Annotated in this window: 43 protein-coding genes; 15 read left to right on the top strand and 28 right to left on the bottom strand. The window is 58.5% G+C overall.

Annotation, left to right across the window (positions count from 1 at the left end; all coding sequences use genetic code 11):
- From T18_RS27660 to T18_RS12520, 9 genes are all read right to left on the bottom strand, one after another.
- Positions 1 to 239, bottom strand: a 239-nt coding sequence (locus T18_RS27660) for an ABC transporter permease subunit (RefSeq protein WP_323455218.1), incomplete at its 3' end; no start/stop codon positions are given.
- Between the two features lie 60 nt (positions 240 to 299).
- Complete coding sequence (ehuB, locus tag T18_RS12555) at positions 300 to 1,151, bottom strand: ectoine/hydroxyectoine ABC transporter substrate-binding protein EhuB (RefSeq protein WP_038495536.1); 852 nt, start codon at positions 1,149 to 1,151, stop codon at positions 300 to 302.
- A gap of 60 nt (positions 1,152 to 1,211) precedes the next feature.
- On the bottom strand, positions 1,212 to 2,225 hold the full coding sequence (doeB, locus tag T18_RS12550; RefSeq protein WP_038495539.1) for a N(2)-acetyl-L-2,4-diaminobutanoate deacetylase DoeB: 1,014 nt from the start codon (positions 2,223 to 2,225) through the stop codon (positions 1,212 to 1,214).
- Positions 2,226 to 2,228: 3 nt separating this feature from the next.
- Positions 2,229 to 3,407 (bottom strand): ectoine hydrolase DoeA, encoded by a 1,179-nt coding sequence (doeA, locus tag T18_RS12545; protein ID WP_038495542.1) that lies wholly within the window; start codon positions 3,405 to 3,407, stop codon positions 2,229 to 2,231.
- On the bottom strand, positions 3,404 to 4,417 hold the full coding sequence (gene eutC, locus T18_RS12540; RefSeq protein WP_038495546.1) for an ectoine utilization protein EutC: 1,014 nt from the start codon (positions 4,415 to 4,417) through the stop codon (positions 3,404 to 3,406). The genes doeA and eutC overlap by 4 nt, the downstream gene beginning before the upstream one ends.
- Positions 4,414 to 5,433, bottom strand: a complete 1,020-nt coding sequence (gene eutB, locus T18_RS12535; protein WP_038495549.1) for a hydroxyectoine utilization dehydratase EutB — start codon at positions 5,431 to 5,433, stop codon at positions 4,414 to 4,416. Before eutB ends, eutC begins: the two co-directional genes overlap by 4 nt.
- A gap of 68 nt (positions 5,434 to 5,501) precedes the next feature.
- On the bottom strand, positions 5,502 to 6,950 hold the full coding sequence (locus tag T18_RS12530) for a PLP-dependent aminotransferase family protein (protein WP_038495552.1): 1,449 nt from the start codon (positions 6,948 to 6,950) through the stop codon (positions 5,502 to 5,504).
- A 159-nt stretch (positions 6,951 to 7,109) separates the two neighbouring features.
- Positions 7,110 to 8,513: an aspartate aminotransferase family protein gene (locus T18_RS12525; protein ID WP_038495555.1), complete on the bottom strand. Its 1,404-nt coding sequence runs from the start codon at positions 8,511 to 8,513 to the stop codon at positions 7,110 to 7,112.
- A 14-nt stretch (positions 8,514 to 8,527) separates the two neighbouring features.
- Positions 8,528 to 10,006 carry an NAD-dependent succinate-semialdehyde dehydrogenase gene (locus T18_RS12520; RefSeq protein WP_038495558.1) on the bottom strand — a complete coding sequence of 493 codons (1,479 nt, stop codon included), beginning with the start codon at positions 10,004 to 10,006 and terminating at the stop codon, positions 8,528 to 8,530.
- 120 nt (positions 10,007 to 10,126) lie between these two features.
- Between T18_RS12520 and T18_RS12515 the strand changes: the two genes are divergently transcribed.
- Together T18_RS12515 and T18_RS12510 are read left to right on the top strand one after the other, a co-directional pair.
- On the top strand, positions 10,127 to 10,594 hold the full coding sequence (locus T18_RS12515) for an Lrp/AsnC family transcriptional regulator (RefSeq protein ID WP_004431461.1): 468 nt from the start codon (positions 10,127 to 10,129) through the stop codon (positions 10,592 to 10,594).
- 606 nt (positions 10,595 to 11,200) lie between these two features.
- The gene (locus T18_RS12510) at positions 11,201 to 12,337 is read left to right on the top strand and encodes a polysaccharide biosynthesis/export family protein (RefSeq protein ID WP_004431465.1); all 1,137 of its coding nucleotides are present in this window, start codon (positions 11,201 to 11,203) and stop codon (positions 12,335 to 12,337) included.
- An 11-nt stretch (positions 12,338 to 12,348) separates the two neighbouring features.
- On the opposite strand, the gene T18_RS12505 is transcribed toward T18_RS12510, so the two are convergent.
- From T18_RS12505 to tssA, 14 genes are all read right to left on the bottom strand, one after another.
- On the bottom strand, positions 12,349 to 13,236 hold the full coding sequence (locus T18_RS12505) for a protein kinase domain-containing protein (protein ID WP_038495960.1): 888 nt from the start codon (positions 13,234 to 13,236) through the stop codon (positions 12,349 to 12,351).
- Positions 13,226 to 14,638, bottom strand: coding sequence for a type VI secretion system-associated protein TagF (tagF, locus tag T18_RS12500; RefSeq protein ID WP_004431467.1), 1,413 nt, complete (start codon positions 14,636 to 14,638; stop codon positions 13,226 to 13,228). Before tagF ends, T18_RS12505 begins: the two co-directional genes overlap by 11 nt.
- A gap of 82 nt (positions 14,639 to 14,720) precedes the next feature.
- Entirely contained in the window at positions 14,721 to 18,200 is a 3,480-nt protein-coding gene (tssM, locus tag T18_RS12495) for a type VI secretion system membrane subunit TssM (RefSeq protein WP_038495562.1), read from the bottom strand.
- Positions 18,197 to 19,708, bottom strand: coding sequence for a type VI secretion system protein TssL, long form (gene tssL, locus T18_RS12490; protein ID WP_038495565.1), 1,512 nt, complete (start codon positions 19,706 to 19,708; stop codon positions 18,197 to 18,199). Before tssL ends, tssM begins: the two co-directional genes overlap by 4 nt.
- Positions 19,705 to 21,045, bottom strand: coding sequence for a type VI secretion system baseplate subunit TssK (gene tssK, locus T18_RS12485; RefSeq protein WP_038495568.1), 1,341 nt, complete (start codon positions 21,043 to 21,045; stop codon positions 19,705 to 19,707). Before tssK ends, tssL begins: the two co-directional genes overlap by 4 nt.
- Positions 21,035 to 22,240 (bottom strand): type VI secretion system-associated FHA domain protein, encoded by a 1,206-nt coding sequence (locus T18_RS12480; protein ID WP_038495570.1) that lies wholly within the window; start codon positions 22,238 to 22,240, stop codon positions 21,035 to 21,037. The genes tssK and T18_RS12480 overlap by 11 nt, the downstream gene beginning before the upstream one ends.
- 4 nt (positions 22,241 to 22,244) lie before the next feature.
- Positions 22,245 to 23,249: a type VI secretion system baseplate subunit TssG gene (gene tssG, locus T18_RS12475; protein ID WP_038495573.1), complete on the bottom strand. Its 1,005-nt coding sequence runs from the start codon at positions 23,247 to 23,249 to the stop codon at positions 22,245 to 22,247.
- 9 nt (positions 23,250 to 23,258) lie between these two features.
- The gene (tssF, locus tag T18_RS12470; protein ID WP_038495576.1) at positions 23,259 to 25,040 is read right to left on the bottom strand and encodes a type VI secretion system baseplate subunit TssF; all 1,782 of its coding nucleotides are present in this window, start codon (positions 25,038 to 25,040) and stop codon (positions 23,259 to 23,261) included.
- Entirely contained in the window at positions 25,033 to 25,542 is a 510-nt protein-coding gene (gene tssE / locus T18_RS12465) for a type VI secretion system baseplate subunit TssE (RefSeq protein ID WP_004431474.1), read from the bottom strand. Before tssE ends, tssF begins: the two co-directional genes overlap by 8 nt.
- On the bottom strand, positions 25,535 to 26,359 hold the full coding sequence (locus T18_RS12460) for a type VI secretion system accessory protein TagJ (RefSeq protein ID WP_038495579.1): 825 nt from the start codon (positions 26,357 to 26,359) through the stop codon (positions 25,535 to 25,537). The genes tssE and T18_RS12460 overlap by 8 nt, the downstream gene beginning before the upstream one ends.
- Positions 26,356 to 27,750 (bottom strand): type VI secretion system contractile sheath large subunit, encoded by a 1,395-nt coding sequence (tssC, locus tag T18_RS12455; protein WP_038495582.1) that lies wholly within the window; start codon positions 27,748 to 27,750, stop codon positions 26,356 to 26,358. The genes T18_RS12460 and tssC (T18_RS12455) overlap by 4 nt, the downstream gene beginning before the upstream one ends.
- A gap of 55 nt (positions 27,751 to 27,805) precedes the next feature.
- The gene (gene tssC, locus T18_RS12450) at positions 27,806 to 29,287 is read right to left on the bottom strand and encodes a type VI secretion system contractile sheath large subunit (protein ID WP_038495585.1); all 1,482 of its coding nucleotides are present in this window, start codon (positions 29,285 to 29,287) and stop codon (positions 27,806 to 27,808) included.
- Positions 29,288 to 29,380: 93 nt separating this feature from the next.
- Positions 29,381 to 29,890: a type VI secretion system contractile sheath small subunit gene (tssB, locus tag T18_RS12445; RefSeq protein WP_038495588.1), complete on the bottom strand. Its 510-nt coding sequence runs from the start codon at positions 29,888 to 29,890 to the stop codon at positions 29,381 to 29,383.
- 65 nt (positions 29,891 to 29,955) lie between these two features.
- Positions 29,956 to 31,011: a type VI secretion system protein TssA gene (tssA, locus tag T18_RS12440; protein WP_075807672.1), complete on the bottom strand. Its 1,056-nt coding sequence runs from the start codon at positions 31,009 to 31,011 to the stop codon at positions 29,956 to 29,958.
- 220 nt (positions 31,012 to 31,231) lie between these two features.
- Between tssA and tssH the strand changes: the two genes are divergently transcribed.
- The 12 genes from tssH (at position 31,232) to T18_RS12385 (ending at position 42,196) form a co-directional block, all read left to right on the top strand.
- Entirely contained in the window at positions 31,232 to 33,901 is a 2,670-nt protein-coding gene (tssH, locus tag T18_RS12435; protein ID WP_038495591.1) for a type VI secretion system ATPase TssH, read from the top strand.
- Positions 33,902 to 33,958: 57 nt separating this feature from the next.
- Complete coding sequence (locus T18_RS12430; RefSeq protein ID WP_004431488.1) at positions 33,959 to 34,435, top strand: Hcp family type VI secretion system effector; 477 nt, start codon at positions 33,959 to 33,961, stop codon at positions 34,433 to 34,435.
- A gap of 107 nt (positions 34,436 to 34,542) precedes the next feature.
- The gene (locus T18_RS12425; protein WP_038495965.1) at positions 34,543 to 34,932 is read left to right on the top strand and encodes a Rap1a/Tai family immunity protein; all 390 of its coding nucleotides are present in this window, start codon (positions 34,543 to 34,545) and stop codon (positions 34,930 to 34,932) included.
- Between the two features lie 11 nt (positions 34,933 to 34,943).
- Positions 34,944 to 35,444 carry a type VI secretion system amidase effector protein Tae4 gene (locus T18_RS12420; protein ID WP_038495594.1) on the top strand — a complete coding sequence of 167 codons (501 nt, stop codon included), beginning with the start codon at positions 34,944 to 34,946 and terminating at the stop codon, positions 35,442 to 35,444.
- Between the two features lie 13 nt (positions 35,445 to 35,457).
- Positions 35,458 to 37,611: a type VI secretion system tip protein TssI/VgrG gene (tssI, locus tag T18_RS12415; protein ID WP_013760984.1), complete on the top strand. Its 2,154-nt coding sequence runs from the start codon at positions 35,458 to 35,460 to the stop codon at positions 37,609 to 37,611.
- 8 nt (positions 37,612 to 37,619) lie between these two features.
- On the top strand, positions 37,620 to 38,084 hold the full coding sequence (locus T18_RS27655; protein ID WP_233284973.1) for a hypothetical protein: 465 nt from the start codon (positions 37,620 to 37,622) through the stop codon (positions 38,082 to 38,084).
- On the top strand, positions 38,081 to 39,046 hold the full coding sequence (locus T18_RS12410) for a hypothetical protein (protein WP_173615057.1): 966 nt from the start codon (positions 38,081 to 38,083) through the stop codon (positions 39,044 to 39,046). Before T18_RS27655 ends, T18_RS12410 begins: the two co-directional genes overlap by 4 nt.
- Before the next feature lie 6 nt (positions 39,047 to 39,052).
- Positions 39,053 to 39,586 carry a hypothetical protein gene (locus tag T18_RS12405; protein WP_038495600.1) on the top strand — a complete coding sequence of 178 codons (534 nt, stop codon included), beginning with the start codon at positions 39,053 to 39,055 and terminating at the stop codon, positions 39,584 to 39,586.
- 16 nt (positions 39,587 to 39,602) lie between these two features.
- Entirely contained in the window at positions 39,603 to 39,980 is a 378-nt protein-coding gene (locus T18_RS12400) for a PAAR domain-containing protein (RefSeq protein ID WP_013760980.1), read from the top strand.
- 1 nt (position 39,981) lies between these two features.
- Positions 39,982 to 41,199 (top strand): hypothetical protein, encoded by a 1,218-nt coding sequence (locus T18_RS12395; protein ID WP_038495603.1) that lies wholly within the window; start codon positions 39,982 to 39,984, stop codon positions 41,197 to 41,199.
- Positions 41,196 to 41,744, top strand: a complete 549-nt coding sequence (locus tag T18_RS12390) for a hypothetical protein (protein WP_013760978.1) — start codon at positions 41,196 to 41,198, stop codon at positions 41,742 to 41,744. The genes T18_RS12395 and T18_RS12390 overlap by 4 nt, the downstream gene beginning before the upstream one ends.
- Before the next feature lie 2 nt (positions 41,745 to 41,746).
- Positions 41,747 to 42,196 (top strand): hypothetical protein, encoded by a 450-nt coding sequence (locus tag T18_RS12385; RefSeq protein WP_013760977.1) that lies wholly within the window; start codon positions 41,747 to 41,749, stop codon positions 42,194 to 42,196.
- Between the two features lie 429 nt (positions 42,197 to 42,625).
- Here the strand turns inward: T18_RS12385 and T18_RS12380 are convergent, their stop codons facing one another.
- Positions 42,626 to 42,904, bottom strand: a complete 279-nt coding sequence (locus T18_RS12380) for a hypothetical protein (RefSeq protein ID WP_013760976.1) — start codon at positions 42,902 to 42,904, stop codon at positions 42,626 to 42,628.
- A gap of 397 nt (positions 42,905 to 43,301) precedes the next feature.
- Between T18_RS12380 and T18_RS12375 the strand changes: the two genes are divergently transcribed.
- A complete protein-coding gene (locus T18_RS12375) occupies positions 43,302 to 44,102 on the top strand; it encodes a hypothetical protein (RefSeq protein WP_233284974.1) in 801 nt (266 codons plus the stop codon).
- A 40-nt stretch (positions 44,103 to 44,142) separates the two neighbouring features.
- Here T18_RS12375 and T18_RS12370 read toward each other — a convergent pair whose 3' ends face one another.
- The 4 genes from T18_RS12370 to traA form a co-directional block, all read right to left on the bottom strand.
- Positions 44,143 to 46,128, bottom strand: coding sequence for a DKNYY domain-containing protein (locus T18_RS12370; protein ID WP_046205630.1), 1,986 nt, complete (start codon positions 46,126 to 46,128; stop codon positions 44,143 to 44,145).
- Positions 46,129 to 46,270: 142 nt separating this feature from the next.
- Positions 46,271 to 47,368, bottom strand: a complete 1,098-nt coding sequence (locus tag T18_RS12365) for a hypothetical protein (protein WP_233284975.1) — start codon at positions 47,366 to 47,368, stop codon at positions 46,271 to 46,273.
- Between the two features lie 313 nt (positions 47,369 to 47,681).
- Positions 47,682 to 48,212 (bottom strand): MgtC/SapB family protein, encoded by a 531-nt coding sequence (locus T18_RS12360; protein ID WP_111788556.1) that lies wholly within the window; start codon positions 48,210 to 48,212, stop codon positions 47,682 to 47,684.
- A 249-nt stretch (positions 48,213 to 48,461) separates the two neighbouring features.
- The gene (gene traA, locus T18_RS12355) at positions 48,462 to 52,211 is read right to left on the bottom strand and encodes a Ti-type conjugative transfer relaxase TraA (RefSeq protein ID WP_038495613.1); all 3,750 of its coding nucleotides are present in this window, start codon (positions 52,209 to 52,211) and stop codon (positions 48,462 to 48,464) included.
- Positions 52,212 to 52,572: the final 361 nt, after the last annotated feature.

The following is a 52,572-nucleotide window of genomic DNA, read 5'->3' as shown; positions in this document are numbered from 1 at the left end:
AAACTCAGACCGACGAGCGGCAGCGCGTAATAGAACCAGAAAAGCTGGACCAGCAGCGAGGTGCCGCGAAACACCTCCGTGTAGCACAATGCGACAGTCGAGAGGATTGGTCCGCCCTCGACGCGAAGAATGCCGAAGAAAAAGGCGAGTACCGTGCCAACAACAAGGGCTGCGAGCGTCATCGTCATGGTGACGACGGCGCCTTGCCACAACATCGGCAGGTAGGCGGTCATGTCCATCTGGAGTGTTCCCGAGTTCATGGTAATCGGCGCCCGGTAATGCCCGGGCGCCGGCTGGCGTCATTTTCCGGCGCAGAGATCGGCGACCTTCTTTTCGGCCGCTGCCGCGATACTCTGTTCGGAGAGGCCGTATTTTGCGAGGATTTTCTTGTAGTCGTCGGTCTTGCGGAATTCGACGAGCGCGGCGTTGAAGGCGTCACGCAATTCTTTGTCCTCCGGCCGGAAAGCGAAACCGCCGTAGTTGCGCACAGGCGCATCCTTCACGACAGGATCAACGAAGGGCTTCACCTGCTCGACATTGGCCTGGCCCTTGGCCAGTTCTGACACTGTCAGTTCCGTGGCGGCATAGGCATCGGCGCGGCTCTGGACAGTGGGGATGGCATCTGCATTGGCCGGGATGAAGACGATCTGATCTTCCTTGACGCCGACGGCGCGCAGGAAGTCTACATTGTTGGCGCCAGATACGACGGCGACCTTCAATGCAGGATCCTTGGCAATATCGGCATAGGTGGTCAGCTTTTTAGGATTTCCTTTCTTCACCAGCAGGCCTTCGCCATAGGACGAGTTCGGTTCGGTGAAGGCCACCTGCTTGCAGCGCTCGGGCGAAATGTTCTGTTCGGCGGCTGCGAAATCGAAGCGACGCGCCTTCAGCCCGGGGATCAGCGTGCCGAATGGGGTCACCGTCCAGTTGACCTCCTCGATGCCCATCGATTTCAGAACTGCATTTGCGACATCGGGGCCGATGCCGGCAGAGGTGCCGTCGGGCTGCATGTATGAATAGGGCACTTCATTGGCAGTCGCTGCGCGAATGTAGCCTTGCTTCTTCACCTCCTCGAGGGTGAGTGCGCTGACCGCTGTCACGCTGATGGAAAGAGCAAGGGCGGAAAGCCCGGCGAGTTTTGTGATATTCATGTTCTAACTCCTCTGGTTGGGTTGCGTGGTCCGTTTTCGGATCTCACTTCATTCTTCGGACTAGGTATTCTCCGTGACCGTGGCGATGACGGAAAGGCAGTCGCCGGCCTTGATGAGGCCGGGAACGTGGCGCGCTGCGAGCACGCCACTGATAGAGGCGCGGTATTCGACCGGCGCAAGACCGGTTTTTCCAACAGGGTAGACCCTGGCGATGGTTTCACCTGCCGTGACGGTGTCTCCGAGATCGCGGACGAAGACGACGAGCCCGTCATCTTCGGCAAAGGTGAAGCAATCGTTGGAGGGCATATCCAGCCAGCGGCTCGGCGCCGGCACCGCGGCGCCGGTCAGGATGCCTGCATGGCGCAGCAGGTTGATGGTACCTTTGCGGGCGATGTCGATCGATTTTGCGCTGGCCGTGCCCGCGCCGCCAAGCTCGGTGGTGACAAAGACCCTTCCCAGTTCCTCGGCCGTCGTGTCCAGCATGCCGACGGGGTCAATCTCCAGCATCTTCATCGAATAGGGGGCAGCAAAAGCTGCCACCGCCTCAAAGCACCGGGCTTCCTGTATCTTGTCGGGTAATTCGTGAGCGGCAGCGTAAGGCAGGAAATCAAGCGTCCTGCCGCCTGAATGAAAATCAAGAACGATATCCGCAAGCGGTAACAGATGGCGGGTCACGTAATCGGCGATCTTCTCCGTCACGGAACCGTCCGGACGACCGGGAAAGCTGCGATTGAGGTTCCCGCGGTCGATCGGCGAGGTGCGTGTTCCCGCGCGAAAGGCCGGATAGTTGAGTGCTGGCACGATGATGATACGCCCGCTGACGTCATCTGGATCGAGTGTGTGGGCAAGTTCGAAAAGTGCGGCCGGCCCCTCATATTCGTCGCCGTGATTGGCGCCGGTCAAAAGGGCTGTCGGCCCCTCGCCGTTGGCGATCACGCATATCGGGATCATTACCGACCCCCATGCACTGTCATCGCGGCTGTATGGTAGCCGCAGATGACCGTGCTGCACGCCTTTCTTGTCAAAATCGACCGACGACGTGATAGGTGAGGGGCGTAGCGCGGTGCTTAACATCTCTCAGCCTTTCACGAACAGTTGCCGCGGCACATTGGAGAGGCATTCGACACCCGTTTCGGTAATGGCGATACTCTCGGTGATTTCGAGCCCCATGTCGTCTAGCCACAAACCGGTCATGAAATGGAACGTCATACCGGGCTTCAGCTCCGTGCGGTCGCCGGGGCGCAGGCTCATGGTGCGCTCGCCCCAGTCCGGCGGATAGGAGAGGCCGATGGGATAACCGGTTCGGTTGTCCTTGATGATCCCGTATTTTTTTAGCACCGCGAAAAACCCATTGGCGATATCTTCGCAGGTATTGCCGGGTTTGGCAGCCGCAAGACCGGCCTCCATGCCCTCAAGCGTGGCCTTCTCCGCATCAAGGAACGCCTTCGTCGGCTTGCCGAGAAAGACAGTGCGAGAGAGCGGGCAATGATAACGGCGATAAGCGCCGGCGATTTCAAAGAAGGTGCCTTCGCCCAAGCGCATCGGCTTGTCGTCCCATGTCAGATGCGGCGCAGAAGCATCGGCACCCGACGGGAGCAACGGTACGATCGCGGGATAATCCCCGCCGAATTCCGCAGTGCCACGAATGCCGGCATCGTAGATCTCGGCGACGAGATCGCATTTGCGCATGCCCGGCTCGACTACGTCAACGATACGTTTGTGCATCAGCTCGACGATCTTGCCGGCCTTGCGCATATAGTCGAGTTCGGTCGGGCTTTTGACCGCGCGCTGCCAGTTTACAAGACCGGCGGCATCCTTGAAGCGGGCGTTCGGCAGATGTTTCCGCAAGGATGCAAAGGCAGCAGCCGAGAAATAATAATTGTCCATCTCGACGCCGATCGACAGGCCTGACCAGCCCCGGTCATCGAAGGTCTTCGACAACAGGTCCATCGGATGCCGTTCGGTCGATTGAACGTAGTGGTCAGGATAACCGATGATGTTGTCCTGGGCGAGGTAGGCGGTGCGCTTGGCGCCATTGGCATCCTGCTTGCGGCCATACCAGATCGGCTCGCCTTGCGGCGGAACGAGCACGCATTGGTGGACATAGAAGGACCAGCCGTCATAGCCCGTCAGCCAATGCATGTTGGATGGGTCGGTGACGACAAGCAGGTCGATGCCTGCCTTTTCCATGGCGTCGCGGGTTTTGGACAGGCGCGCGGCATATTCCTCGCGCGTAAAGTTCAGCGTTACGCTCACGCTGCGTCTCCCATTTTCACACTGTTTTCGATGATTTGGCCGCTTCCGCCGTCTTTTGCGCGGGTAAACGCGAGATTGGCGATGGCGGTGTCCTGCACTCCGGTGCCGGTCAGATCGGCAAAGGTGATGTCGCCCCTCGATACGCGACCGCGTGCCTTGCCAGCGATGACAGCACCGAGCTCGGCGAATTCTTGATCCAGCGTGACAGGCCCCGCGGCGATAGCGTGGTGCAATTCACCGAGGATTCGGGTCTGCGAAAGCCGGTCTGCGATATAGCGTGCCCTGCAAAATACGGCCGGATCGATCTCGTTCTTGTGTTCGGCGTCCGATCCCATGGCCGTCAGATGCTGGCCTTCTTCAAGCCAGCCGGCAAACAGTATCGGCTTTTCGGCTGGCGTCGTGGTCACGACGATGTCGGCGCCCCGGACAGCGGTCTGCGGATCGGCCGCGGCGATGACCTCGATACCGTGTTGGCGGGCCAGATCGCCTGCGAGCACCTCGGCCTTTTGATGGTCACGAGCCCAGATGCGTGCGGATTGAATGGGTCGCACCAGTTTCAGCGCATCGAACTGCAGACGGGCTTGCATGCCCGCTCCGAAAATTGCTGCGACGGAAGCATCTTCGCGGGCGAGATGCCGTGCTGCGACCGCCCCGGCTGCGGCGGTACGCACATCAGTGAGGTAGCCGTTATCGAGAAGAAGGGCCTCCACCAGTCCGGTCCTTGCGCTGAAGAGGATCATCAGCCCGTTGAGGCTCGGCAGACCGAGTTTGGGATTGTCGAAGAAGCCGGGGCTGACCTTGATGGCGAAACCATCAAAACCCGGCACATAAGCCGTCTTTACATCCACCTCGCCACGAAACTCTGGTATATCGAGCCGCAAGATCGGCGGCATGGCGACCGCTTCCGTTGCGAGCGCTGCAAAGGCCTGCTCCACGCACTCGACTGCCGACAGGTCGAGCTTCACGACAGCGCGCAGATCTTTTTCGGTTAGGATGGTGATTTGGCTCATGCGGCAGGCCCTTCGATGATCGTCTTGTGAACCGCCGGATCGATATTTCCACCCGACACGATGATCGCGGTTGGGCCGGTGATGTCCACCTTGCCGAAGAGGATCGCCGCGAAACCGACTGCGCCGGCACCCTCGACTGTCAGACCTTCTTCATGCGTCGCATGGCGGATGCCGGCTGCGATCTCTTCCTCGGATACCAGCACGATCTCGTCGAGAAGAGATTGGCAGAGCGCAAATGTGATCCGGTTTTTCAATCCAATCCCCCCTCCCAGCGAATCCGCCAGCGTTTCTTCTTCCTGGATGGTGACGGGCCGCCCGGCAGTGACTGACGCATGCATGGCCGCGCCCCGCTGCATGGAAACGCCGATGACACGTGCCTCCGGCTTCAGCGCCTTCACCGCAACGGCGATACCGCCCGCAAGGCCACCGCCCGATAGAGGAACGAGAATTGTCTCCAGTTCAGGCATGTTTTCGACGGCCTCGAGGCCGATAGTGCCCTGGCCGGCCACGACGTCGGCGTGATCGAAAGGCGGGATAGCGGTCAGGCCTCTGCTTTTGGTCAGGCGCTCCACTTCCTCCTGCGCATCATCCTGTGATCTGCCGACAATCCGGATTTCCGCGCCGAGCGCGCGGATCGCCTCCACCTTGTTTGCCGGCACCAGCGCCGACATGCAGATTGTGGCGGGGATGCCGAGTTTGTCTGCGGCATAGGCCACCGCCCGGCCATGATTGCCCGTCGAGGCGGTGACGAGGCCACGCTGGCGCGTCGTATCGTCCAGCGAGAGAATGGCGTTCATCGCGCCGCGCAGTTTGAAGGCGCCGATGGGCTGAAGGGTTTCAAGTTTGAGATGAACGGGATGACCACAGCGCTCAGAGAGAAAGTCCGAGCGAACCAGCGGTGTGCGCTCCACCTGTCCCGCAAGCCGCGCCGCTGCTCGCTTTATCGCGGCCAGTGAGACTGGAAGCAAGTTGTCGGCGGCGGATATGGACAGGTTTTCGGTCTTCATGATTGTCATGTTGAGAGCGAAATAAAATCATGTCAATTATTATATTGTAATGATTCAATGATTTTCGGCTGGCAACCTCAGCCGATTGACCCGATATCGTAGACCGGCGGCAGTTGCTCGAATGTCTGCCGCACAGTGGTCAAAGCCCTGGCGAGGCTTGCATGATTGAGGCGGCCGCCGAGGCATATGCGAATGCCGCCGCCATGGCTAGGACCGGCAATAAATGGTTCTGACGGAGTTACCGCGACGTTCTGGTTCGTGAGCGCGCGCACCAGGCCGTCCTCCGTCCAGCGCTGGGGAACCTTCAGCCAAGCGCAGAGGGAGAGGGGGTGGGTCGACCCTATATGGTGGCCCAGTATGTCCATGGCGATTTTCTGCCGCGCACGGGCCTCGGTGCGCTGGACATCCAGCAGCAGCCGTGCCGTTCCGTTTTCGACCCAACGGGTAGCGATCTCGGCCGTGAGGTATGTCCCGCTCCAGCTCGACACACGCAGGATGGAGGCGGCGCGGATGGAATAGGCGGGTGGCACGACGAGATAACCGACGCGCAGCCCTGTCAACACTGTCTTGGTGAAGCTGGTGACGAAGAAGCCGAGATCAGGCAGCATTTCGGTGATGGATGGCAGATCATCCTCAATCATCGGACGGTAGACCTCGTCCTCGATGACAAAAATGCCGTACCGCTCGGCAATTGCGGCGATGGCCTGCCTTCGCGCTGCGCCCGACACATGCCCGGTCGGGTTGTTAAGCGTGGGAATGAGCACCAGAGCGCGGACACCTCCGGCTGCGCAGGCGGCCTCCAGCGCTTCGGGCAAAATGCCTTCTTCGTCGGTGGGTAAGCCCTTTAGGCTGAAGCCGAGGATATTAGACAGGCCGATAATGCCGTGGTCGGTCAGGTTTTCACAGAGCACCACGTCATTAGAGCGGATAATGCAGCTCAGAGCGAGAAAAATGCCGTGCGCCGCGCCATTGGTGACAAGAATGCGTTCCGGACCGGCGGTCACGCCCATCATGCCAAGCCATGTTCTGGCCGTTTCGCGATGGCTCTCGAGCCCCGCGACCGGCCGGCAGGGGCGCATGAAGCCAGAATTGTCACCATCGGCCATCTCGCGAAGAATGGCGCGCGAGGCATTTTCATGGTCATCGAGATAAACGCCGCGGATGATGGATAGATCGAGCACCTCGGTTGGGCTGTGATCAAGCATCATGCGACCTGCCCGCTCCGTCACCCGCGTCTTCACGAAGGTTCCACGGCCAATTTCGCCGCTAAGATAACCTAGCCGCTCCGCCTCCTTGTAGGAAAGGCTGACCGTCTGGACAGAAAGGCCGAGTTCGCGGGCCAGATCGCGGTGTGTCGGCATGCGGTCCATCGGCTTCAGAACGCCGGCGTCGATATCAGCAATGATGCGTTCCGTCAGTGCAGAGTGTTTCGTTTCGCCTTTCTGCTTAGCTAGCGTCGGTCGCCATGCCACCGGTCTCGTTGTGGAAACTGGATCTGGGCTGGGTGAATTGGCTTGACGACGCATGAAATTGTCTCGTTTTCGACGAAGGTAATTTCATGACATTATGCATGCTTCTATGAAAAGATGAAGCCTTATGCAGCGCAGACAGCAACTGCGCTGCAGAAAGGCGCAGTTGCTGTCGAAATGAGCAGCATTTGCGACGTTGAAAACTGAAGCTGCCGATCAGATTTTCTCGCCGGCCTGGACCAGATCATCCATGACACTGCGGACAGCGGCTTCAGCGATGGAGATGATCTCGTCGACCTCCTCCCGGGTCGTAACGAGCGGCGGTGCAAAACCGAGAATATCGCCATGCGGCATGGCGCGTGCTATGAGACCGCCGTTGCGCGCTGCCTTGGAAACGCGTGCACCTACCGTGAGTTGAGGGGCAAAACGCGTCTTTTTTTCCCGGTCCGCCACGAATTCGATAGCGGCCATCAGTCCCACGCCACGCACCTCGCCGACGATTGGAAGCTGGGCGAACTTAGCCTTCAGTTGTTCCTGGAAATAGCTGCCAACGGCTCTGGCGTTGCCTGGCAGGTCTTCCTTTTCGACAATGTTGAGCACGGCGTTTGCAGCCGCCGCTCCGATAGGATGGCCGGAATAGGTGTAACCGTGGGAGAAGGCGCCGACGCGATCCGCGCCTTCCTCCATCACCTTGTAGACTTTCTCCCCGACGATAGCGCCGGAAAGCGGGAAATAGGCCGAGGTCAGGCCTTTAGCGACGGTGATCAGATCCGGCTCGATGCCATAATGCTGTGAACCAAACATCGAACCCGTGCGGCCGAAGCCGGTAATAACCTCATCGGCAATCAACAGGACATCGTATTTTTTGAGAACCTCCTGGATAGCCGGCCAGTAACCTTCCGGCGGCGGTGTGATACCGCCCGTTCCGAGCACCGGCTCGGCGATGAATGCACCAATCGTGTCCGGTCCTTCGCGCAGAATAAGCGCGTCCAGCTCTTCCGCGCGCCGCCTTGAAAATTCCAGCTCCGTCTCACCGGCTTCTGCGCCCCAATAGTGATGCGGAACGCCTGTATGCAGGATGCCGGCCCGTGGAAGGTCCATATGGTCGTGATAAAAACTCATGCCGGTCATTGAGCCGGAAACCACGCTGCAGCCGTGATATCCCCGTTCGCGGGAGATGATTTTCTTCTTTTGCGGCTTGCCGCGCAGATTGTTGTAATACCAAACGAGCTTGGCCTGTGTCTCGTTGGCGTCTGACCCTGACATGCCGTAGAAGACCTTGCTCATTTTACCTGGTGCCATTCTGACGAGGCGATCGGAAAGGATGGCCAGCTCATCCGTCGTGTGGGCGGCATAGGAATGATAATAGGCAAGGCGGTAGGCCTGACGTGAAATCGCCTCAGCCACCTCGGTACGTCCATAACCGACATTAACGCAATAAAGACCGGCGAAACCGTCGATCAACTGCTTGCCGTGCGCGTCCTGAATACGGATGCCCTTGCCGGTTTCGACAATGGTGGGCTCGCCGAGTTTGCCGCTGGCAAAATCCTTGAGCTGCGTGAAAGGGTGCAAAACGGCGTTTCGATCCATTTCCGCAATATTCTTGACGTCGATTGTCATAGGCGAGTTCCTTTTCACGCAGCTAAGTTGCCGAAGCAGACATATTTGGGTTCGAGATATTCCATGAGACCATGACGCGAGCCCTCACGACCAAGGCCGGATTGTTTCCAGCCGCCGAAGGGAACGGGCGCGCCGGTAAATTTCGGCGTGTTAACGGCTACCATGCCATATTCCAGTTGATGCGTCAGACGCATCGCCCGGCCGAGATCGTTGGTGTAGAGATAGGCCGCAAGCCCCATCTCCGTCGAGTTGGCGCGCCGCACGACCTCCCGCTCGTCATCGAATGGCAAGATCGCGGCAACCGGACCGAAGGTCTCCTCCCGCGCGATCAGCATGTCGTCTGTGACATCGGCCAGCACGGTTGGGGTGACGAAATTGCCGCCGAGCGGACTATCCTGCCCGCCGCAGATGAGTTGTGCACCCGCAGAGAGCGCCTGCGCGATTTGCTTGCGGCACTTTTCAGCGACGGAGGGGCGTGTCATCGGCCCTATATCGATGCCGGCCTCAAAACCGTGGCCGACCTTCAGTTCGGCGCTTGCCTTGCCGAACTGACTGACGAAGCGGTCATAAATACCTCGCTGGACGTAGATCCGGTTGGCAGCGAGGCAGTCCTGCCCCGATGTTGCGAATTTCGCCCCGATGCAACCTTTTACGGCTTTGGAGACATCGGCGTCGTCGAACAGGATGAAGGGCGCGTGACCTCCAAGTTCCAGCGAGGCTTTCTTGATGGTCGCCGCTGATTGCGCCAGCAAAATACGACCGATTTCAGTGGAGCCGGTAAAGGAAAATGCGCGCACATCGGTGTGTTGCAACAGGCGGTGCGCAAGTGGTGCAGCGTGACCGGTGATGACCTGGAATACGCCGGCGGGCATTTCAGCTTCCTCAGCGAGCTTTGCCAAAGCGAGCGCCGAGAGGGGTGTTTCAGGCGCCGGTTTGACGATCATTGTGCAGCCAGCGGCAAGCGCTGCGCCCGCTTTGCGGGTGATCATAGCAGAGGGAAAGTTCCACGGCGTGATGGCCACGGTGACGCCTAGCGGCTGCATCTGGACCGAGACACGGCTGTCGGGCAAATGGCTCGGTATCGTCTCGCCGTAGGCGCGCTCGCCTTCGCCGGCAAACCAATCAAGGAAATTGGCAGCGTAAGCAATTTCACCAAGCGATTCCGAGAGTGGTTTGCCCTGTTCGGCCGTCATTATGACGGCGAGATCATGCGCGTTGTTGCGCATCAACTTGCCCCATTCACGCAAGATCTGCCCGCGTTCGGTTGGAAGCTTGTCGCGCCATTCTAGAAAGGCATTTTTCGCGGTAGTGACGGCATCATCCGCATCCTCAAGCGAACATGCCGCCACACCGATGAGATCTTCTCCGGTCGCCGGATCAATGACACCGAGCGTTTCATCGCGAGCAGCCCAACTGCCATGGAGAAAAGCGCGTCGCTCGATCAAATCGGGCCGCCGCAGGTTTTTTAATGCAGTGCTTGCAATACTTCTCATATGGAGCTCCCGGTAGATTTACAGGGAGACTAATCAAGCGCATTGAGCGGTTGACTGCGTTAATTATATCGTTCAAGCCGGAATTTCGCTTATTTTAGGTTCCGTACGCAGGATTTGTGCATGCATACTCTCGACAGAGCGGACAAGGCGTTGCTTGAGGCCGTTCAAAAAAACAATCGCCTTACGTCGGAAGAGTTGGCGCAACTCGTCAATCTTTCACCGACCGCATGCCAGCGGCGCCTCAAACGTCTGCGCGAAGATGGCGTCATCGAAGCGGATGTCGCCATCGTGTCGCCGAAGGCCGTTGGGCGCGGCATTACCATGATCGTGCTCGTTTCACTGGAGCGCGAACGCGCCGATATTGTCGATCGCTTCAAGGCGGCCATCCGCGCGACCCGGGAAGTGATGATCGGATACTATGTGACGGGAGATGCCGACTTCATTCTGGTCATCACCGCCAAGGACATGGAGGACTATGAGGCCTTTACCCGGCGGTTCTTTTACGAAAACCACGATATCAAGGGCTTCAAGACCATGGTCGTCATGGACCGGGTAAAGGCCGGTTTTTCCTTTCCGATCGATGTTTGACGACTTGCGGTTCACAGATCTCGCCACCAGATGTCCGGGGTGGTTGAAAAGGCTGATGAATGTTTCCTGAGACCTCTCTACCCATCTAGACCTCGCGGCTAACCGTTCGCCGTTTTGAGTCTACGGATTTCGACGCCTATGCCACGTATCACAGGCGCGGCGATGTCTATCGTTTCCTGTACGCCTCGCGGAAAATTGACCCTGGTTGGGACAGGTTAACACGCTGGTCAATTTGCCGTTTCTTCGGCGTGGCAGGGGGCAGACTCCCGCGCCATGGAGGTGGTGGCATTCCAACGGTGTAAACAGGAAACAACTGCTTGGGATCGTTTTGAGGGCGGACTGATTTCGGCGCTACGCGATTGTTGAAGGCCTTGGCTCCTGCATTCGGTTTGGAGAAACCAATCGCCGCCACCGGAGTCGTTGTCCTGCTTATTTCTCATCGGTGCATTCTTGGAGTTTGCTTCGGCTGGATCCAAAAAGGTTGCGGAATGGTCACACCCTTTCTTTCGAGCGCAGGTTTTCCGTAAATTGCAACCGCTAAAGTTGTTGCGATGACGTGTCGGGATGTTATCTCTGCGTCAGGTTGAATCATTGAGGGGACGAGGGATGAAAAAGTTGGGGGCGATTTTGCTGATGGCTCTTTTGAGCGCATGTGCAAAGCCATCTGACGGACCGACCGCAGGCAACATCAGGTCTGCGACCCTGCCTCGAACCAACGAGAAAATTCCCGTCATCGAGCTGGCTAATGCATCGGCAACCACCGTTTCTGCTGGAAGCACGCAGAACGCCTCCGGGCCCGGCCTTAGCGCGCTTCGCAACACCGGTTACAACGCCCAGAGATTGCGGCGCGGCGACGTTATCGACATTACCGTGCTGGATACGGGAGAAGACGGACTTTTCTCCCCGACGCAGAGCAAGACGCTTAATCTCGGCCGCTTTACAGTGGATCAGAGCGGCTCGGTGAATATTCCTTTTGTTGGCAAACAGAGGGTTGTTGATTCCACACCGGAAGGGCTGCAATCGCAGGTCGTTGCCGGCCTCAAGGGGTCGGCCGTGAACCCGCAGGCCGTCGTTACTGTCGTCGATAAGCCGACGAGCGCCGTCATGCTCAGCGGTGCGGTGAAAAATCCCGGAAAAATCGTGCTCACTGCCCGGCAGGAGCGGGTGCTTGATGCACTCAATCAAGCAGGTGGCCCTACTGTCGCTGCGGGCGCGGCCACGGTCACTGTCGTTCGCGGCTCGCAAAGGGCCAGCGCGCCTCTTGACCGCGTCATGCGGGAAGACCGTCAGAACATCCGCCTGTCACCGGATGATCAGATCATGGTCGATGGCGACGCGGCGAGCTACACCGCACTCGGCGCTTTCAAGAGTGCCGGTGAATTCCAGTTCGAGGCCGGAAAGCTGACCCTGGCGCAGGCCGTCGGCCGCGCCGGTGGCTTGCTGGATGACCGCGCAGACGCGCGCAATGTCTATGTCTTCCGCAATGAGATTGTTCAGGTTCCCGCCGCAAGGGTACCGGGCGCGAAAGGCCCGGTCGCGACGGCCACAACCATGCGGCCCGTGATCTATCACGTCAACATGCGCGACGCTTCCAGCATCGCCCTCATGCAGCTCTTCCAGATGCAGAAGGGTGATGTGCTTTATGCAAGCAACGCGCCGCTGGTGGATTCGGCCAAGCTGCTGACCGTGTTCCAGAAGAGTGTGCCGACTGCGGCGGCGCCGCTTCCCGGCGGCGGCAACTGATCAATGAGGCGCTACAGAAGCTGTAAAGCCTCCATTGCCGATTGTGGGCGCAGAGCGGGATCATAATGGCAACAGGCCTGCGCAAAATCTGCGAGTCCTTGCCGTGACTGCGCCTTATCCGTCTCGATTAGCCGCCGGGCGAGCCTTCCCACGGCATATATGTCCTGATCCGGTTTTGCAGGTGCGCCTTGCATCTGTTCCGGCGGCGCAAATTCAGCCGAGGCCGCAAAACGTAGGCCCTGTTCCGCGTGTTTCTGGCCAATCTGCAGGGCGATGCCGAAGTCGCCCAGTCTTGCCGTTTCGAACTTGCCGTCCGACAGCAGAATATTGGCGGGCGTGACGTCGCAGTGCACATATCCAAATGCATGCACTGCACTCAGGGCTTGCAGCACGCGGCGAAGGATCACGATCGCCTGCGAGGCGGCAATCGGTTGCGCAGATATGATCGATGCCAGTGAGTGCGCAAACCATGGCTGCAACAGCCCCGGCCGACCATCCGGCAACCGCAGAAGGGCGGATGTTTCCACAATGCAGGGATGGCGCAGCGCGAGCCCGATCTCGGCCTCGTCCCATAAGCGTTGCAGCAAAACGGTGTCGTCCCTGCGGGCAGGCGGCACGGTTTTAAGCGCGTGCAGCGAGCCGAGATCGCGGTGGCGCAATTGGAGCAAAAGTGTCGTCTCGCTCTGGTAAGCTGTGACATTCACAGCAAAGCTGTCCGCAATCCAGTCCGGTTTTTCGCCGGAAATATCTGGTAATTTTCGATCCAGTGCATTTCGGATCTGGTTGATCAGGTCTTGCTGCTCCTGATAGCTTCTTTCGCGCGTGCCCTCATGGCGGATGCTTCGCCATAGATCGGAAAAACGTGCGGCTACCTCCGAATAGGCAGGTTCATTGTTCACGCCGGTTTCCAATCACAATAGCGCTTATATTCTCGCGGGCGTTTTCGATCAGCGCTTCCTGGACCAGGGCATTGGCGCAATCCTTGACCGGGGTGTTGAAGACGATCTCGGCAATGGCGCGTTCCCGGAGGATCTGCACCAGCGGGTAACTGCACAACAGGACCCTGTCCTGCAAACCCCACTCCTCGAAAACGATGTCCGGCCGGAACTGCTGGGAAAGCCCGACACATTGCGAAAGTTGCTTTCTCATGCCGACAACGACGTGATCGCGCGAAAGCGGGTGCATGGTGCCGTTTTTCAGGAGATAGGCGCGCGCATCACCGGACCATAGGACGCTCAGCCTGCGGCCGATGATCGAGGCGATGACAACGCTGGCCATCGGCCTGACATCGGCACCGGTCGTCTGGCGGGAGAGGAGCAGGCTGTTGATGGTGCCGAGCTTTCCCCTGATCTGTTGCGCCATCATCTCCGGGTTTTCGACATCTGGCGTTTCCGCAAGAATATTCGTGGCGAGACGGGCGGCCTCTGCGGCGCTGTGTGAATCACCTTGTCCATCTGCTATGGCGAAGAGGGACGGTGTCTGGGAAACGAATAGAGCGTCCGCATTCAAGGAAAGCCGCGTTCCAGGGTGTGTGGCATAGCTGTAGGTCACAGATGACGGCTGTTCCGCTGCCGGCGCAGGCGCAGGCGCCACGGGCGGCATTTGCTGTTTTGTTGCCTCCTGCGCCGTTGCTGGAATTGGCGCTGGCGTTGAACGGACCTCTTCGCCTTTGCCCGGCATGTCGCTAAAGAGACGCAGGAAATCGGAGGCTTTGGGTTTGCCGTCAAATTTTAGGCCGCGGGCACGACGGCTGACGGGATCGATATACCACCAGAGGCTCGTCGGCATACGGCCGCGCACCATCTCCGGCACATCATCCTCTTCCCGCGGCTTTGGCAGACGTAGTTTTTTGATCGAAGTAATAAACCGGGAGATGTCGAAATCGCCGGTCATCGATGTCTCCGCCAGCGCCTCCGCGGCCATGAACCAGGTGTCGTCGAGATAGAGGCTTCGTGGATGTTCGCGGAAGCCATTGAGCTGCGCGATGATGGCGAGCGGATATTTGCGTCCCACCCGGTCAGAACTCGGCATCATTACACCGACATAGGCGCAGTTTCCCCATATGCCGCGCTCGATGATGAAGCGTATGGGTGGCGACGAAGAGAATATTTCGGACCATCGGCCCATAAACATATCCGCACAGGCGTGCATGCCGGATCGCATCCAGCCGTCAAAGGTACCGATCAATTCCCGCTCGAGCCCATCGGAGATGAAATCGCCATGGCTCGGGACCTTGCCGAAGAAACCGATGCGATCGCTTTCCGTCGCTGCTTGCGTGGACCTTGATGCCTGATCGGCCATCAGTTGCGATGACCCGCTGTCGTTATCGTGCCTGCCTTCATTCTAATCCCCTCCTTTGAAACATCAGCATTCCGTTCCGTCACTAGAACTGCGCGGGGCAGGCGAAGCTGGCAATTGCATCCAGCTTGAACGGATTGAGAACCGAACCGAACTGGATATCGAATTCGGCAGCCTGTCCGCCATTCTCAAACCGCACCCGCAGCAGATCACCCGACTGGTTCTCGATATCGGCACCGTCAAACAGCCGGAAGGGCGACCAGTCGCCATTTTCGGTTTTGGCCTGCTGCCAGCCGCCGGGCTGGAAGGCGATGCGCGACAGGCTTGCCGTGTTTTCGCGCGAGGGCCAGGTGATCGATTTCGCCTGGATCGGACCATGATAATAAACCACCCGCTCGCCCTCGATCTCCAGCATCACCGCGCTGGAGGCATTGGTGAGGGACACGGGTTTGACATTGATCGAAACCGCCGGCGTCTCGCTCCCATTCGGGAAAAAGGCGCGCGAAATCTTGTCGGCATTTTCGAACTGGGCGACGGCGCTGCTGGGAAGGCCGGCCGCGCCAAAGGTACCTTTCCAGCTCCATGGGGTCGTCGTCTTGTCGACAAACGGCTCCATGCGCTGTTTGAAGAAGCTCTGGAAAACCCCTTCCGGCCCGAAGAGACGCGTGAAATCCGCAATGGCGACATCGCGGGTGGAGGTTCGGTCGAAGGGATAACGACCGGTCACGATCGAAGAGCACAGGGAGGCTGAATCTGATGTCCAGAGTTCGGCGATGCGGCTGCGAGCGGACTTCACCGCGAGCGAGCCGACATCCGCCGCCACGCCTGCCACCCAGACGTCGAGCGGTGCCGGCAGTTCGCGGGCCTGCTGCAGCAGGTCCTGATTGGCCTTAGTGAGCTGGCTGTCCACGTCGAACACCTTGGCCACTTCATCGGAGGTTGTTGCCGAGCGGGCAAGCTGTTCGTTCAGCAGCTTGAAATGCGCGAGCAACTGTTCCGATGGCGAACCACCGGTCTTGTCGCCATCGGCCTGCTCGCCCGCTGTGGCTGCGCCTTTCGTCGCCAGCATGTCGCGCAGTCTCGCATAGGGATCGGACGCATTCACCGAGGCCGCCAGAACGGCTGTGGTTGCGTCACTTTCCGCAGCGGAGGCGAGGGTGGCGGGGTTTGCTCCGGGGCGGAGATCGGTCGCCTCCGCGATCGATCTGGCAGCCTCCATCACGATATTGCGTTCATTGGCAAGCGCGCGGGTGGTTTCCACTGCGTCGCCGAGGGTCTGGGACGGCTTGACCCGAAGGTCGGCCAGCGTATCAGCCCATTTTTTCTCGAAACGGTCGAAATAGATTTGCAGCGCGGCCTGCGCCACCTGCTCAACAGTCGCGCCCTTGATGGCATCATCAGAACCGCGCACCCAACCTTCGGAAAGTGCGATGCGGGCGGCATGCGCGACTTGCGGAATGACGACACGGTGATATCCATCCGCCGTGAAGAGGCCTTCTATGCCCTCCGCCATAGGCGCTTTGCTGCGACGCTCGAAAGCACGCTCCCCAAGAGGACCGAAAGCCGTTGCGGGTGTCCATTCCATCAATTCGCGCACCTGCGGAAGACCGGCGAGAATATCATAGGCGCGTGTGCCAATCGCTTGATCGCGGATGGTTTCGCGGGCGGTAGCGATGAGCCGCGCATCGAGCTCGATCGGGGCAAGCACGCCGTCGGCCAGCGCCTTTGCGTGCTGGTCCAGCGCTTCTCTCACCGCAGCCCTACCATCACCAGGGTAAAGCGATGCGAACATCTGATGCGTCTGCACGGTCAGGAAATCGCGGTCCAGTGCACCCATCCCGCCTAGCATTCCATAGAGTTTCAGTGAATTGAATGTGCGGGTGACATCCTTCTCGTCCTTAAGCTGCTTTTGCAGCTGCACGATCATGCGCGGCAGCAGCAGGGCGTTGAGCGCGCGCTGATAGGCGTCACGCTGGCGCCCGGCAATCTTGTCTTCCTGATCGAGACCGAAGCTGACATTCCACACGCGTTCGCGGGCAAAGCCGGAATTGGCATCGCGCAGATTGTCGAGCGCGGGGAGGATGCGCAGGAAATCGGCATCTGCGACGTCTCGTACAGGAATTCCCTGAACGAGTTGCTCATAAGCGCCAAGTTTGCGATCCGCTTCGGCGAGCGCCTGTGTATTGGCGAAATAGGTGAAAATCCAGCCAGTAAAGACAATGGCGACCGCGGCGGCGGATGCGCCATAGGCAATGCGCCGCACCAGCAATTGCCGCCCGGAAAGGCGTTTGTCGCGCATCACCAATGCGGCTTCGGGAAAGATGACGTCCTTGAACAGCCGCGAGAGGAAGTAGCTGCGGCGGGTTCTGGGGGCTGCGGGAGATGCTTCCGTTTCCGGCTGCGTTCCCGACGCGAAATAAACACCGCGCAGAAGCGGTGCCTCAATGAGAGGCGAACTCGCGCAAAGCTCGGAAAGGGCTTCGTGCAGGCGGTCTTTCAGCCGCGCCAGTTCGGCCGGAAAGCGGAAGATGCGTCCGCGTATCTCCGCATTCTGTTCCTGCTGCAGGCGTTCGATCAGCATGGCATCGACCCGCTGCTGCAGCAGCTCGAATTCTTCCGTCAGGCGTTGCGGCAGGTTTTCGGCGGAGTAGCTCTCATCCAGCTTAAAGGTTGTGCCCCATACCTGCTGGCGATCGGTCTTGTTGAAACCGTCGAAGAATTCCACAAAACCATGCAGCAGATCGGCCTTGGTAAGGACGATATAGACCGGGACCCGAGCGCGCAGATATTCGTCGAGTTCCGAAAGCCGCTGACGGATGGAGCGCAGTTCCTGCCGCTGTTCCTCGGGATCACGGTTGAGCAGATCGGGGATGGAGAGGGTGACCAATGCGCCGTTGATCGGTTGAGAGCGGCGATATCGCCTCAGGAGGCTGAGAAAACCTTCCCAGCCGGCCTTTGAGGATCCGTCGAGGTCGTCCTGCGTGGTATAGCGGCCGGCGGTGTCTATCAGGATCGCTTCGTCGGCGAACCACCAGTTGCAGTTGCGCGTGCCGCCGATCCCCTTCACCGCATTTTCGCCAAGCGCATCACCAAGCGGAAATTGCAGGCCGGAATTGGTCAGCGCCGTCGTCTTGCCGGAACCGGGGGCGCCGAAGATCACGTACCAGGGCAAGTCGTAAATGTAACCGAAGCGCTTTTTCGTGACGCGCCGCAAGAGAGCGAGCGCTTCCTTCAGGCGTGTCTGGATTTCGCCGATTTCCGCCTGCCGATTGGCCAGCGCCTCGCGCTCGATACTGTCGACAAGTTCCTTGTCCTGCTTGCGACCGCGGTAGATAGTGACGACGATGTAGACCAGCCATATGGCGACGATGGTGCCGATGGCGATGAGCCGGGCCTGCACCGTGCCAAGCGGTTTGAAATCGCCGAGCGCGATCAGATAGCCGTAGAACCAGATGACGACGCAGAGCGCGATCACCCATAAAAGCGAGAGGAAACGCCGGCCGACGAGGGCCGCATAGCTCTCGACATAGGAACGGATCGTATAAAAATAGCTCAATGGATTCATGGCTGGGTCTCTTCCGGCTGCTGTCCCGGACTGTTCTGTATAGGCGGCGAAAGAATGCCGGCGTCGCTCAGTTTTTCATCGGGATTGGTCAGGACCATGATTTCTGTTCGGCGGTTTATCTGGCGGCCTTCTTCCGTCTTGTTGTCGGCGATCGGGTCGCTGTCGGCCCGGCCTTCGGTCAGGATCGCTTCAGGACCGGTGAATTGTGAAAGAATGTCTCCAACGGCCTTGGCGCGCGCCTCGGAAAGGTGCCAGTTCGATGGAAACTCCACGGTCTTGATCGGCACGGTGTCGGTATAACCGATGACGACGGCACGGAATTTTTCAGCCGCAAGCGCGCCGCCGATCCGCTGGATGAGATCGCGGAACTGCGGGCTGACATCTGCGCTGCCTGTCGTGAACAGGCCCGAATTGTTGATGCGCACCCTCAGACGCCCGTTCACATCCGCAAGGGTTACCAGCTTCTTGTCGACTTCGGGCTGCAGGAAGGCCATCAGCTTTTCAAGCCGGGAGGGTTGTCTCGGCTCTACTATTTTGGGTGGATCGACGACGCGGGGCGTTTCCACTTTAAGTGGCGGCACCGGTGGTGCAGGGGGGCTTGCGATCAACACGCTCGGTGTTTCGTTCGGCGGCAGATGAGCAAGTCTTTCGAAAGTGACATCGGAGGCGTTGTTGAGCGACAGCGTGAAGAAGAGATAACCAAGCGCAAAGGCGAGCGCCATCAGCGACAGCAGGGTCCATAGCGCAGCCATCGTGCGCAAAGGCGTATGTCGGGCATCGACGCCTTTCCAATGCGGAGACAGCTCCCGTTCGAAGGCGCCATATTGGCCGATCAGCGTCTTGTAGAGGCTGTCGCGGATACGCGAGAGCTCCAGCGCACCCTTTGGCGAAACGCGGGTGCGTCCTTCAAAAGCCAGCGACAGGCACAGATAGATCAGCAGTAGCAAATCCTTGCTGGCCCCGGGCGACTGGTGGAAATGGTCGAGAATGTCGAAAACCCGGTCGCCACCGGTCACGTCATTGTGGAAGGTGGAAACGAGGCCGGAGCGCGCCCAACCTGCCCGCACACCCCAGGGCTTGCTGAGAATGACATCATCTACCGTCGCACAGACGACATAATGCGCAGCCCTTGCCCGTTCGGGGCTGATGCGGGCGGAGGCGAGGTCCCGTTCATAGCGTGTGATTGCTTCAACGCAGGCGCGGCGAAGCTGGTCGGGGTCCGGCTCGGCATCGCTGAAGCGCAGCAGATGTGCGAGGTTGAGAAGGGGAGCCGCCGATTGCACAAGTGTCGGCACCTCCTCTCCGCCGAAGTGGAAACCGGTCAGCAGTTGGTCGACCGGCAGGGTGGCCGCTTTCCCCCTGGCGGGGCGGGCCTGCTCGTCGGTCTCTACGATGTCTTCGAGGATCGCCGCCATGTTGCGGGCGTTCTGGTTGCGCCGGCGACTTTCCTCGGTGATCTCGACCACCGTCGGTAAATCCTGCCAGGAAGAGGGGTTTTCCGTGCTCATTCGCGTAACGCCCACATTTCCATTTCAAGCCCGGGGAACTCGCCCGCCAGATGCAGGGCAATGGCCCCTGAGGTGTCGAGCTGTTTCCAGAGCGGCGATTGCGTGTCTATCTCGAAATAGACGGTGCCGGATCGATAGGGCAGTTGCCTTGGCAGGACCGGCAGGGACCGCACGGGAATGCCCGGCAGCGCCACATTGACCAGTTCGGAAATCCGCTCCACCGGCCCAACCTTGATCTGAGCGGGCAGACGGCGGCGAATATCCTCAGCGGCCATGTCCGCGCGCACGGCAAGCACGAAACCGGCATCGCGCAGAAGCGCGCGGTCGTGAATGGTGCCGACGCGGACGCCATGGCGGCGTTCAACCAGTTCGATAGCCACAGCCGCCTGTTCCAGAACCGCCGATAGCGATGTGCGCAGATCATCAAAAACCGCACCGAAGGTGGCTTTCAGATCTTCGTGCCGATAGGGCGGGAAATCCGTCGCCCGTTTTTTGTCCGTAGTGAAGGTGGCAAGCTCTCCGGCGAGCTGGATGCAGTCTTCGTAAAAGCGGATGGGGTGAAAACGTGTGGCGTTGGCACCGCGATGCGCCAGCAGCGGATCGGCCCGGTTGAGGATCTGCAGCAGGAAATAATCGCCCACTTCCGCCGTTCCCCGGATCGTCGGGTCGCCGATGCGTTCGGCAATCGCCTGGGCGCGATGGCGCACGATCCCAAGAAGCTCCGTCAGTAATTCGTTGAGGCGGGGCGCTGCTGCACAGCTGAGACAGGGGGGAATGAAATCTGGGTCGAGAATGACCGCACGGTCGGAGCGGACCTCGATCACTCGAGCCAGCCCGATGAGATCGTAACCGGAAAGATCGTCACCGGTTTTGAGGAATTTCAGGCTGAGGCGGCCGACATCGATCGGGGCCACGAAATCCGTCTCGATATTGGTGTCGGAGACTTCATAGGTGGATGCGGTGAAACGCACATTGTTGATGTCATTGCGGCCGCTGGTGGACATATCCGCCTTGCCCGGCTGCCGGGCCGGCAGGGCGAGATAGATGATGGCGTTCTTGACGCTTTCGTCGAGATCGAGCGGTGGCGGCAGGTCGGAATCTTCAGGCGCTTCGAAAGGTGTCCCATCGGGAAGAACGCCGCGCAGGTTCGACAGAGCGAATTGCCCTATCGACAAGGCGCTGCGATCGACGCCGATTTCGGCAATGCCCCAGGGATAGGGCGAGAGGTTGCGCGTGGTGTTGCGCACCAGGCGTTCGGTCCAGCGGTCGGATTGCTGAAAATGCTGGACGCGAAGAAACATGCCCTCGCTCCAGGCAACACGGTTCTCATGTCTCATCGTGATTATCTACCCCCTTTGCGCCGGCCGCTATAGTGTCAGGCTCCTGCGTGGGCGCGGTCTCACCGCGCGCTGCCCGCTGCAGGAACTGTCTGATCGGCAATGGACGGCCATTTTCCTCAAATTGCTTTTTGTACGTGGACCAGTAATCGGTCTTCATGATTAGACCCTGCCAGTCCCTGCGGCCGATTTTCGCCCGGAGATCGTTGCCGGCATCGATGGCGGCTTCGAGAAGCCTTGGTTCGAGCTTTTGCGTGCAGTTATGGATCAAGGTTTCAAGAGATGCGGCGAGACGCCGTTGCTGGTGGATGAGAATTTCCACCCGCTCGCTCAGGGAGGCTGACGAACCGTGGCCGGCGCGCTCGCTTTCAATGTCGAGAATGGCCAGACAATCTGCGCTCTCCCGCTCCAGGGCGGTCAGAAGATCGCCGATCTCCTGCGCGGTCGAAACATCAGCATTTGATGCTTTCTCCAGAGTCAGCTCTTCGCTTGCCTCCGGAAAAACACTGTCAAAATCTTCGCCACCGGCGGCCGAAACCGGGCGTGAGATCATGACCGGCGTGTTTAGCGCGTCGGTATGTTCGTGCTCGCTGCTTGCAACCGGCTCCTCATCCCAGTTATCAGGAAGAATGGCACTTATTCCATACGCCGCGGGCGGTTCGCTCCAGCCGATCTCGACATTTCGCGAAATGGATTTCGCCTTCCGTTTGGCGCCCTCGCGCCATGTTTCGGACCAGTCGTCGACAGAGGCAGTGTTGCCCATCATGCCGCCGGCCGAACGGCCGTTCGGGGCGATGTCCGCAAGGATCGCCGAAATGGTCAGCGGCTCGTCGCTCATTCGCAGGGATGCGTCGGGGTCGGAAAAATCCAGTTCGGCATCGCCGCTGATGGCGACCTGAAAAACCTGCCCGCCAATGTTGATTTGCGAACCGTCGCGGAGACGTGCGCTTTCGCCTTCGAGCAGAAGGCGGCCATCGACCAGCGTGCCATTCGCGCTCTGGTCCATTATCGTGAAGCCTTCGCCATCGCGGTTGAGTGTACAGTGCAGCTTGGAAACGCGCCGTTCATTGTCGTCGATCTGCCAGTCGCATTCCCGCGAACGGCCAATGACGCGGCGGCCGCGCTCGAAGGTCCACTGACTGGCTCTTGCTGCTCCGATATTGCGTGTGTCCTTGAGTGCAAGCTTCATATCCATGCCCTCACGCGGAAATCGCCGAGCCTTCCCGCTCGGTCACCACAGCGTCAGCGCTGTCTTGTTGGGCGGGTGCCACGCGAGCCCAGCTGTTCCAGCCGAGACGGGCGGGAGCATCTGACTGGCCGAGGCGGCAAAAGGGAATGTCCTCCTTTTTCAGGATCACCTGCACATCGAAGTGCAATGCGCTTCCGACGAACAGGCGTGTCAGAGAAAATATTTCCGCAAGCCGTTTCGAACCGGGCGTGAGGGCCAGGTAATCCGCATAGGCGACAGGACCGATCACGACCCGGAAGCCGCCGCTCATATCTTCGACAGCGCTTCCCGCTGTGGTGTTCTGTCCGAGCCTCAGTCCTGATGCCTGCCCGAGTTGGCTTTGTTCATGAAGCGGCAAAGCCACCCATCGCCGGCGAAACTGTTCGATATGGACCGGAAGTGCCGTGAATTCGCAAAGCATTGATGTCAGGGCCGAAACGTTGCGATTGCGGCCCGCCAGAAGGCCGCTGAAACGCAGGAGTGCATCTTCGCTCACGCCTGCCTTCTCGACCAGACCGGCGGTGCGGAACCCGGTGAGGGCGAGCAGTGTTTTGCGGAAACCGTTATCCCGTTTCTCGACCGACCAGCGCAGGCCCCTTGCGAGGCGGTATTTTTCCGTCGCGGATACGAACAGTTCGCTGAACCTTGCCGCGAACAGATTGAAGAAGCTGGCCAGCGCGCTCGAACGATTGCGTTCTTCCCGTTGCAGCAGTTCGCCATAGGTCGGCGGCAGCGAACCAAGCGGACCGACGATGGGCGCGAAGGCTGATTTCAGTTCGGCATTGCCGCGCTTGCGGCTGAAACCGCTGACTGCAAGTGGTGTCGGCTGTATTCCGCCATGCGCACCGATGACGATCGCGTCATCCGCCGAAACAAACTGGGCAACGCGAAAAGCGGTTGCAGGGTCAAAACGACCGGGATCGTCGCTGAGAAGCGCCGCCTGACGGTCTTTGATGGTTGGCGTCTGATGTTCCATACCCGTCTCCTAAAGCAGTGGCCGGTCAGCGGCGCGGGCCGGCCAGCGGGCAATTGGTTTGGAATGGCCACGCATCGTCGCCGTCAGCCGCGTGAAGCTGTTGATCGAGGTGTAGAGCCCGAAGAAATGGTTGAGGACGCCGGCGAAAACAAATGCGGCAGGTCGCGCGATCAGCGCGGGGTCGAACTCCACGGTGATATCCGTTCCCGGCACCATGGCCGAGCCGATCCGGGCATGGGAATTTTGCGCCTCGACATTGCTGATCGCCTCCACGAGCTGCCTGGTTTCCGGGCTGTCCCTGAAGGAATACAGCGACAGAATGTCCTTCAGCGGTGCGCCGCCGCTGTCGGTGAGGGACAGATGGTTGAGAAGAAGATGCGATATCAGCCGCCATTCGCGCGCCGAGCGTTCGTTGACGCGGATCGCCGCTGTCGGCGGCATCAGCGCATGGACTGATTTCACGGCTTCATTGCCGGTCGAAAGCTGCAGGAAGGGATGCCCGCCGCCAAACGGAAGCTGGCTCGGTAACTCACGGTTGATGCAGAGCGTATCAATGCTCGCCACTACGTCGAGCGGCCCCAGCGGTCCGCGCTTTTCATCCACGAAGGCGATGTCGGTATCGGAGGAGCCATCATCGTCGAACCGGCGCTGGATCTGCCAGAACACATTCGCACCATTGTTGCGCTGGGTGCGACCGAAGAAGGGAGAGGTTTTCTCGCTCTGCCCGGAACGGCTGGTCAGCTGGACGTTTTCGACCGCGTATATCTCGCGTGTCCGCTGGCGGCGTGCATCGGGTAGCAGACGGTATTCGGTCCGGGTTCCGTCCAGGCTGAGCGGTTCGCAGCTTTGCTTGAAGAGGTTGATGACCGGGGAGGCGTTCAGTACGAAATCCTTGACCGACACCATGCGCTCAAGCTGCGCATCGGCGGCATCCAGATAGATATAAAGCTCGCAATCACCGCCGCTCCATCTGTGCAGCCCGTCAATATCGAGAAAGAGAAACTTCTGTGGCAGCGCGAAGAATTCGGTGAGGAGCCGGTATCCGTCAAAGCTGTTGGCCGGATAGGGCAGCATGGCCTGATCGCGGGTGAACCCGGAAGGCCTGAGATTGCCGGCCGGCAGGAAGATGGCTTCCTTGTCCTCAGAATGACGGGCAAGCGCCATGCCGACGCAATGGTTGGTCAAAAGCTCGTAAAGTGCTGTCGCCTGCTGCCATGCGGCGGACAGGAAGAGCTGGAGTTTCGTCAGTCCCATTTCCGGGAAACTACCGCCGCGCGGCGCAGTGCTGCGCAGCGAAAGCCGCAAACAGCTGGCCGTGCCTGCAAAGGACGCCGAAAACGGCGCGTCGATCGGCTGACCGGTGAGCGTCGCAGCTGCGATCTCCAGTGGAACGATCTCGACGTCCTGCGTGGTGCGGAAACGGCAGCTTTCGCCGCCAACCGGTTCGGCGAGAATTTCGCTGTGACGGGGAAGCGTCTGCACGGTTGCCAGCGCCGGGCTCGGAGCGAATTGTACGACGCTCATCGAAGGGATCGGGGCAAGATAATGCGGATAGAGCGTTTCCAGCAGACTGTCCGACAGTTCGGGAAATTCGTCATCCAGCTTCTGGCGCACCCGGGCGGCGGAATAGGCGAAACTCTGGATCAACCGCTCGACATGCGGATCGTCGGCAACGTCGCCCGTCATGCGCAGCCTGCCGGCGATCTTCGGAAACGCCGCCGCAAAACGGGACGCGCGCTTTCGCAGCGCAAAAAGCTCGTCATTGTATTTTTCGAGGAAGCCTTCAGCCATTCGCCGCCTCCACCAGGAATTGCTGCGTGGAAGGATCGATCCGGGATTCAAAGCTGATCGGCGGCATGCCTTCCTGAAGGCGGAAGCTTGCCTGTATGCGCATGCGAAGCGCCCGGTCACCATCCGTGCGGTTCTTCAGGATCGTCACATGCACGTCGGCAAGGCGGGTTTCGAACAGGGAAATCCGCCGCTCGATGCTGCGAGCGAGCCGCGCCTTGGAGGCATCCGTCACCAGATTGGCCGAAAGAATGCCGTCCACGCCATAGCTCACGAGCGCGTCGGACAGTTCCTTGAGTGCTGCCGGCGGGCCGGCCGGGTTGCGACGGGTATTGAGCAATGCCTCGAGATCGCGGCGGATCACCTCACGCATCTCGCGCGCCTGATCCTTCAAACTGACGAGCATATCCGTTTCCTCATCCGGCGCCTCATCGAGCAGCCGGTCCAGAACCGAACGAGACAGCGTCCTTTGCCATGGGCGATATTGCTCTAGCGGATCAACCACGGGCGATCTGCCTTTCTTCGTCGGAGAGGGCAGAAAGAGCGCCGATCTCGTGGAACGGCACCACATCGTCGCCGATGAGCAGGCAACGCTGTCCAAAGCCCGTCGCAAGTGGATGGTTGCCTTCGCTCCAGCGGGTCTCGCGACCGAGACGGAGGCCGACATCGTCGCCCGCGCCATAATAGATCGCAGGAAGCAGCACGGTTGCGACTGCCCCGTCGCGCAACGTCAGTTCGGCGCCGCGGAAGGCCAGATCGCGCGGGCGGCTCATGGGGTCGATTGCAAGGCTTTCGATGCGCCCGTAGTCGATCCAGAGATAACGGCCGCCATTGGTCAGGACTTCGAGCGCATGCGGAATCCGGTCGTCCAGATCGCGGATGTCGCTAGCGCTCTTGCCATCGTGGCCGATTGGCACATTGCCGCGTTTGTCATCGAGTTCAGCAAGTGCTGCTCTGGCGGCATCCGCATCGTCGCTGCGTGCAGCAATATTCGCCCGGATGGCCAGCTGATCGAGTTCGGAAGGGCCGCCAGGGAAATCCGGTATCGCACCGTTCTCGAACCATGCATTGCGTGCGGCCATGGCGCGCAGCTGGTGGCGAAAGAGGGAAAAACCGACGCTGTCTTGCGGTGAAAATGTTGCGGCCAGATTGCATTGCGCGTCGGCCTTTTCATAGTCGCCAGCGAGGACCAGCAGGTCGATGTAGAAATGGCGGCCATCCTTGTCGGTCGGCTTTGCTTTCACATGGTCCCGCGCGAGCCCGATTGCGTCTTGCAGCTGGTTGTCGTCCAGGAGGCGGGAAATATCGTCGCGCAGCGTCATGCGGATATCCTTTGCGGCTCGGCCGACGGCCGTGATGCGGTGGTGGCCGGCATCATGGTTTCGGCAATGAGGTGGAAGCTCGTGGAGACGTCATCGAGCTGGAAATGTGGTTGAAGGCGCACGGTGCAGGAGAATGTGCCGGGCTTGCCGGGAACCTCGAAGACATTGATCCCCGCAGAGCGTAGCGGATAGCGCGTGCGTAACGCCGCCTCCGCATCGTCGTTGCCGAGCGTATAGGAGGAAAGCCAGCTTTCCAGTTTGCGCTCGATTGTCTTGGCATCGCTGAGCTGGCCGATGTCATCGCGCATGATGACCTTGAGGTAATGCGAGAACCGGGAGGCACACAGCACATATTGCAGCATGGCAGCAAGGCGGGCGTTCTGCCTCGCCGCTTCGGTGGAATAATGGCCGGGTGCATGCAGGGACTGGTTGGCGTTGAAGATCGCCGTGCCGGAAAGATAGGTGGTGGAGACGGGCACGATGCCGAGGTCGGAAAATTGCTGCTCCTGCCCTGTTGTCAACTGCACCTCGACAGGCGGCTGTGCGGAAAGGCCGTTGCTCTCGATACCGAGATCGAGCGGCGGCAATTGCCGGGCAGAGAGCATGCCGCCATCCACGGCGTCCTGCGTCACACCGCGCAGATCAGCGAACCAGCCGGAATCGACGAAATTGCGCACCACAACCGTTGCGAAGGCAAAGGCGGCGTTGCCCCACAAAAGGGTCTCGCCGCTTTCCGACACATGCTCGCGGAATGGGAATCCGTCATCCCTTCCGCGCGCATAGGGCCTGTAGGGAGAGCGTAGCAAAACGCGCGGTGCTACTAGGCCTACGAAGCGTGAATCGTCCCGTGCGCGAAGCGCATTCCACCGCAGCCGCGATCTCTCCTGTTTCAGCCAGGAAAAGTCATGGACCCGACTGAGTTCCGAAAAGTCCTGTAGCCCAACGGCGGAGGGAGAAGCCGCCGCTACGAAAGGGCAGAAGGCGGCCGCAGCCACCATGCCGATCTGTGACAGCGTTGTGATGGAATCGGCACCATCAAGATCATCAGGGGAAAAGGCGTAGTCGCCGATCAGAAGGCCGACCGGTTCGCCGCCCGGCATGCCGAATTCGCGGTTATAGACGACCTCGAAAAGATGGCTCTGGTCGAAATCGGTGGCGCGTTCCGTGTTGCGGGCAAGGTCGCGCCAGCTGGCGTTGAGCAGTTTCACCTTCACGTCGGTGCTGCGGGCCGCCTCGCTCACGACCATGGCAAGTCCGCGCCATCTCGCCTCCATCGCTTGAAAATCGGGATGGTGGAGAATGGCGTTCACCTGGCCGTTCAGCGCATCATCGATGAGGGCGATGAGCTGGTCGGCGAAAATGCGGGCGTCCGGAAAGGACTGATGCGCCATGAGCGGGCTCCGGATGATGAACGGGGCCGGGGTGGCGGAGCACCCCGGACCAGGCTCAGTTCTTCGACGGAATACGGGCGACCATGCGCAGCGAGGTCGTCAGTTCTTCCATCTGCAACCAGGGCCGCATCCATGCGACCGCGTTGTACGCGCCGGGTTTGCCGGGCACTTCCTGCACGGTCACCTTGGCATCGCGCAGCGGATATTTGGCGCGGCTTTCCTCTCCCGCTTCGTCATTGGCGTTGACATAGTTAGCGATCCAGCGATTGAGCCAGACTTCGCAATCGGACGCTTCCATGAAGGAGCCGATCTTGTCGCGGCCCATGACCTTGAGATAATGCGCGAAGCGCGACGTGGCCATGATATAGGGCAGGCGCGCCGAAACGGCGGCGTTGGCCGTGGCTTCCGGCTTGTCGTAAAGCTTCGGCTTGTGCGCCGTCTGGGCGCCGAAGAACACAGCGTAATCGGTGTTCTTGTAATGGCAGAGCGGCAGGAAGCCGAGCTTGCCGAGTTCCGCATCACGGCGGTCGGTGATGCCGACTTCGGTCGGGCATTTCAGATCCAGGTCACCGTCATCGCTGGAGAAGACGTGCATGGGCAGGTTTTCCACCTTGCCGCCGTTCTCAGCCCCTCGGATAGCCGTGCACCAGCCGCTTTTTGCGAAGGCATCGGTCAGCTTGGTGCCCATCACGTAAGCGGCGTTCATCCAGCAATATTCGTCATGCTCAAGGTCACCATTCACCGCACCCTTGGTTTCGTCGTAGGCGAAATCGTCGATTGGGTTGGTTTTCGGGCCATAGGGCATACGCGCCAGCACCCGCGGAAGAGCGAGCGTGACAAAACGGGAATCGTCGCTTTCGCGGAAGCTGCGCCACTTGGCATATTCGACCGTGTCGAAGATCTTCTCCAGATCGCGCGGACGGGCGAGATCGCGATAGTCCTCGAAACCGAACATGTGCGGGCTGGCAGCCGAGATGAATGGCGCGAAGGCTGCCGCCGCGATCGATGAGACGCCTTGCAGCAGCTGGACGTCATCGAAGGAATTGTCGAATTCGTAATCGCCGATGATTGCGCCGAGCGGTTCGCCGCCGGGGGTGCCGAATTCGTCTTCATAGATCGCCTTGAAGAGGCGGGATTGATCGAATTCGACGGCTTTTTCGAGATCGCGCGCCAGTTCACGCTTGCCGGCATTCATGACGCGGATTTTAAGGTTGACGCTCGTTTCGGAGTTCTTGACGAGATAGTTCAACCCACGCCAGGTGCCCTCAAGCTTGGCGAATTCGGGCGCCTGCATGATAGCGGCGAGCTGTTCGGAAATCGTGCGGTCCAGCTCCGCGATCGCGTGGTTAAGGGTAACGGTGAGGTTGCGGTCATATTTTACCGTCCCCTTCAGTGCCTGATCGGTCAGCGTACGCAGGAGGTTCTGCGCGCGGTCCGGTTCGGTTTGACGGGTAGCGGCAACCACCTTGGACAACAGTCCCTGATCTTCGGCGGTCATTGCCTGTGCTTCATTTTTCAGCAGGCTCTCAGCGCTCATGTTTCAGTCCTTCCACATGCGGGTTTAAAAATGCCGCTTGAACAGTTGAAGCCCCGCGGGGCCGTTCGGGGAGGTTTTCCTCCGCACAAGCGATTATTCGCCCGCGCCGTTCTTTTCCTTCAGTTCGGAAACCAGCGTTGCGAGGTCGGTCTTGTTCTGCAAAATATCCTCCAGCATCCGCTCCAGATCTTCCGAACGGTCGGCCTTGGAAAGAAGGTCGCGCAACTCGTTGCGGGCATCCAGAAGCGCCTTGAGCGCCGGAACCTGCTGCACGACGGCACCGGGTTCGAAATCGTCCATGCTTTCGAACTTCAGGTTGACCTGCATGTCCGTGCCATCTTTTTGCAGCGTATTGGCAACGGAAATGTTGAGGCCCGGCGTCATGCGCCGCATGACTTCGTCGAAATTGTCGCGGTCGATCTGAACGAATTTGCGCTCTCCGAACGGCTTGAGCGGCTGGGTGGGATTGCCGGAGAAATCACCGAGCACGCCGACCACGAAAGGCAGTTCCTTGACCACCATCGCGCCTTCGGTTTCGACTTCGTATTTGATATGAACGCGTGGTTTGCGAACACGCTCCAGCTTCTCATGTACACTTGCCATTTCAACCTCCTTGGTGCCCCTTGGCACAGACGACTGTTACGGAGCGGCGTTGCGCTCCGTGCTTTCTATTTTCCGTTGCTATCCCCGCTTGGCTTGATGCCGGCGGCGGTTAAGACTGCGTTGCGGACCTGGGCTTCTGGCAAAAGCTCGGCCAGCAGTTCCGAAAAATCCATGCGTCCCCTGCGCACCAATGTCTCTATTGCAAGGGAGATCGGTGAATGCGGCTCGGTACGGCGGAAGTAACGCGCAACCGAGAGAAGAGTTTCAAATGCTTCGTCGCGCGTTAATATGCCTTCCGGTGCGATTACGGCAGGACGCGCGGCCGTTGGCCCGCTCTCGTCTGAACCGCTGATGCCCACAGGTTCCTGTTCGACGGGTGCCGGTTCCTGGTCGCGGCCGCCGAGCGAGCGAATTGCAGACGCTGCTTCGACCAGCGTGTTGCGGATATGGGAACTCGGGGGTGCGGATTGCCCGCAGCGCTCGGCAAGGATGGCCATGATGGCGTCAAACGAGGAGAGGCACGCAGTCACCTCTGCCAACTGGGACGACATGGCGGCAACGCCAGTTTCAGACGCAAGCCGATATAGCTCTTCGCGACGTTTGCTCTCATTTGGGCGCTGCGCGAGTTGAAAGTCCCAGAGACTATGTTCGCCAAATTTGCCGCCTGGGATCAATGAGGCGAGGCGCAAAGGCTGAACAAGCGTTCCTTCGCTGCCGACACCGTTCAGTCCCGCTAAAGGTGCAAATTTTTCTTCGTCATTATCGTCGCTAATCGACCGCAGCGAGTCCCAGTGGTTGTAAAATAGCTCTTTGCCGAGATCGTAGATTTCGCGCAGACCATGGAAGCCACGCAGGCGCAGCGATGCTTCCGCAAGCCACGCCAATATTTCTACATCCTTGCTTTCGGAATATATAATCTGCAATCCAAGATTGCTGACATTGTCCCAGCTACTGGATATCTTGAGGTTATCCTGCGGAGACGCGGCGCGCTCTTCTGTGCGTGCCTGGTTTCTTTCATCCTTAATTCTGTAGTATATTTCACGCGTTCTTGCGTCGACCCGGATATTTTCTCCGCAGTCACTCGAAAATTCCAAATTTGTTTTAACGTGTGGCGCGTTCAACGACAGTCTATCTCCAAGAACTAGTAATGGATTTTTTGTAGTTACTTCCCTTACGTAAGGCTATTCATAAGACAGACTTATTCTAAATGTGTCTAAATTGTGGCGTCTAGTGGATAATCTCACCTGACAAAAAATCAACTTCGGGGTGGACAAGTTGGTTTCATCATCATATTTACTCCACGTCACGTTGTGGAATGAACCCGGGCAGGAGGCTCATTGCATGTCGCATATCGATCTCAATCGCCTTGTTGCAGCGCTTGAGCCAGACTTGCGTGTTACCCTCGAAGCTGCGGCTTCCGTTGCGGTGCGCATGGGGCATAGATACGTCGATATCCCGCATTGGCTGCTTGCGGTTGTGGATGCTGGCATCTATGCGAAAACATTCGAGGAATTAAAAATTCCACTTCCGGTATTGCAGGCTGAAATCGGCCGCAATCTGGAGGAGGCCATCATCGGCGACGGAGAGGCTTTATCGCTCTCCCAGAACATCCTAACGGCGGCCCGGGAGGCCTGGATTCTTGCATCGCTAGAGGCTGGCCGCGACCGCGTGACGCTTTGCGATCTGCTGTTGGCGATGGATGAGGAAACCTCACTTCGCTCTTTTGTCCGCTCGGCGTTTCCTTCTCTCAAGGCGATGGATCGCACGGCGCTTGAGCGTCTTCGCAGCTCGGCCGAAAATGGCGCAGGCGTGGATGTTCCCTCCGCGCTGCCAGGCTCGGGACAGGCAGGGGCAGGACAGTCTGCCGGCCAGAATGATTTCCTGCGCCTTTACACCCAGGACATGACCGCCGATGCCCGCAATGGCAAGGTTGATCCCGTTATCGGCCGCGATGATGAGTTGCGCCAGCTCGTTGATATTCTGACGCGCCGCCGACAGAACAATCCCATTCTGGTAGGTGAGGCGGGCGTTGGCAAAACCGCGGTTGCCGAGGCGCTGGCGCTCGAAATCGCGTCTGGCAACGTTCCGGAAAAGTTGCGCAACGTCCGCCTGCTGAACCTCGATATTTCGCTCCTTCAGGCCGGTGCCGGGGTGAAGGGCGAGTTTGAGCGCCGCCTTCATGGCGTGATCGATGCGGTCAAACGTTCGGCCGAACCCATCATCCTGTTCATCGATGAAGCCCACGGCCTCGTTGGGGCGGGTGGTGCGGCCGGGCAGGGTGATGCGGCCAATATTCTTAAACCCGCTCTGGCGCGCGGTGAAGTGCGCACCGTCGCGGCGACGACCTGGAGCGAATACAAGAAATATTTCGAAAAGGATGCGGCACTGACCCGCCGTTTCCAGCCCGTGCACGTGCGCGAGCCGGACGAGACGACCGCCATACGCATGTTGCGCGGTGTCGCTGACAGCTTCGTCAGCCATCACAACGTTCTCGTTCGTGACGAGGCGATCGTGGCCGCGGTGCAATTATCCGCACGCTACATGCCGGCGCGGCAGCTGCCGGACAAGGCCGTCAGCCTTCTGGATACGGCCGCGGCTGCCGTCTCGCTTGCACGGCAGACCCAACCGGAGCGGCTGCGCGCTATGGAAAGCGAGCGGCGCCTTCTCACCGATGAGTTGAACTGGCTTCTGCGTGAACCGCAGGATGACGAGATTGACAGCCGTATCCAGTCGATACGGGGCGAAGTCGAAAAGCTTGAGAGCGGGATCGATGATCTGCGTGAGCGTTACGACGCGGAGATGGCGGAGCTAAGCGAAGAGCAGCCGGCTGAAGGCGATGTTTCCAATGTCTCGCCCCTGCGGCCTGCGGTCGACATGAAGCCGGCAAATGCCGACAGACTTGTCCCGACAGTTGTTGATCGTGAGGCGATCGCCGCCGTCGTTTCGCGATGGACCGGAATTCCACTCGGCAAACTTCTGGCGGACCAGATCGAAAGTGCCCGGACACTGGATGCGCGCATGCGGCAGCGTGTGGTGGGGCAGGATGCCGCAATTACCCGGATTGCCGATGCCATGCGCACTGCGCGGGCCGGATTGTCCGATCCGCGCCGCCCGCCGGCGGTTTTTTTCCTTGTCGGCATGTCCGGAACGGGAAAGACCGAAACCGCGCTGTCGCTCGCCGATATGCTCTACGGCGGCAACAGCCATCTGACGACGATCAACATGTCGGAGTTCAAGGAAGAGCATAAGGTTTCGCTGCTTCTGGGTTCGCCGCCCGGTTATGTCGGTTTCGGCGAAGGCGGCGTGTTGACGGAAGCCGTGCGCCGCCGGCCGTTCGGCGTTCTGCTCTTGGATGAGATCGACAAGGCTCACCCCGGCGTCCAGGACATTTTCTATCAGGTGTTTGACAAGGGCGTGTTGCGCGATGGCGAAGGCCGCGACGTGGATTTCAAGAACACCACTATCTTCATGACGGCCAATACAGGCTCGGAGTTGCTCTCGGCGCTGTCGGCCGATCCCGACACGATGCCGGAAGGCGAAGCGCTAGAAGCGCTTCTGATGCCGGAGCTTACCAAACAGTTCAAGCCCGCGTTCCTCGGGCGCACGATCATTCTGCCCTTCATGCCGCTTGGTACGGAGGCGCTTGCAAGCATCGTGGATATGCAGATTGGCAAGATCAGGGAACGTGTGCTCGCAACATATGGCACCGGCCTGACCCTGTCCAATGTGGCGCGAGATGCCCTGGTGGCACGCGCCGTTGCAAGTGAGATTGGCGCACGCGCCATTGAAATCATGATCGGCAAGGACCTCCTGCCGCCTCTTTCCAGCTTTTTCCTCGAAAAGGTAATCGCGGGAGAGCGTGTCGGGAACATTGTTGTCGATTTTGGTGAAAACGGGTTCGGCATTCGTGCCGAAGAGGCTGGGGAAGCAGATGAATTCGCCGTAACCGAAGAGGTTGGGGTGGATAAAGTTGCCGCGTCGGATGGGGCTACCCGACGCATGCGGCATTAAACGAAGGGTAACTCGGCCTCGGAGCAAGAGGTCATTTTAGCTACAGGAGCTTACAGCATGCCAATTTATCTGCAGATTGACGGTATCCAGGGCGACGCCACCCATGAAGAACATCGCAAGTGGATGGATATTGAAGCCATTCACTGGAACGTGGCCCGCAACATGAACACCTCTGCTGGTTCTGCTGCAAACCGCGAGGCATCCGAACCGACCATTTCGGAAGTCATTCTGACCAAGGTTAGCGATTCTTCTTCCACCAAGCTTTTCCAGGAAGCCTGCGCCGGCCGGACCGGCAAGCTCGCAACCATTCATCTGGTGACCACGGGTAATCCGGGTAACACCTATATCGAGTATCTGCTGACAAACACGCTTATCGCCAGCTACTCGGTGGATTCCAGCGGTGACCGTCCGGTGGAAACCGTCAAGCTCAACTTCACGAAGATGGAAGTGAAGTACACGCCGTTCGACGACAACAACTCGCCGCAGTCTCCGATGATCGCCTCCTACGATCTGGCAACGACGAAGGCTGCCTGATCGTGACGTGACCCGGTGCCGGCGTTGCTGGCACCGGAACGTTTCATTGCAGTTTTGCAGCTCACGTCGTGATGTTTCACGTCGAGTTTGGTCGAGGCGGTTTTTTGATGCGCTCCCTATATGCGTTTTTTGTTTCCGTGCCCTTTGTTCTGGCATCGTCCGGTCTTTCGTCGGTCAGTGCAGCGGAACGGACATGGATATTTTCTGGTGCCGAACTCAAGCAGGCCATCGAGGGTAAGCTTGCCCCTGAGGTGTCCGATCCGGAAATGCGGCGGCTGGTTTCCGTTGCAAAATCAAGCGCCTATATCGCCGGCGTTGCCGATCTGACGAGCGGATCGGACTGGTGTGGCGCAGGCGCCGTGGCGCCCCATGAACTCACCGACCGGATCTACACCTATCTCGGCGATCTTCCTGCGGAAAAACTGGATGAACAGGCAGCCACTCTCGTGCGGGAGGCGCTCAAGGTCTCCTTTCCCTGTGAGCAGAAAAGTAACTAGTGGGACGAACCATGCGCGTTAACTTTGACACTCTTTATAAGAATTATCCGAGCAGCGACCCGTCGCACCCGAACTATGTCAGCCAGCGTGATCTTTTCACGGAAATAGGCTGGGATGATTTTATCGGTAACCCGAACTATCACAATACCTGTGCCATCCGCGTTAGCGTCGCTTTCGTTAAATCGGGGATCAACATCGTGCCAGCCTCGCATCGCATTCAGAAAGGTCCATATGCGGGCAAGGGCATTGAGGTGAACATGCGCCGCCTCGCAAATCTGGTGAAACGGACGAGCTATCTAGGCGAGCCCGAACCGTTTACCCCCGCGACAGCGCGTAATGGCATCGGTGCCCGTAACGGTGTTGTGGCGTTCAACAATATCCCTGGTTACACCGGAGGCGGCCATATCGATCTTGTGCGGGGTGGCTCAGAGGCCACCCAATGCGCGTCGGCCTGCTACTACAATTCGGAAACGATCTGGTTCTGGCCACTTCAGTCCAGCCGCGGGTCCTGATTAGGAGTGTTCCATGAACGACCAGTCGTCACTTTCTGATTTCGTTCAGGCAAGCCGCGTCCTCAAGGTCAAGTCGCCTTTGGGAGAGGATCAGCTTTTGCCGGAGCGTCTGACGGTCGAGGAAGGCGTATCGCAGCTCTTTGATATTCGCCTGACGGTGCGTGCCAAGAAGGAGGCGGTTAAGCCCGAGGAACTGATCGGGCGGCTGGTCGATGTTTCGCTCGAGATCAGCCAGGGCGAGGGTGAGGGCGGCGGTGTTCGCCGTCCCTTTAACGGCCTTGTAACAGAGCTCCATGAAGGTCCTCCGATCACGCGTGGATTGCGCTCTTACTCGATGACCATCCGGCCACAGATGTGGTTGCTTTCGCGGCGTTCCGATTGCCGCATCTGGATGGACAAGACGGCGGTCGATATCGTTGAGACGCTGTTTTCCGAACACGGAATTCCTGCTCCCGATACGTCAGGCATCATCTCGCCGCCGCCTGCACAGCACTACAGCGTGCAGTTTAACGAGACCGATCTGGATTATCTCACCCGCCGTTTCGAAGAGGATGGCCTGTTCTACTGGTTCAGCCACGAGGACGGTTCCCATAAGCTGCATGTTGCCGATAGCGCCAGCGGCTGGCTCGGGCCGTCTCCGGCTGCCCAGGGGGAGGGAACGGTGCGGCTGGCGCAGGGCTCGTCGGACCGCAACCACATCAATGACTGGGCACGGCGGTTCTCCTATGTCTCCGGCCAGCGGGCGGGCGCGGACTGGAATTTCGAGACGCCGGGCATGGTGCCTGGCACGATGACGCCGTCTCTGGTGCAAATGCCGGACGCGACGAAGCGCGAGCTCTACGAATATCCGGCCCGCATCAAGACGGTGGAAGAAGCGGAACGGGCGCAGAAACTGCGCACCCAGGCGATCGAGGCCGATCACGACCGGGTATTCGGATCGTCCACCTCACGCATTCTCGAACCCGGCCGTCGCTTTACGCCTTACGAGGTCGCCCATCCCGAACATGCCTATGAAGAGCATGTGATCATCAGGGCAAGCCACAGCATCGTTGATCTCTCCTATGAGACAAACAGCAACGAACCGGAATATCGCAATCACTTCGAGGCAATTCCGGCCCGCGTGCCGCTGACGCCCCATCGGTCAACAAAACGCCCGCGCATCGAAGGCACCCAGGTGGCGATCGTCGCTGGCCCGGAGGGTGAGGAAATCCACCCGGATCAGTATGGCCGCATCAAGCTGTGGTTCCCTTGGGATCGCAAGGCAAAGAAGGATGGTACGGATACGTGCTGGGTGCGGGTTGCGCAGAACTGGGCGGGCTCAACTTGGGGCGGCCAGATCATCCCGCGCATCGGCATGGAAGTGATGGTTGCATTTGTGGATGGCGATCCGGACCGGCCCCTGGTCACCGGCGTGGTGCCGAATGCGCGTCAGACAGTGCCTTATGAGCTGCCTGCCAACAAAACCAAGAGCACGTTCCGGACTAACACGCACAAAGGTTCGGGCTTCAACGAACTGACTTTCGAAGACGAGAATGGCCGCGAGGAAATTTACATTCACGCCCAGAAAGACCGCAACGAAAAAATCCGAAACAATCACAGCGAACGGATTGATAATAACTGGGTCCAGTCGGTTGGCCACAATAAGTCGATAGAGGTGCGCAACAACCACCACGAGGTTGTTGGTGGCAATATGATGGTTACAGTTGGGCCGAGCGGGATAGGAAGGGTCGTGAATTCGGTGCTGAATTCGCTTGTGAGCGGGATTGGCGACGTTGCAAAGAACCTCGGTTTTCCAGGGCTTCTCAATCCTGGCGAGGGCAATATGTCCGTCATCGTCGAGAAGAACAATACTGAGAGCGTGGGTGTGTTCAAAGCCGTCAACGTGGGGGCCGGAATGGCTACCAATGTCGGTATGTCCTACAGCGTCAACGCAGGAACACGTGTCAATCTCATGAGCAACGACACGATGTCGCTGTCTGCGCAAAACAGCGCGACCGTACATAGCGGGGGCGAATTGCACCTGACTTGCGGAAAGGCCAATGTTTTGATGCATGAGGATGGAACTGTCACGCTGAGCGGTACGAAGCTCTTTCTCGACTTTGAAGAGATCGAGATCAATGGCGAACAGCGTGTTGTCGTCAATGGCGGAAGGATAGATTTGAATTGAGAAGCAATATGACGAGAATCCTGGCCCCGGCATGTGTGATCCTTATGGCCTCCAGCTCTTTTTCCTTCGCAATTGAATGCGAAACCGATCCGGCCAAATTCGCCTTCACATCGGATACGCCATCCACCTTCAACATCGGAGAGAAGCAGGATGTTGACCGAGCCTATGCAGGGCTTGCGGCCGTTCTTGGGCCGTTAGACAGCTATACGAAAACGCGCATTTTCTATTCTAAAGGTTATGAGGACATCAGGGACTACGACTGTAGGGAAGAAAAGTGCCGAGCGATGGAGGTTCTCGAGGGGCTCCAGCAATGTGGCGCGGGCGGCATGGCCAAGAAGGACGCGTGTTATCCACTGGCGGTCGTTTACAAACAGAAGCTCTATTGCCTTCTTTATCCGGGACAGCAGAACTTCGATCCGTCGAAACCATTCGCACCCTATGTGCCATTCAAATACGGTCAGGCGGAGCAATGAGCGACAGCGCATTTCCCTATGGCAACGACCTGAAAACTCCCGACTCCTGGGCTGGATTGGCACATACCAAATCCCAGTCATGGCTGATTGGTTATGACAGTGGCGCATCTCTGATTCTTGGTGCGCACACCTTTCTGTTGTTCGGCCGGGAGAACTTGTGCGCCTGTGTCGCCTCGTTCTACGGGGCCGGCCTGTCAGCAGGTTACGGCATGTCCAATGCCGCCAAGCGCGTTGAACGCGGCGGCGGGCAGTCGATGAGGATCGGTCAGGGCGGCGGGGCTTCCGAACAACTCAAGACGATAGAGGATATGAAAACCGCAAAGGACATATCGGACATCCCGACAGCGGGAGACCAGTATGATTCCGCTGAAAAAATTTACCGTTTTCTTGCTGCGCAACAGAACGGAATGAGCGCTCTCAAACCGTTTTGTATCAACGATCTGGATTACACCATGGGGTGGGTCTCAGGGGCTTCTGTTGATGCGGCAATAGGGGTCGGGACATATTATCTTGCCGACGCCCGCAATCTTTTCAAAGGGGCGACGGCCCTCAATGTCAAGACCGAAGCCACCCTGGTTGGCGCGTCCCTGGGTTCCATGATGGGCTTTTGGCGAGTTAAAAAATGGTACTCGCTCTGGAACGAGTTGTCCCGGTCAAAACGCGAGGAATATCCATTCCAAGCCTACAACGTTCATCCATTTTTCCGTGAATGGAAGTCGGAAGAATATACCTATCAAAAGCAGCTTGATCGTATCGCGGAACAGGACCGTATCATCAACTCGATCACTAGGGACATGCAGGTCAATCCCGCTAAATACGGTTTCCCTGATTCCGGCTATGCACTGCAGAGGTCGGTAGAAATGACCGAGAAATTCTATTCGGGTGCGCGTTCCCCTGACAGTAACCCGTTCATGCCTTGGGTGCCTATGGACAAGCAACATATATTCTATGAGGGGAGGTGAGGCCGCATGTTATCAAAGCCAGTGAAATTTGACGACGGTTCTACGCCGGCGGGAATTTGGCTAGAGCTCCATTCCACCGAGCGCCAGTGGAAAAATACCTATGTACGCATGCTCAATGCGGGTGGCTCAAGCCGTGACATCGCGCTGAAAGCGATAAGAACCCAACATGAGCTGTTGGCGAATCTATCACAATTCTCCGCCGACAGATGGAGAATGCTGTGCGATGGCCAAGGCTGGACACCGCTGGGCTGCTCCGCTCTGTCCTGGTGTCAGGGGGATGTCACCTTTTCCGAGGTCGCAGGACGCGGCAAAAGCTTGCATTGGCAGATCGACCCTGAAATCGGCAGCGATTTTGCTGCGCTTATGCTCAATCCCGCTATTGTTCCTGTAGATCTGAGTGCGCTTCTGCGTACCGAGGATGACGATTTTGCCGTTGCTCTTGCCTTGGCCTCGAAGCCCGAATGGCTCCCTGGATCGTTTGTCCCGCCGCAAGGAGCACGGCTTGGGTTACTGACACGCGCCATGCTTCAGGCGCGCTGAAAAGGGGATACAGCCGATGCCCAAAGCTCATCGCCGTGCCGATATAGGTTCCTCCCATTCCTGCCATTTTCCACCCACACCGGCGACCGGGGGTAGTAATAATGTCTATGTGAATGGTCGGCCGCTGATGCGCGTCGGGGATGCCTATTTGCCGCATGGCTGCCCGTCCTGCCCGAAGCCCTCACATCCGCGGGCTCTGGCGGCTGGAGCATCCACCGTCTTCATCAACGGCAAGCGGGCCGGTCGAGTAGGCGATGCGATTGACTGTGGCGGCAATGCGCAAACCGGTTCGACCGACGTCTACATCGGCGACCGTGAGCCAAAGGGCGGCAGTGATGCCACCTCGTGCCAGGCAAGCATGGCCGCGCGGTCCGTTCCAACGGTTCGAGGATAAGATGCAGAGCCAGCTTAACGGCGGAGCGGAGGTGCCAGCGGTCGGTCAGGTTTATCTGAAACGCCTCTCCCGGATTGCGGACAGTTGCGACAGGCGAATCTATGCGGTGCTGGACGGAGCTCTCTTCGGTAACCTAACAGCGGATCTTTCGGCGGCTGGTTTGTGCCACAGGCCGCTCTATCGGTCGGCGGGTTCCAATTCGGCAATTGTGCTCGGCGGGCCGTGGCTCGTTTCACTTAGTCTCTCGCCGCCCGCCTCAAGTGCGCCGGATAGCTTGGTCGAGACCGCGGAGCCAAGCGACGAGGAACTGCAGGCGCTGGCAGCGAAACTGTCGAACGACATGGCGAAAGCAGTCGCCAATGGTGATGAAAGTGGCGGCGGCTTGATGCCCGCCGACGAGATCGATTTGCCTGGGCGGGTAAAGAGCAGAATAGAGGCCCTGCTCAAGCTTATCGCAGACAGGCCGGCTGTGGTATTCTGGGTCGGTGATCGCGCCCTTTCTGAGGAAACAATTTACAGGCATCTTCGTGGTATTAACCGTATCTTTCTGCCTCTTGAGCGAGACGCGCTCGCGGGATTGAGCGGTTCGGTTTCCGGAGAAGCCGGTGATATCTCCTTAGCAGCCGGCGATGCGCAAGAAGGGGCATCGTTCGCCCTTGATCTTGAAGGGGCGCGGGGTCGTAGCGAAATTGTTGTTTTCCGCCATGCCGACCCGAATGTCATGATGCAGGTGTTGCCGGCGCTTTCACCGGAACAGGTGGTGCGCCTTATGGGCCCGGCCGAAGAAATCTACTTCGCTCCGGCCGAGGCATGGGGTGGGAACATCAAGCGCGCTCATCGACCGGTTGATGTCGTCGCGCAGGGCGGCATGTTGCGCCTGACTCCTGAGAATATCGAGGTCATCAGTGCATCGCGAATGCTCGCCGCGCGTCGCCGCCGAGTGACGGCCTTTCAAAGGTCCGCGCCGCACTTGCTACAAGGCATGGACGAGCGCGAAGCGCTCATATTCATGGAACGATATGAAACACAGGCACGAATTTTCGGATTGAAAACCGAGCGCGGATTCTTTCAGTGGACCTACCTTATGAGCGCAAGCAACGGGCGCTTCATCGAAGCACCTGATATTCGCCAGAACCTCAGAGGCGGCAATCCTGACGCTCGGCTGGATGAAATGATGCGGCTGATGGCGAATGCGGCGAAAGAACGGGGGGGTGCATGACTGCCGTGGCTGCTGCTGGCGGGGAGGTTCTGCTTGGCCGTGCGGCTGCAGGCGTGGCAACGAGGCTCGGTGCCCGCGCCGCGCTCGGTTTTCTTGGGCCAGTTGGTGCAGCAATCGGCCTCGCCATGCTGGCCTATGAAGGTTACGAACTCTACAAAATGTACAATGAGAGCCATTCTGAACCCGCCGATGGCGAGGCGGGAAGCTGCACTGGGAACTGCGATTCGGCAAAGGCGGAAGAACAGAAGAAGCGGCAAGAGGAACTGGAGGATGAAGCGGGCGTCAGTCAACAGACAAAGGGTAAGACAAAACACGGCGAAAAGGATGGCGGTATGGCGGAAGCCGAACGCGACTTCGATTCCTTGAAACCGGGCAAGGAGAAAGGTATCGAAACACAATACGGGCCGGGCCGCACGGGGGAACTGGAAGACGGCAGCAAGGTTACCGTCCGTCCGGGAAGCTCTGACGGTCGTCCGACGTTGCAAATACGTAGGCCAAACGGTCGTCAGACCGAGATACGCTATAATGACGGACCTGGGGTTTAATTATGGACTTCATTGGAAAAGACTGCACGCTGGATCATCAGGCCATTCGAAACAGAAATTTCGCGGCGAGGATTTACCCCGAATTTCCAAGCGAGGAGGAAATCGCTCTCGTCGCCGCGCGTATCGGTAGTAACGAGATTGATTTCGCTGCTTACGAGTTCGGTCAGCCTCCGCGCCATTTTGCACCGCAACCGGTCGGGTTGGTGCTTGATGCACTGTTTGAAAATTCGCCTTATGGCCTTCTGATCCATTTTTCAGCTCATGATCTCTGGATCTGGGCGCCGGAGGATCACGAATACCTCGTTGTCTTTGGTGATACCAATCTGGTCAAGGCGATAGAACGAAGTGACATATTCTCATTCAGCTTTGCTGATTATCTGGGCAGTGGTGTTTTGTCGCAAGCGACGGTCACACATCTTCGCGGCGTAGCATCGAACTATACGATCGGGTAATGGCGGACGACCCCACTGAGGACTGATCACGGGTGTGCGGGAAGGGTCTGGGAATGTATTCGCTGGCCGGCACCTAGGTCGTCTACACGAAGAGCGGAACGAATGCGATCGCGAAGGTCAACGATTTGGACCTCGAGTTCAGCGTTTGAGCGCATCTTGCGGATTTGCGCAGCCAGAAGAGGCATTTGTATCCGCTTAACGTCGAGGTGGCTTTGAACAGCCCGCATGGCCACACGCAATCGCAGCGCTATACGCAGGCACGTCAAATTTAAACCTCGGCCTAAACCGAATGACTAAGATCGCCATTGCCTCCGACCGCTTGCCGAACAAAATCGCATTGTCTTGGCACCGGTGAGGTGCTGCAGGGGGCTTGCCGAAACAGTCTGGTCGACGAGCAATGCCAAGGGCAACCTAAGCCTGGCGTTTCAGTTAAAGCAAAGAGACTACCATCATAGCCCAAACAAAGACGAGCATCGCGATGCAGGCTGGGCGGAACAGATAAAATCGCTGCCAGTTCGTGAGGCGGAGGTCGTTGTAGTGCATGGATCTGTCAAGTTTGACGTGATCCATGTTGCTGTCGACAGAAAAATCACCACCATTCTTCTTGTAGAAATTATACTCCCGAACCTGCGCGATAATCTGCTGCACAGCCAGAAGGCCAACCGCGATAAGAGCCGCAGAAAAAATGACGATCTCAAGTATCAGCAAGCGTTTCTCCTGTGCGATCGGTTGAAACGGCGACGTATCCGGGTTTGGATCAAATCGTGGGAGACGAAGTGTCAAATCGCTTCAATGGATGCAGTTGTTGTTTAAAACTACGCAATGTCGATTTTTTCGTCCAGTATCTGATAATGGTGTTGCGCGGTATTTCGGAGAGGTGAGAGATGGAAGTCCGCAAGCTCGATGCGGACACAGGGATAAACTGTCATGTGACGTCCTACATGACGGCATCAGATAGTGCCGGAAGAAAGTTGCTCAGGTGGCTGTAGAGAAAGGCAAGCAGACTGTAGATCCTTCTCGGAAGGCACTTGCACCGAGGCTGTATGCGATCCTGGCACGGTCAGCGAGAACAGGTGTCATATTTCGGCGCGGCCCGAGCCGGCTGGTGCAGCTCATTCGCTGGGACTTGCGCACCGACACTTTTGAACATGGTCAATGGTTGAAGGGACGGGTCTACGAGAGACGCTGCGATCTTTCTCCGTCCGGAGAACTTCTGGTCTACTTCGCGGCCACAAATCGCCCGCCCTACGCGAGCTGGACGGCCATATCGAAGCCGCCATTCTTCACCGCACTGACGCTTTGGCCAAAAGGAGACGCGTGGGGAGGAGGCGGTGTTTTCGAGGACGAGAACAAACTGCTTCTCAACCATCCGTTTGACGATAACCGCGTCTCGTTCGCTCCAGGTTTTCGATTGAAGCGAGGCATGCAAGTGGACCCGTGCGGTATATTGTCGGGACGTGGAGAGGACGAGCCCATCAGCGGCTACATACTTGCGCGTGACGGTTGGCGTGTGATCGACGCCGGTGAGGGGCAAACCAATGGCCTGAAGGCCTCGACCTTTTACAGCTTCAACAAGCCGCGTGTCCTGCAAAAACCGGGTGCAAACGGCCGGAGCCTTCAGATGGTTCTTCATTCGATCGGTCGCAGTCAAAAGGCGTGGTACGGACTGGACTACCGCGTGTTTGACCGGGACGGAACATTGCTTGTCGACCTTCCGGAAACGGATTGGGCAGACTGGGATGGCGGCGATCTGGTGTTTGCACGCGGCGGGTGCCTCTATAGGCTGGCAAAAAGCGACTTCCGATCCGGTAATGTCATGCCTATTGAGTCTTCCTCGCGCCTGCATGACTTCAACGGCGCAGGTTTCACCGCCCTGGCACCTCCGCACGCCGCTCGTCACTACTGACGCACCCAGCCTCGGGGGGAGCTTTGATATCAGGCATTACTCATCCACTTGTATCTTCGGGTCGTAACCGCCTTACGATGCCACCGGAAACGTGGAGCTGTGTGTCGCCCACCCGGACCGCGTAGAGGCCGGCTAGCTCGACTTCGCCCGGTTCAATATCCTCAATGAGCAGCAGTCCTGTATCGGTCATCGCGTAAACATGCCGTGCGTCAACTGCGAATACACGGTTGAGGAAATGCAAAATGGCTGGATCGATTCCAGGAATCTTTTTGCGATAACTGCCTCCGAACAGCATCTCGCCGTTCGCATCAATCAGAAGCTGATCGTTGACACCACGCGCTGTGGCGGGATTGACCTTGCCGGGCCGGCTGATGGGCTTCCCGCGATAAAGCAGGGTATCGCCCATCCGTGCAAAGGAAAAGCCGAGCGATTCCACCGCTGCGGGATTGTCGATGCCGCGCTTGCGCACACCTTCAACGATCAGCCCTTTTGCGTCACGAGCATAGGCGCCGCCCAAAACCTCGAAGCTCGCCATGTCGATTTTGACGACAGCAAGCTCTGGTAAAGGTGCTGTACTGTCGATGTAATAGGCCTGCTGCTTGTCTTTGAACCATGGGCCGTCGAGCTTTTCGAAGCTAGCGGGATCGGCTTTCTCAATGGGCTCCATCCCGTAATGTTCGAGGCCGGGCAAGAAGTAGCGCAGGCCGTGCCGATCCTGCCCGAACACATCAACGATGTGTCGGAAGCTGTCGTGGTCGAAATGATCGAGTGAGACCCATTCGGCTTCCTGCGGACGCTGTGGCCTAACCAGAATCCGGCGTCCATCGCTGTAATAGAGACCGCCGATCGGTACTGGCTCATTCCCCACAGACGCGCTTACCGCACGGCGTGCCTTCTCCCGGTGCCACCAGCTGTCGGCAATCTCGGGATGGTTCTCGAAATAGCCGCTCCAAGACTCAAATTCTGCCGAGACTGATTGAGGTTGCCCTGCATAGTACGGCCGCTCGCTGTCATAAGCGCGATACTGACCTGCTTCTGATGCGCAGACAAAACTCTCTCGGTCCGCGTCGGGAATCAGGCTCTTCTCCCAATAGACATGCTTCCTGTCAGCGAAATATCTGCCTTCGTCGCCGATGGAATGGAAACTGGCCGCATCCGCGCCTTCAATCGCGACCCCGTAAGCATAGACTTTGCGACTGTCCTTTGCGTAGTGACTCTCTTCGATACGGATGCCCGGTTTCTGGCCGCTGCCGTAATAATAGCTGACGATCCCGAATGTACCCGGCTCCTCGGTGGGAAGGCGCAAGTTGGTAATGTAATAACCGGCGGCCTTGTCGACACCATAACGTTGATTCAGAACGGTGAAGCTGTCTGGATCGGCGCCGCGCGCTGAGAACCAGAAAAGCTTCGTTGGTGTCTCGCCCTGGCCGTAGACATGTCTATCGTCGCAAAACCAGCGGTCACCAAGCTGTCGAAAGGTGAAGGGGTCTACCCCGGACAACGGGACGCCCTTGCGGTCGCGGATTGGTGCGCCGTCCACATAGACCTGATGGCCATTGTGGATATAGCGGATGGTCGGGAATCGTCTTTCTCCGATGTAATGCGCGACCCAGTCGACATTGGCGAAGGGGCCGATACGAGGATTAGCTTCGACTGCCCGCCGCAAAGCCGCAAGCTCTGTGCGCATGCTGAAGGGTTCTGTTACCGATAGGCCGATGCCGTCATTCCCCGTCAGACGCTGGAAAAGCGCCCGATCCTGCTCGGGTTCGGGAAGTCCGTCCCGCCTGAACGCGGCCGCAACCCAATTTGTATTGGCGTAATGAAGTTGGCTGTAGCGCTCTTGGAACCGTTGCCAGCGCGCGGGATCTATGTTGAGACGCTCGAATATCTGTGACGCAGCATATCCGGCCTCGGCAAAAAGAGTGGCCGCATACCAATGGGCATAGGGTAGTGGGAAAAGTTCAGTCAGCTTAGTTCCGCCCAAGTCCGCTCCGATCTGTGGTGTCAATGCCAGCCGTGGTTCCAAGCCAGTTTACCTGTCTATCTTGCGCCATTTTTTGCGGCTCAAAATACCAGAAGGAAACAGGCTTTTTTTACTTTAAGAAAATACCCTAGTTTGATGTTTTTTCTACATTTTGTGCGCTTTGGTTCTTTATCTGCGCCGGACCTTATTGCTGCGTTGTTACCATGGCTTGTCGCACGATATCGTAGACAGTAAGAGCTGGAAGACGGGAAAAGAAGTTGCTGTTATCGGCGGCGGAGGGCCACGCTGACCAAAGGGTGAGTACATGCAGGCGCCCATTCCGCCATATGACGGTCGCATCTATATCGCCGCTGTCCTGACCTTTTTTGTCTGTCACTGAAAACCGGAAGGTGCGTGCGGGGATTCCCTGTTTTGCAAGCAGACTGTCTTCCTCACTCGATATCAGTGCGGGTGGCCGGGCATCAGGTGTCTGCCTGACAAAGTAATCCCTCACGATCGTGGCTCCGGCCATTTCCAGGTCCGGTTTTTCCTTCATGTCCTGAACGAGCAGCCATATCAGGCCAACATCTCTTCCGCCCTTGCGCCTGATCATGTGCAACTCGGCCGGCAAAGCGCCATGAAAATCGTTGATCGGTATTTCCCACTGGTCCGGGATGCGGAGTGCGATCCGCTCGTTGGCTATCCGAACAGGAACCGATTGCAGCTCCTCCCCAAAGCTTGATTCTTCTCCATTTTCCCATGAGAGGCTGTCAATGAACGCAACGGCATACTTGTCAGCCCGAACTACCAGATCATAAGCCGCGTCAGCATCCGCCGCGTTGCTGACATCTGCAACGAAATTTATGCCCAGCGCCTGCTTCCCGCGAGAGAAGCAATAGCTGATAAGGGCGCTATGTGGTTCGCCGCTCTGATCCTTGGTGCCCAGAAGCATAGCTTCTGTCAGGTCCGATGCAACTTTTGAGACGCGCGTTGTGTATCCAGCAGTGTCTGCCTGGTAAGTGCAGATCCGGAACGCTGCCGATGGCGCCTGCAGATTGTACCCGATAAAGGTCGTCTCGATTTTCGGACTGGACGAATCTGAAGTTATTTTTCCGATGACTTTCACATTACCGATTGTGCCAGGCTCCGTCGGACTCATTGGTACGGTTTCGACCGTAGCATTTGGGGAAAGCGTCCCTTCAAGATTGAGGGCTGGCGCTGAGAAATCGAATTTTCTCATCACCGGTACGGCATTTTGAACGGCACTATCGTTATCCTGTGCAAAACCGGTTCCGGCGAACATCGTAACGGCGACCGAAGTTGCGACAAGCACACATGCAAAAGACCGGCATTTCTCTCCGTGTACCATCCGCTCCCCGGTCAACATCAAAAATTATAATTGTGCCTAACCGTGCAATGAAAAGTACAGCGACACAACCTCTGAGTTTAGACTGGTGAAGACTCTCATGGAAACGGCATTGGAAAAAGCGCCAGACGGCCGAAATCGTGACAGCTCTCAAAAATCTCCGAGAACAGATGTCAAGGGAATGTGATGTTCGTGTGCGCGAACATGGCGGCTATGGCGTTGTCGTTGAACCGGCCCTGGCGTCTCCAAACTACGTGAAGGTGCAGTAAAGAATGTTTGGCGACAAGCTAAGAGATTGCGCAAGAACGCTCATGACTTCGTCGTTAACGTCGTCACCTGAAATAGTGACATCAATGGTGATGGTCCTATCCAGTGAATTGACGCGCGGTGCGAGTGATGTGACTGCTAGTTGATGGTCACGCGTTTGGCTCATCAAACTCGACCGGACCTCGGTTTCGCTTTCCGTGGTCGTGCGGACCTCAACCCTACGACGTTGTGACTCGACTGGGTGTTGTGGAACAAAGCGCTCGATGAGCCGAACAACTCTGGGGGAGGTTATGTTGATCAGCAAGATCAGAAGCGTTGCCTCAGCAGCCTCGAAAATTTCTCCATAACCCGCAAGGACGCCGATCGCTCCCGTAGCCCATATTGTCGCCGACGTGCTCAACCCGCGAATGTTGAGGCCGGTGCGCATGATCAGTCCTGCGCCAAGGAAGCCTATCCCCGTCACCACCTGGCCGCCCATGCGGATATCCTCGTTAACTTCGAGGATGGCGGGCAGGGCGCAGGCCGCTGGGCTACTTGGGCTTCGTGTGACCCAATTTCGTGGGGGCCCTCTGTAGGCAGGCTGGAGTGTACCCCGTTTCGCCGGACAGCTCGGCTTGTTTGATTCAGTCCTGATGAACTGCTGAGGGAAGCCGTCTCGAGCGCTGAACGGTGATAGGTGCATCGGGACGCCTAGGAAATCTGGAAGCGTGGCGCACTTTTGGGGTGACCGATTAAAGGACGCCAATGTTGTCGTCGGCACGCACTATCGGCTCAATCCAAGCCCCTTAGACCGGTTAAGCTGCCGTTTCAGCGCATGGTCATGGTTGAGCTCGGCATGGCGTGTACGATGCACCATGCGGGCGATCGTGTTGATCTGCTCGGCCTGCTTTGTGAGCTCCGGCCGTGCCTCGAGTTCTTCGGCGAACCTTCGGGGATCGGAACTACCAAACCGCCGCGTGAGCGCTTCGGCTACCAGCGTGGCCTCATCGAGCGCGGCTCGGCCCTCAGCTGACGATCGCAGCTCTGCGATAATTTTGTCCCGCTTCTCGACCGGCGTCTTTTCCACCTTGGCAATCATCTCGGCGCTGGGCGGCGTGAGGTTAGGTACCTCGATCACATCACGCTGTTCGCGCTGCCATTGCTCGCTCGCGCGCTCTTCGCCAAGCCGCCGCTCCCATGCCTCGGAGACATAGCCGATATGGGCAGAGAGAGACCTGGCATATTGCAGCGCCTCTTTCCGCTCCTTGTTATTTCCGAACAGACCCGACTTGCCGCGTAGCTCCCCGAACCGCTCGGGCTGCTCGGCCATGGCCTTTGCCATGATTTTTCCATTGCCTTCCTTCTCGGTCATCGCGGTGCGCAGTCTCGCCGTGACCTCGACCGGATCACGGAACACGTGCCGCGCGAGAGATTCCACCGTATCGAATCTCTGCTCGATGACGGACATCGCCCTTTCGCGGGCCACCTCTTCGATGCTGCGGTCGTGACGCGTGACCGCTGGCACTAGTGGAGCTGACTTACCTGTTTCGATCAGCGATTGTTGGACTACAGTTTCTGTGGGGGCAGGGACGGTGCCGTCTTGCGACATGAGCTCGGACCACCGGATGCGGCGATAGCCTTTGTTGTTCTCAGCCCTGGGCTGATCTTCGCGGTGAACAGGGCCGGCCAGATCGCCGGCACGTTCCTCGTAAACCTGCTGACGTTCTGATGGCCGGCCCTGCTGCTCCCGTTGCAGATGGGCCGCACGGGACAAGACCTCTTGACGCCCATCTTTGGCGGAAGCAAGTTCAATCTCGCTTCTCACCCCAAACTCTTGCCCGATCCGTTGGTCGCTTAAGATCCATGGGTCGCTTGCGATCCCCGGGTCGCTTGCGATCCCGCGCCGCTCGGCAAAGTCGCTGATGTAATCCAGGGTGGTTTCCTTCGCGCCGGAACGCGACAGGCGGTTTGTCAGCTGCTCGTACGCCAACGCGTCACCCTTGACGACACGCCACGCATTGCGCTCGGCCTGGGTGCCATCCGGAAGCGTGACAGGCGTGGCGCCTTCATGCTGCAGGGAAATCCTGTCCCCGATCTTTGGCGATGCATCTCGCATGGCCCGCTTGAGATCGACGCCCCACACCGTGCGCTGATCGCCCTTGTCATTCTCCAGGGTCACAAAATAGTTTTCTCGCGCCTGGCGATTATGCCCGTAGGGCGCGATGCCGTGATCAACCAGTCGGCCCGCATTGGTGAACTCCTTGATGTCGGCATAGAGCTGCACGCCGTCGCGATGCCTTGTCATGGCAACATAGGTCAGATGCCGGTCCATGGTGCTGGACGCCAGCACAAAAGCGCGATCGACCGTCGCTCCCTGGTTTTTATGGATCGTCGTCGCATAGCCGTGGTCGATCGCCTGATAGCTGTCTGTCGGAATGCTGACACTGTCGCCACCTCGACCATCGAGCCGGGCGATGATCTTGCCCGGATCCACATGCTCGATTGTGCCAAGCATGCCGTTTTTGAGACCGAGGTCGCGGTTGTTTTCAAGGAAGATGATCCGGTCACCGGCGGCGAAGGCGCGTTTGCCGTTATTGGTCTGGAAGGTGAGTTCGCGACCGGCCTCACCATCCCCACGGTCAACACCGTCGCTCAACTCTTGGCCGGGTTCGAGCATTTGTCTGTTTTGAAGTTCAGAACGAATGGCGGCATTGAGGGCGCGCACATCAGCGCGGCGATGCGCCATGGCAACCCGGGTGCCATCGGCACGCTTCTCACTGTCGGCAAGATAATCACGCACGATCTGCGCCATCGCCGCGTCGCGGCTTTCCGCAAAGTGGATGTCGCCGTGATCCCGGTAGGCGGCGAGGCCCTCGGCCGTCTTGTGGGTCGCAAAGGCAACCGATGCTTGCCTCTGCCAATCATGGCGCTGGCGGCGAATATTTGAAAGTTCGACATGGCCGATCTGCTCGGCAATCGCCCTGAAGGGTGCGCCGGCCCCGATCGCCTGGAGCTGCTCATGGTCGCCGACGAGAACGATCTTTGCGCCGCGCTCTTCCGCTTCTCCGATAAAGCGGGCAAGCTGCCGGCTCCCGACCATGCCGGCCTCGTCAATGACGAACACGTCACCGCGACCGATCATACCCCGGCCATGGTCCCAACTGTAAGACCATGACGCAAGCGTGCGGCTCTCTATGCCGGAACTTTCCTCAAGACCCTCGGCTGCCTTTCCGGCAAGTGCCGCACCATGGACCTGATAGCCTTGCGCCTCCCACGCCTCGCTAGCGGCTGCCAGCATGGTGGACTTTCCAGCACCGGCAAACCCGACCACAGCGGCGATGCGTTCTGGACCTGTAATATGCGCGATCGCCTGACGCTGTTCGTCCGACAATCCCGCTGACGGATCGCGCGCAGCCGACGGTCCGCTGGAGCTTTTGCGAATGGCGTTATCCTGCCTCTCCATGGCTCGATCGACATGGTGAGGATCGACGCCATGGGACTGCGCCTGATGCAACCGGTTCGCCGATCGCGCCATGCCAAGTTCCAGGTCGATCATGTCCTGCGTCGAATAGCGCGCATTGGACACTTCGCCTGTCTCGGCATCGATGCGCTCAGGCTGAAGTTCCACGAGCGCTGGTGATGCCATGACAGCCGCAAAGGCGTTCTGGAATGTTTGGGCGTCATCATTGATGTAGCGATGCAAGGTTTTGGCAATATCGTGGCGATCGAACACGCTCTTCTCATGGCTGATCAGCGTCAAAACCTGTTCCGGTTTTTGGCGGATCAGTTCGGCATTTTGCCGTGCTGCCTCGTCATCCAGTCGCCCGCGCTCGACGGCCATTCCTTGTTGCTGCATCTGCGACGCGTGCACGCCCATATGCCCGGTCGGCGACAACTCAAGACCGCGCTCAATATGCGAGCGATGATCGATGCGAACATCCAGACCTTCGCGTTGAAGCTGACGGTTGGCGATGCCTTCCCATGATTGCCGGATATCGCGAAGCTGCATGTCGGTCGTCGCCATGCCATTTGCCAACAGCCGTGCGTTCTTGTGCTCGAGAACAGTTTTATCGCCAAGGCCGGCTTTGCCAACCTGTCGCGTCGTCATCAGCACATGCGCATGGTAGTTCCTGATATCACCATGCTCACTCCGCGAATGGATTGCAAAATCCACGGCCGCGCCATAGCGGTTTGCCAGATCCTGGGCAAAGGCTTGTGCAGCCTTCAGTCGCCCCTCTGTCGAAAGCTCATGCGGAAGCGCGATTTCGAATTCGCGGGCGACGCGGGCATCTTTTCGCTTTTCTGCAAACTCGGCAGCATTCCACAATTTCGAGCGATCCAAAGCCCAGTCGGCAGACACGCCTTGCGGCAGCATGATCTCACTATGCTCGACACCCTCTTTGCGGGTGAAGTCATGCACAAGGCCATCGCGTTGATTGACGAGAAGAACAGCACAACGGTAGGCGGCGGATGCGACAGCGCTGCGGCCGGATGACCGCGAGACAGGTTTGGTGCTGAGATGATAAATCGCCAAACGAAATCTCCGATACGCAAACGGGGAGACCAAACGCTCAAACGCGCCGCAAGTCGTAAGTGCGCCCTTGTCTGTTTACCGGTGGCGAGGCTAGCAACAACGAACGGGCATTTCGACTACTAAAAGTAGTAGTCGCCAAGTGGCAATTGCTCGTGTTTGAATAGGGACACAATCGCGTCAATCAGGGGAGGGCGATAGGTGCAGGCTGATCGCACGACGGATCAGGGAGAAGGGAGGAGTGGAGGAAGACATTGCAGGCGCGGCTCGACATAGAGGAGCGCGCGCAGGCAACCCGCCGGAAGAATTTGCGTGCAGGAGACAGGCATTTGATTGGCGGCTGCCAAAAATCGGAGTTTCAAAG

It is taken from the genome of Rhizobium sp. TBD182 (assembly GCF_001950375.1).
GTDB classification, from domain to species: domain Bacteria; phylum Pseudomonadota; class Alphaproteobacteria; order Rhizobiales; family Rhizobiaceae; genus Agrobacterium; species Agrobacterium tumefaciens.
The sequence above is the reverse complement of the archived record's forward strand: the minus strand, read 5'-3'. Positions and strand labels throughout refer to the sequence as shown.

Bases quoted from the DNA above. Each gene is read 5' to 3' on its own strand.
- tssL (WP_038495565.1), bottom strand. From the start codon at position 19,708: ATGAGCACGGAAAACCCCTCTTCCTGGCAGGATTTACCGACGGTGGTC.
- tssF (WP_038495576.1), bottom strand. From the start codon at position 25,040: ATGGCTGAAGGCTTCCTCGAAAAATACAATGACGAGCTTTTTGCGCTG.
- tssM (WP_038495562.1), bottom strand. From the start codon at position 18,200: ATGAATCCATTGAGCTATTTTTATACGATCCGTTCCTATGTCGAGAGC.
- tssG (WP_038495573.1), bottom strand. From the start codon at position 23,249: ATGGAACATCAGACGCCAACCATCAAAGACCGTCAGGCGGCGCTTCTC.
- T18_RS27655 (WP_233284973.1), top strand. From the start codon at position 37,620: ATGACGAGAATCCTGGCCCCGGCATGTGTGATCCTTATGGCCTCCAGC.
- T18_RS12400 (WP_013760980.1), top strand. From the start codon at position 39,603: ATGCCCAAAGCTCATCGCCGTGCCGATATAGGTTCCTCCCATTCCTGC.
- tssB (WP_038495588.1), bottom strand. From the start codon at position 29,890: ATGGCAAGTGTACATGAGAAGCTGGAGCGTGTTCGCAAACCACGCGTT.
- T18_RS12425 (WP_038495965.1), top strand. From the start codon at position 34,543: ATGCGCTCCCTATATGCGTTTTTTGTTTCCGTGCCCTTTGTTCTGGCA.
- T18_RS12420 (WP_038495594.1), top strand. From the start codon at position 34,944: ATGCGCGTTAACTTTGACACTCTTTATAAGAATTATCCGAGCAGCGAC.
- eutB (WP_038495549.1), bottom strand. From the start codon at position 5,433: ATGACAATCATGAAGACCGAAAACCTGTCCATATCCGCCGCCGACAAC.
- tssC (WP_038495585.1), bottom strand. From the start codon at position 29,287: ATGAGCGCTGAGAGCCTGCTGAAAAATGAAGCACAGGCAATGACCGCC.
- T18_RS12405 (WP_038495600.1), top strand. From the start codon at position 39,053: ATGTTATCAAAGCCAGTGAAATTTGACGACGGTTCTACGCCGGCGGGA.
- T18_RS12365 (WP_233284975.1), bottom strand. From the start codon at position 47,368: ATGTTCGCCGGAACCGGTTTTGCACAGGATAACGATAGTGCCGTTCAA.
- T18_RS12385 (WP_013760977.1), top strand. From the start codon at position 41,747: ATGGACTTCATTGGAAAAGACTGCACGCTGGATCATCAGGCCATTCGA.
- T18_RS12515 (WP_004431461.1), top strand. From the start codon at position 10,127: ATGCATACTCTCGACAGAGCGGACAAGGCGTTGCTTGAGGCCGTTCAA.
- T18_RS12390 (WP_013760978.1), top strand. From the start codon at position 41,196: ATGACTGCCGTGGCTGCTGCTGGCGGGGAGGTTCTGCTTGGCCGTGCG.
- T18_RS12460 (WP_038495579.1), bottom strand. From the start codon at position 26,359: ATGACGCTGCGCGACGATATTTCCCGCCTCCTGGACGACAACCAGCTG.
- T18_RS12525 (WP_038495555.1), bottom strand. From the start codon at position 8,513: ATGACAATCGACGTCAAGAATATTGCGGAAATGGATCGAAACGCCGTT.
- T18_RS12410 (WP_173615057.1), top strand. From the start codon at position 38,081: ATGAGCGACAGCGCATTTCCCTATGGCAACGACCTGAAAACTCCCGAC.
- tssK (WP_038495568.1), bottom strand. From the start codon at position 21,045: ATGAGACATGAGAACCGTGTTGCCTGGAGCGAGGGCATGTTTCTTCGC.
- T18_RS12520 (WP_038495558.1), bottom strand. From the start codon at position 10,006: ATGAGAAGTATTGCAAGCACTGCATTAAAAAACCTGCGGCGGCCCGAT.
- tssI (WP_013760984.1), top strand. From the start codon at position 35,458: ATGAACGACCAGTCGTCACTTTCTGATTTCGTTCAGGCAAGCCGCGTC.
- tagF (WP_004431467.1), bottom strand. From the start codon at position 14,638: ATGGCCGATCAGGCATCAAGGTCCACGCAAGCAGCGACGGAAAGCGAT.
- tssH (WP_038495591.1), top strand. From the start codon at position 31,232: ATGTCGCATATCGATCTCAATCGCCTTGTTGCAGCGCTTGAGCCAGAC.
- ehuB (WP_038495536.1), bottom strand. From the start codon at position 1,151: ATGAATATCACAAAACTCGCCGGGCTTTCCGCCCTTGCTCTTTCCATC.
- T18_RS12510 (WP_004431465.1), top strand. From the start codon at position 11,201: ATGAAAAAGTTGGGGGCGATTTTGCTGATGGCTCTTTTGAGCGCATGT.
- T18_RS12395 (WP_038495603.1), top strand. From the start codon at position 39,982: ATGCAGAGCCAGCTTAACGGCGGAGCGGAGGTGCCAGCGGTCGGTCAG.
- T18_RS12530 (WP_038495552.1), bottom strand. From the start codon at position 6,950: ATGCGTCGTCAAGCCAATTCACCCAGCCCAGATCCAGTTTCCACAACG.
- eutC (WP_038495546.1), bottom strand. From the start codon at position 4,417: ATGAGCCAAATCACCATCCTAACCGAAAAAGATCTGCGCGCTGTCGTG.
- T18_RS12430 (WP_004431488.1), top strand. From the start codon at position 33,959: ATGCCAATTTATCTGCAGATTGACGGTATCCAGGGCGACGCCACCCAT.
- T18_RS12480 (WP_038495570.1), bottom strand. From the start codon at position 22,240: ATGGATATGAAGCTTGCACTCAAGGACACACGCAATATCGGAGCAGCA.
- tssC (WP_038495582.1), bottom strand. From the start codon at position 27,750: ATGGCGCATCAGTCCTTTCCGGACGCCCGCATTTTCGCCGACCAGCTC.
- doeB (WP_038495539.1), bottom strand. From the start codon at position 2,225: ATGTTAAGCACCGCGCTACGCCCCTCACCTATCACGTCGTCGGTCGAT.